Origin of the sequence: Terrisporobacter petrolearius (assembly GCF_020748185.1) — a bacterium.
Taxonomy (GTDB): Bacteria; Bacillota; Clostridia; order Peptostreptococcales; family Peptostreptococcaceae; genus Terrisporobacter; species Terrisporobacter petrolearius.
Genome location: NZ_JAHZMO010000010.1, coordinates 57672 through 115342 on the forward strand (window position 1 = coordinate 57672; position 57671 = coordinate 115342).

The following is a 57671-nucleotide window of genomic DNA, read 5'->3' on the forward strand; positions in this document are numbered from 1 at the left end:
CTACTAATGGAAAATACACTATGGATTTGTGAAACTCTTCATCAAATCCAATATCTGCTTTAATAGGTATTCTAGTCATAAACTGTAATAACCCTATAAATCTTTTCATAATTATCACTTCACTTTCATAGGAATTCCACTTACAACAAAGTAAACTTCATTGCTATAACTAGCTATTAATTGATTTGCTCTTCCAACAAAATCACCATATATTCTAGATAATTTATTTTCTGGCACAATTCCCATTCCAATTTCATTAGTTACTATTACAAAATATAAGTTTGTTTTTTTAACAGCTTCTAATAATTTAGTTATTTGTTCTCTTATATAATTTTCTAATTCATTTAATTCTTCTGAAGTGGCTTCATCAACTTCTATCCCATGAGTAAACATTAAGTTATTTACCATAAGAGTTACACAGTCCATTATTACCGTGTCATGGTTTTTATTCAATTCTTCTACTATGGAATATATATCCTTATATATTTCATAGGTTTTCCAACTTCTAGGCCTATTTTCCTGGTGTTTTTTAACTCGATTTTTCATTTCATCATCAAATGCTACTGACGTAGCAATGTATGCTGTTTTATTATTTTGTTTTATACAAAGCGATTCAGCAAAACTACTTTTCCCCGATCTTGCTCCACCTGTAACTAAAATGATATTACTCATAATTGCTCTCCTTTAGATATTTATCTTCCCATATCTATTTCATCAAATGTTGCCATATTTTTATATACGTAATTTGCAGCTTCTATTATATTAAAAGATAGTGCTGCTCCACTTCCTTCTCCTAGTCTCATATCCATGTTTAAAAATGGTTGAAGTCCCATAATCTCTAAGGCTTTTTTTGTTCCTGGTTCTGCTGATAAATGAGAAGCTATCATATAGTACTTTGTTTTTGGATTAATATGATATGCTAATAAAGCTGCTGCATAAGATATAAATCCATCAAGCACAATAGGTATTCTATTAGCTGCACATCCTAAGATTACACCTGCCATAGCACCTATTTCAAATCCACCCACTTTAGCTAGTACATCTATTGCATCTTTAGGATTAGGTTTATTTAACTCTATAGATCTTCTTATTACTTCTGCTTTATGTTCAATTAATTCTTTCTTTAGACCAGCTCCTATACCAGTAATTTCTTGTGGGTCATAATTTCCAAAAACTGAAATTATGGCAGTAGATGGAGTAGTATTAGCTATTCCCATCTCTCCTATCCCAATTAAAGTATAATCATCTTGAATACACTTTTCTGCCATTTCTATCCCTATTGATATACATTTTTCTGCTTCTGATCTCGTCATAGCAGGTCCTTTAGCCATGTTAGATGTGCCTTTTCTTATTTTATAATCAATTACTCCATCTATTTTTTCATCACAATTTATCCCTACATCAACTGCTAAAACATCAGCTCCTACAAATTTTGAAATTGTCCCAACACCATTTATTTTTTTAGGAAAATTTTGAAATTGTAATATGGTAATATTTTGAGGATCTGGTGCTACACCTTCTTCATAAACTCCATGGTCTGCTCCAAAAGCTATTATTACTTTTTTTGATGTATCAAAATATTTTCTTCCATATATTCCTGCAAGTTGCTCACAAATATTTTCCATTTTACCTAAACTTCCTGTTGGCTTTATAAGCCTATTCAATCTTTCTTCTGCTTGCTTTATGTATTTTTCTTCTAATGGATAAATATTTCTTGATATATTTTCTATTAAATTCACGGCTACCATCCCCCTTAAACTTTTTATTTTTTGTAATTTGTCTAAAATTTATATTATTTGTTAAGTTTCCTACAATAATTATATTGTTATATATAAAAACTATCTAGTACTTTATGTATTTTTTAAGCATTTTTTGGAATTAAAGGTATTTTCATTTTGACGAATAGTATTTATTTATAAACAAAAAATATAAATAGATAAATATATTTAAGGAGATGATTAAATGAATAATTTCAATGATTTGAAAAACCTATACGAGGATGGTTATAGATGTATTTATCAAGACGGAGCTGAAGGTAATAGAAATATATATCTAAAGAATTTTGATGAAGAAAAATCTACAGTTGTAAACCTTCAAGATGAAAATGAATTTTCACAGTTTCAAGATTATGTTAGTGGTTTAAGAATGTCATAATAAAAGGGAGCAAAAGCTCCCTCTTATTAAAATAAAACGAAATGACAAAATTATATATGTTTTTGCAACTAAGTATATGGTTTTTACTTTTATTCTTTCAAAAAACTTTATCTAGAGTTACAATTATTTCTATTTTGTAGTCACAATTTGTTTAATAAGCTCTAAAAGTTCCTTCCTGTCAACTTCTAAATGCTTCTTTTTCTCCTTATATTCTTGAAAGTTAACAACTTTTGCCATAGTTTTCTTCATAAACTCACTTCCCAACTAAGATTATTAACTTATATAAGTAATTCTATGTTATTTATCTTTTTCCTCTAAATTTTTTATTATTTTTTATAAAAAATATTAGATTTTTAATTTTTAGAATCAAAATTTGTAGAAATATTTGTTATTTTATTATTCGCCATATATTCTAATACATATTTAATCAATATTTTAATAACTATTATTTTTATAATTACCTATATATTAATTATTGACAACACTTATATTTTAAGTCATGCACTCAAACTATTTTTTGTTATATAGTTTATTTATATATTTGTTACTTGATTTCCTTCTTAATATATTCTAATGCTGATTTAAGTTGTTGATTTTCATTTGTTTCTTTAATTTTAGGCGTAATACCTTTTCCGTTTATATAATCCCCATTTGGTGTAAAATACTGAGCAGTTGTTAATTTATATCCAGTACCATCTTTTAATCCTTTTACACTTTGTACTAGACCTTTACCAAAAGATGTTTCACCTATGGCTATAGCCTTGTTATTATCAACTAAAGCTGCTGTTAAAATTTCTGATGCCGATGCACTTCCTCCATTTATTAAAACAGCTATTGGCATATCAACTTGTTTGTCATCTGATTTATAATACTCTTTATTTCCTGTATTATCTTTTGTATAGACAATTGTTCCCTTTCCTATTAAGTCATCTGCTATATCTACGCAAACATCTAATAGTCCTCCTGGATTATCTCTCAAGTCTATTACTAATCCTTTAACGCCCTTAGATTCTAATACGCTTAAATTTTCTTTAAATTCTTTATGTGTATTTTCATCAAAAGATTTTATTCTTAAATAACCTATATTGTTATCCATAACTTCATTAGATACACTCTTTGTTACTATAGTTTCCCTCTTAATATCAAAACTTAACTCTTGTTCCTTTCTTTGAACAGTTAAACTAACATCTGTATTTTCTTTTCCTTTTATATTCTTAATTACATCGTCTATCTTTTTAGTTTCAACAGATTCTCCATCAACTTTTAGAACTATATCTCCTGATTTAACACCTGCTTTGTCTGCCGGTGAACCTTCTATTGGAGAAATTATTGTTAGTTTATTATTTTCAGGATTTACACCTATATATACTCCAATCCCAACAAAGGAACCACTTGTTTGTTCTTTTAAACTTTCAAATTCATCTGCTGTGTAATACTGTGAATATGGATCATTAAGACCTTCAAATAATCCTTTTAATGCTCCATCTACTAAATTGTTTCCGGACACTTCTTTATAGTAATCCTCCTGAATAAGTTCTTCTAAACCCAATAGCTTGTTATATTTTGCATAAGATTCATATAAGTCTTTCGATATTATTACTTTATTTCCTAACGTAATTTGAAACATTGTTGTACCAATTATAGTTACTATTACAAGAATAATAGAATATATAAGAGCCCTTTTTTTAGATATCATTTGTTCATCTCTCCTTTAATCAATCTACTATATATTATATGACTAGCTTGTCTTTTTATTACTCTTTATCAATTATATTGCTTTAAATCTATAATTTTACTAAAATCTATATTAGGAAAGTAAAATTTAGGTAATTATATAATACCACAATTAAGAGGTGTAGATTATATGAAAAAAGAGTTTAGAAAAAATGTTATTATGATTAGAAAAGAAAAAAACAAAGATTTTATTAAACACAACTCAGATATAATCACAGAAAAGCTACTTCAGCTAGACTGTATTAAAAATGCACAAACTATTATGCTTTATTTAGACTTTAATAACGAAGTTGCCACAGACAATCTAATTAAAAAACTTATAAAATTAGGTAAAATTGTGGCATCACCTATAACTTTAAAGGAAGAAAGAAAATTAATACCTTCTCAAATTACAGATTTAGAAAATGGAATTAAATATGGTGCTTATAACATTAGAGAGCCAAAACCTGAATGCTCTACTGCCATAGACATAAAAGATTTAGATGTGGTTATAGTGCCAGCTGTAGCCTATGATAAAGATTGTTACCGCCTTGGGTATGGTGGTGGTTTTTATGATAGATTCCTTGAGAATCTAAGGGAAGATGCCGTTACTGTGGGAATAGCTTTTGATTTACAAATTTTTGACCAAGTTCCCAAAGAAGATCACGATGCTAAATTGGATTACATAGTAACCGAATCTACAATATTAACATCAAGATAAATTAAAACTATTTATTACTTTATATCTAAAACATCTACATTTGAAATTACTAAAAAAACTGATTCCAATTTTAGGAACCAGTTTTTTTAGTAATTTTCATATTTAGTCCTGAATTTTAAAACCTGATGCAACATTTTTAAGTATTTGAGCTTGGTTTGATAGTTCATTGCTTGCTGCTGAACTTTCTTGAGCTGTTGCTGCATTTGTTTGTACAACTGTACTTATTTGTTCAATACCTTCTAATGTTTGTTTTAAGGCTGCTGCTTGCTCAACAGATGCTAAAGAAATTTCATCTATTAATTTTACCGACTGAGACACTTCTTCAAGTACATTTTCAAGCATTTTCTCAGTTTTCACGGCTATAAGGTTCCCATTTTGCACAGCTTTAACTGACTCCTCAATTAAATGAGTTGTTTCTTTTGATGCATCGGAAGATCTTGTAGCTAGATTTCTTACTTCATCTGCAACAACTGCAAATCCTTTGCCTGCAGCTCCTGCTCTAGATGCTTCCACTGCTGCATTTAAAGCCAATATATTTGTTTGGAATGAAATATCCTCAATTACTTTAATAATTTTACTTATTTGTGTTGATTTAGAATTTATTTCTTCAATAGCTAGTATCATTTTCTTCATTTGATCATTACTTTCTATGGCAAGATCTCCAGCAGTTTTAACTTGTTTTGATGCATTTAGTGCGTTATCTGCATTTGTTGATACTCTATCTGATAAATCATTTACTGTTGCTGTTAATTCTTCCGTTGTACTTGCTTGATACAGCGAACCTTCAGCAAGTACTTGTGCTGCATTTGCTATTTCTTTTGAACCAACTGCAACATTTTCTGATGTTTCAACAATCTTTCCTATAGTTTCCTTGAATATAGATGAGAGTTGTAATAATGAATTTTTTATCTTAGCAAAATCACCTTCATAGTTTTGTTTTAAGTCAATATTTAAGTCTCCCGTTGAAAATCTATCTAAAGATTTTGATATTTCATCAATATAAATAATATATTCATTTAATCTTAATACAAGCTTCTTCATTGATTCAGCTAATCTTCCAGTTTCATCTTTGCTTTCTATATTTATTTCTGCGTCAAGATTTCCTGCAGCTAATTCTTCCGTTACATTCATAAGATTTTGAATTGGGGCAACTAAGCTTTTTGTTACTGCTATAATTGCTATTATAAGAATTAAAAATGCAATTAAATATATGACTAATGTTGTAGATATAGATGTTTTTACTAAAGCCATATAACTATCTTTACTAATACTTAGAAGCACTTTCCAGCCAGCATCTCTTGTATCACTTACAATTCCATAACGTATTTTACCATTTTCAGTGTATTTTATTATTTTATTTGTTGTTTTATCTATTTCGCTAAGTATTTTATCGTCAAATCCTATTTCACTAACATTCTTAAGAACCCTCTCAGTATCCTTACTTGCCAATACTTGTCCAATATTTGAGATAAGCATTGTGTATCCACCATCTTTAAAGTCAGTATCCATTGTTGCCACTTGTTTACTTATATCTTCAATAGAAACATCAACTGCTGCAACCCCTATAATTTCTTTATTATTTAAATCATACACTGGAGCTGAAAATGTAACAACCATATTTCCAGTAACAGAATCTTCGTAGGGCTGTGATATAATAAACCCTTTTTCAATGTCTTCACTTTTTGAAAACCAATAATTTTTTAATTTTAAATCATATCCTTCATCAGAAATATAAGTACCGCTATCAAATGCAAAGCCTTCATTTGCTGAAGCAATATATGCATTCAAAATTTGAGTATCTTTTTCCTTTACATATCCAAGTGATTTATAAACATCTTTATAAGATGAATGATTCTTATAATCCTCTCTAGTTGCATCTGTTAATACATTTCTGACAGCTGTGTTTCCTGCCATTTGTATAGCAATTGTTTTATATCTTGTAAAATATTCATTTATGTTAGAAACTATATTTTTAGTAGTTAATGTTGAAATACTTTCTTGATTTTTAGATACAGTTTTAACTGTGTTCTTCATAGTAAACACACCAGAAATTATCATAGCTAAAATGGCAATACCACCAATCATTGTTAAAATTTTAGTCTTAATACTTTTCATAAGTCTACCCCTTCCCCTTCAACGTTGTATTTTTCGATTTTTATATCAAAAATAATATTTATAATATAAAGGTATAAGCTCCATTTATAATAAAATATTCCCGTATGTGTAATATACGGATTTAATTGTGAAACCTTAATGAAAATTATTAATTTTCTGATAAATTAAATTATAAATAAATATAGACATAAAAATACCCTAACTATTAGGCCCGAGTTTTAATAGTTAGGGCTCAAGTTTCTTATTTCTCTTCTTTTGTTGCATTTAATTGTATTTTGTCTGGTAAAGATTTAAGATTAGTTTCAGCAACTACAAAAGGATAGGATTTATCCTTGTCTTTATATGTAATATCTACTGTCATAACAGCTTTTTCTTCCACTGTATCCATAGTTATTTTGTCTATGTCTATACCATGTTCTTTTTCTCCTCTCGTTACTATAACGTATATCTTATTATCTAGTTTTACTGCTAATGCTCTTTCTTCGTCTTCATACTTATCCATAATATCTAATATTTTCTCTGGAATGGATTCTCTTTGCACCATTGTAAAATCTACCGGTTTTGAAGTATCTAAAAATAATTTAGGTACAAATACAAACCCTAAAACTATAAATAATATTAGTATTACACCATATATTACTCCTTTGATATTAAACTTAATCTCCACATTATCCCCCCTATCTCTTATAAATATATGAGGAAATAATCTTTGATAGAAGCAAAAAATTCACTTTATTAACATGCCCAAACAATCTGATTTTACTTAAAAAGGCGTATTTAATAAAATATTAAATACGCCTTTTTATATATATTATTAGTTTAATGCTTCTTTTACTTTTTCTACTATATTTTTAGCAGTTAAACCATATTTTTCTAATAATTTATTTGGTGTTCCTGACTCACCAAAACTATCATTTACTCCAACTTTTTTAACTATTGCAGGATGATTTTCAGATACAACTTCACTTACAGCTGATCCTAATCCACCTATTATACTGTGCTCTTCTGCCGTTATTATTGCCTTAGTTTCTTTAGCAGCTTTTATTATAAGTTCTGCATCTATTGGTTTTATTGTAGACATATTGATAACTCTAACATCTATGCTTTCTTCCTTTAACATGTCTGCCGCTATTATTGCTTCGTTAACCATTATTCCACAAGCTATTATTGTAGCATCGTTACCGTCTCTTAGAACAACACCTTTTCCAATTTCAAAATTATAATCTTCTTCAAATATTGTTGGAACTGCACTTCTTCCAAGTCTGACATACATAGGTCCATTGAACTCAGCTGCAGCAAATATCATCTTTTCAGCTTCAACTCCATCAGCTGGAACCATTACTGTCATATTTGGAATAGATCTCATTAAAGATATATCTTCCACACTTTGATGAGAACCACCATCTTCTCCAACAGTTATACCTGCATGTGTAGCACATATTTTAACATTTAATTTAGGATAGCATACTGAGTTTCTTATTACTTCAAATGCTCTTCCAGTTGCAAACATAGCAAATGTGCTTGCAAAAGGTATTTTTCCTGCTGCTGCAAAACCACAAGCAGCTCCTACTAAGTTTTGTTCTGCTATACCCATATTAAAAAATCTATTTGGATATGCTTTTAAAAAGTCATTAGTTTTAGTTGATTTAGATAAATCTGCATCTAAAACTACTACATCATCATTTATTTTTCCTAATTTAACTAAAGCTTTTCCGTAAGCCTCCCTAGTTGCTATTTTACTCATGGAAAGCACCTCCTAATTCTGATAATGCTTGTTCAAGCTGTTCTTCACTTGGTGCACTTCCATGCCATGAAGCTTGGTTTTCCATGAAAGACACTCCTTTGCCTTTTACTGTTTTAGCTATTATCATTGTTGGTTTGTCTACTGTATCTTTTGCCATATCTAAGGCTGCAAATATTTGGTCGAAATCATGACCATCAATAGTTATTACATTCCATCCAAAAGTCCTAAACTTGTCTTCTATAGGATTAATACCCATTACTGATTCAACTTCTCCATCAATTTGAAGTCCATTGTAATCAAGAAATGCTATCATGTTATCAAGCTTATAATGAGCCGCACTCATAGCCGCTTCCCATATTATTCCCTCTTGAACCTCTCCATCTCCTAATAATGCATATACATTCCATGGAGCGTTATCTAGTTTAGCCGCCATAGCCATCCCACACGCAACAGAAAAACCTTGTCCTAATGAACCTGTTGACATTTCAACACCAGGTATCTTTTTCATATCAGGATGCCCTTGAAGCATGCTTCCTAATTTTCTTAAATTATTTAACTCTTCTTTCTCAAAATATCCTCTTTCAGCTAATGTTGCATATAAAGCCGGAGCTGCATGACCTTTTGATAAAACAAATCTATCTCTATCTTCCATTTTTGGATTTGTTGGATCAATATTCATTTGATCAAAATAAAGAGCTGTTAAAATTTCAACTGCTGATAATGAACCTCCTGGATGTCCTGATTTTGATTTACATATCATTGAGACAATGTCTTTTCTTATTACATTAGTAATTTCATTTAATCCTTTATGGTCTCTCATGTAATTTACCTCCCTAAGTTATATACTGAGGCTACCTGTTATTAGCCATATTGTATTTAAATCTCATTATATTATAACATCTTTATGGTGTTTTTTTGTGTTTTTTGTATATAAAACAAAAAAATTATTGATATGCTACTATATCAATAATTTTTATATGCTAAATAAATCTAAACTTATTTGCAGTCCATTATTTACTTTTAGCATCGTTTTATTATCTAGATAACCTATTTTTTCTCTCAGCCGTTTTTTGTCTATGGTTCTAATTTGCTCTAAGAGAATTACAGAATCTTTATTAAGTCCATATTCACTGGAACTTATTTCTATATGAGTAGGCAATTTTGCTTTATTAATCTGGGATGTTATAGCAGCAATTATAACCGTTGGGCTATACTTATTTCCTATATTATTTTGGATTATTAAAACAGGTCTAACGCCTCCCTGCTCCGAGCCAATAACTGGACTTAAATCTGCATAAAATAAATCTCCTCGCTTAATATCTAAGCCAAGATTATTCAACTTTAGCTATATCTCCTTCAGAATCATCATCCAAAGATATATCATCTGTCATACCAAGCTCCGCTAATGATAAGTTGATTTTAGCCATTTCTTTATAACCCTTTATCATACTTTCTTTTAAGTTGATTTTCTTTTTTTGGGTTATATAAAACTGAAAAGCAGCCTTTGCAAAATCTTCCCTATTACTATTTTCCATCTGAACTATTTGATCTACTTCAGATAAAATATAATCGGGTAAAGTAAACATAATTTTTTCTTTATTTTTATTGCTCACAAAATCGCCTCCCAGAGAACAATATCTCTTATATTCTATCAGATTCCTAACTAATTGTAAAATTGCATTTGTTTCCATATAAGTACGTTCATTTATCGTGTATTTAGTAAACAAAGTTAAATTTATTTTTATACACCTCACGTTAAATATTATAACCTACACAACTTTTTTTATGTCTTAAATCATAGTTTTTGGAGCAAAAATTTACTATACAACTTATTCATTAATAATAGCTTCGTTATGACTTTTAATATCTTTTTTATTTTGGTAAAACAAATTATTATGTCATCTAGATTTCTCTTAAGTTGTTTATACTACTTTTTTACTTTTCATACTTAAAATCTTCATATGTTACTATAAATATAGGTTTATCTTCATTATCTAGTATTTCCATTTTATTTGGATTTTTAGTCTTATTATCTACATATAAAATTTGTTTTTTAAAATATTCATTATCCCCTGGTATTTCTGTTTGTATTTTTAATTCACTCTCTGTAACTTCTAAAATTATTGACTCATTTTGCATATAGTTTTTTATAAAATCTCCAATAAATAAATAGTGACTATCATTATTCATATTAGGAAGCTCTATTGTATCATTAATACTAGGGTTTTTAACTAGAACTTTTTCTCCCTTATATTCAATAGTCTTTCCTTGTAAATTCTTCGGTGACTTGACTTCTAACTTATAATAATCCGGCTTTTTATATGTGTGTTTGAAAACATAGGTAGTATTATCCTTATTTCCTATAGCTTCTACTTTTGCATTACAAGTATATGATTCAATTTTTGAAATTTGATTTTGAAAATCCTCATATATTTCTTCTTTTGTATATTCTTTTCTTCCACACCCAACACTATATAGAGTAATTATTGAAACAATTATTATTAGTAATGAATAACACTTATTTTTCACGAAGTACCTCCTAATATATTTTTATTCATTGGTATATTTAAATATATCTTATTTTTACGTTGTAATTGTTATAGCATTTGCAACAACATAGTTCTCACTATGGGATATGCTTACCTTTATTTCTAAAACACTATATTGTATGCAAATTTGTTTTAAATTATTATAAGTATTTACTATAGCCTTCCCTAAATTATTTCTCAGTATTTCTATATCTTTAAAATTATAACCCCTCATGCCCAATCCTAAAGATTTACTAATAGCTTCTTTTGCTACAAAGTTTCCTCCTATGGTTTGAGAATTATTTCCCTTCTCCTCAAACATTTCTAATTCTGTTTCTGTGAATATTTTTTTAGAAAATCACCTCTTTTATTTAATGCATTTTTAATTGTCTTTACTTCTATAATATCTGTCCCTATATCTAAAATATTCATTATTTTCTCCCATAAATCATCTCTAATATAATTATCTTACCTTATTATAAGCAATTCTATTACTGTTAATAATATTTTTATTTCTATGCACTAAATATTAGTTTTAGACAAAGTAAAAAGACTAGGATAATTCCTAGTCTTTTTAAGTAATATTATAAGTCAACAGACTTAATCGTTCCATTTAGCAGTTTCAGTTAGTATAGTAGTTTTTTCTTTACTAACAGTCATGAAACCACCAGATATTTGGCCAGATTTAAACTTGCCATCTTTTTTTATTCTTAATTCTCCATCAACTAAACCAACAACGAAAGGTATATGATCTTTTAATATGGCCCTATCACCTTGTGTTGTTCTAGTTATAACCATTTCCACCTCACCTTGGTAAAAAACTTCACTTGGAGTAACTATTTCTAATGCAAATATATTTGCCATGACCTATCTACTCTCCTTTGCTTTCGCAACAGCTTCATCTATTGATCCAACAAATAAGAATGCTGATTCTGGTAAGTCGTCATGTTTTCCTTCAAGTATTTCTTTGAAACCTCTTACAGTTTCTTTAACTGGTACATATTTACCTGGGAATCCTGTAAATTGTTCTGCAACTGTGAAAGATTGAGAAAGGAATCTTTGTATCTTTCTTGCACGAGCAACTATTATTTTATCCTCATCAGATAATTCATCCATACCAAGTATAGCTATTATATCTTGTAATTCTTTGTATCTTTGAAGTATAGATTGCACTCTTCTAGCTACTTCATAGTGTTCTTCACCAACTATTTTAGGATCTAGTACTCTTGAAGTTGATTCAAGTGGATCAACTGCAGGGTATATTCCTAGAGATGCTATAGATCTAGATAAAACTGTTTTTGCATCTAAGTGAGCGAATGTTGTTGCTGGCGCTGGGTCAGTTAAGTCATCCGCAGGTACGTAAACAGCTTGAACAGATGTTATAGATCCTTTCTTAGTTGATGTTATTCTTTCTTGTAAGTTACCCATTTCTGTAGCAAGCGTTGGTTGGTATCCAACTGCTGAAGGCATACGTCCAAGTAGGGCAGAAACTTCAGAACCTGCTTGTGTGAAACGGAATATATTATCTACGAATAAAAGAACGTCTTGGTTTTGTTCATCTCTGAAATACTCAGCCATAGTAAGTCCAGATAAGGCAACCCTCATTCTAGCTCCTGGTGGCTCGTTCATTTGTCCGAATACTAGAGCTGTTTTATTTATAACTCCAGAATCCTTCATTTCATGGTAAAGGTCATTACCTTCTCTTGTTCTTTCTCCAACACCTGCGAATACTGATATACCACCGTGTTGTTTAGCTATATTATTTATAAGTTCTTGTATAAGAACTGTTTTTCCAACTCCTGCACCACCGAATAAACCTATTTTACCACCTTTTAAGTATGGTACTAATAAGTCAACTACTTTTATACCTGTTTCAAGTATTTCAGCAGTACTTGCTATATCATTATACTCTGGAGCCGATCTATGTATAGGTAACTCCGGTGCATCTTTAGGTGCTGGTTCATCGTCAACTGGTTCTCCAAGAACGTTGAATATTCTTCCTAATGTAGCATCTCCAACAGGAACACTTATTGGTCTTCCTGTGTCTATTGCTTCCATTCCTCTAACTAGTCCATCTGTAGCACTCATTGATATACACCTAACTGTATCATCACCTATATGTTGTGCAACTTCAGCAACTATTTCTTGATCTCCTAACTTTATAACTAATGCGTTTAATAAGTTAGGTAGGCTATTTTCATTATCAAACTTAACATCTAGTACAACACCTACGATTGATACTATTTTCCCTACGTTGGCCATTTCCTAACCTCCTTATTTTAGAGCCTCTACTCCGCCTACTATCTCTGTTATTTCTTGAGTTACAGCTGATTGTCTTGCTCTGTTGTAACTCAATTCTAAATTAGATAGCATATCGTCTGCATTATCCGTTGCTGAACTCATTGCAGTTCTTCTCGCAGCTTGTTCTGATGCGAAAGATTCTATAACTCCATCATAAACTATACCAGAAACATATTTAGGTATTATATGACCTAAAACAACCTCTGCCGATGGTAAATATTGAACTCTAGCTCCTTTTGCAGCTTGCTCTTTTGTTTCCTTATTTTCTTCTTTTTCAAATGCCAAAGGTAGCACTTTTAATAATTTTGGGTTTTGAGTTAAAGGAGATACAAATTCTGTATATACCATATATACTTCATCAATTTCACCTTTTTTATATAAATCCATAGCTTCCTCTGCAAAAGCTAATGTTTCATCATAGTCACATTTTTCAACACTTTCTGCTGACTTTAATATGTCATAACCTCTCTTTTGGAAAAATTCCGTAGCCTTTTTCCCTACAGTCATAACTTTTTCTTTTTTTCCATCCATATGACTAAGCGTTAATTTCATTATATTTGAGTTATATCCTCCTGCAAGTCCTCTATCTCCTGCAACAATAATATAACATCTATTTTTTACTTCTCTTTGTTTTAAGAATACATTTCTAACACCACGAGTACTTGTAGCTATATCCTTCACTGTATCGTACATTGTTCCAAAGTACGGTCTAGCTGCTAAAGCTCTATCTTTTGCTTTTCTCATTTTTGAAGAAGCAACAAGTTCCATAGCTTTAGTAACCTGCTTTGTACTATTAACACTGTTAATACGCGTTTTAATCTCTTTAATTCCAGCTCCTGCCAATTAATTTACCTCCTTTTGTAAAAAGGATTACGCTTCAACAACAAACTTTTTCTTAAATTCTACTATTGCGTTTGTTAAATCAGAAGAGAAATCTTCTGCTGCTAATATTTTTTTAGATACTTCTGGATAGTTTTCATCCACAAATCTGAATAATTCTTTTTCAAATCTTGCTACATTATTTACTGGTACATCTTCTAAGAAGTTATTTATAACAGCAAATATTATCATAACTTGGTCTTGAACTGCTATAGGGTCAGTTTCATTTTGTTTTAAAACAGCAACTATTCTTTCCCCTTGAGCAAGTCTCTTCTTAGTATCTTCATCTAAGTCTGATCCAAATTGAGAGAATGATGCAAGTTCTCTATATTGTGAGTAAGCAAGTTTTAATGTACCTGCAACTTTTTTCATTGATTTAATTTGAGCATCACCACCAACCCTTGATACTGATATACCAGGGTCAACTGCTGGTCTTATACCTGAATAGAATAATTCTGGTTGTAAGTATATTTGTCCATCAGTTATTGATATAACGTTAGTTGGTATATATGCAGAAACATCTCCTGCTTGAGTTTCTATGATTGGAAGTGCAGTCATAGATCCTCCGCCTAATTCATCAGATAACTTAGCAGCTCTTTCTAGCAATCTTGAATGTAGGTAGAATACATCTCCTGGATAAGCTTCACGTCCTGGTGGTCTTCTAAGTAGTAATGACATTTCTCTGTAAGCAACTGCTTGTTTACTTAAATCATCATATACTATTAGAACATGTTTACCATTGAACATGAACTCTTCACCCATTGCAGCTCCTGCATATGGTGCAAGGTATTGAAGTGGTGCAGATTCAGAAGCTGTAGCTGATACAACTATTGTGTAATCCATTGCTCCACCTTTTTCTAATGTACTAACAAGTTGTGCAACTGTAGAACGTTTTTGTCCTATTGCAACGTATATACATATAACATCTTTACCTTTTTGGTTTAATATAGTATCTATAACTATAGAAGTCTTACCAGTTTGTCTATCACCTATGATAAGCTCTCTTTGTCCTCTACCTATTGGTATCATAGAGTCTATAGCTTTTATACCAGTTTGTAATGGTTCACAAACTGATTGTCTTGCCATTATACCAGGTGCTTTACTTTCAACTGGTCTTGTTTTGTCAGTGTTTATAGGTCCTTTACCGTCTATAGGTAAACCAAGTGGACTTACAACTCTACCTATTAATGCGTCTCCAACAGGAACTTCAACTATTCTTCCTGTTCTTTTAACTATATCTCCTTCTTTGATTCCACTGTCATCACCAAATATAACAGCCCCAACAACATCTTCCTCTAAGTTAAGGGCCATTCCATATATCTCTCCAGGGAATTCTAAAAGTTCACTAGACATTACGTTTTCTAGTCCGTATATAGTTGCGATACCGTCACCTACTTTTAGTACGCTACCAGTATCAGTCATTTCTATTTTGTTATCATAATTCTTAATTTGTTGTTTAATTATAGAACTTATTTCTTCAGGTCTTAAGTTCATGGGTTCACCGCCCTCCTAAGAAATTACTTGAGAAAGTTGGTCTTTTATATTATCTAAACGAGTTTTTACAGATCCGTCAATTTGAGTATTTCCTAATCTTACTAAAACCCCACCTAATATACTTTGGTCAACTTTATTCTCTAAAGTAACATTTTTATTATATTTTTTTGAAAGCTTTTCTTCAAGTTCTTTAACTTTTTTATCAGTTAAAGGAATGGCACTTATTACAGTACCTTCAATTATATTATTTTTATCATTTAGTAATTGCTTAAATGTTAATTCTATTGATTTTAAAGAAGATATTCTTCCCTTCTCAACTAGTATCTTTAAGAAATTTTTTAAGTTATTATTTATTTTATTATTAAATAATGATTCAATTAATTTAACCTTTTCGATTTTAGCCACTAAAGGCGATCTTAAAACATTATCTAAATCCTTATTGTTTTTTACTGTCTCTACTACATTGTGTAATTCATTATAAATTTCTTTAGTGATATTTTCATCTTCACTTAGTTGGAATAGGGCTTCTGCATATCTGTTAGCTATTATATCTATCATTTAGCTTCGCCCACCTCTTCGATAAATTTGTTTATCATTTCCTCATGTTTATCTTGGTCAATATCTTTTTCAATTACCTTAGAAGCAGCAAGTATAGCTATGTTAGAAATATCATTTTTAAGTTCATTCATAACTTTTTCTTTTTCTTGTACTATATCTTTATTAGCTCTTTCTTTTAAGCTAGTTGCTTCTTCTTTTGCAGTAGATATTATTTCATCAGACTTTTGCTCAGCTCTAAAAGTTGCTTGCTTAATGATTTCTTGACCTTCATCTTTAGCAACTGCAAGTTTTTGTTCATATTCAGCTTTAAAAGCTAAACCTTCACTTTTCGCTTGCTCACCTGTAGCTATATCTGTTTTTATTGCCTTTTCTCTAGCATCTATTATATTCAAAACTGGTTTGAATAAAATTTTTCTTAGTATCCAAAATAAAACAATTGTATTTATTATCTGAATAGCTAATTCCCAAGTTATGGTTACTACTGGTTTAACACCCATCTACTAATCCTCCTTTCCATCATCCATAATTTATAGTTAGGAGAGTAATTTATAATTTCTCCTAACTATAAAATCTTATTACAAATCATCTTCAATTCTATATCCATGGATTAGCGAATATTAAGATTATAGATATAACAAGACCATATATACCTGTAGACTCTGCAACTGCAGCACCTAATAGCATTGTAGAGATTATATCTCCTTTAGCTTCTGGTTGATTACCAACAGCTTCTGCACCTTTACCAGCTGCATATCCTTGACCTATCCCTGCACCTATACCAGATATAACTGCTATACCTGCACCTATTGCAGAACCTGCTATAGCGATTCCTTGTTGTAAAGTAGTAATTTCCATAATTTTAATCCTCCTCGAATTTTAACTTTTATTTTTTATTATTATTCTAATATGCCAATATTTAATTTGCATATATTTTACTCTGTTGAGTTTGAAACAAATACCATTGTAAGCATTATGAATATAAATGCTTGTAAACATCCTGCAAATAAATCAAAGTAGAAATGTAATGGTACTGGTATTAATAATTGTAAGAATGGAATTGAAACATTTGGTATCAATGATGATATAAATGCTAGTAATTGATAAAGTAATCCCATAATTACTGTTCCTCCTAAAATATTACCAAATGGACGGAATGTAAGCGATATTGGTCTAGCAAATTCACCTACTATGTTAAGTGGTAATAATAACGGAACTGGTTCTAATAAACCTTTAAAGTATCCTGGTCCTTTAGCTTTAACCCCTTCGTAATAAATTAAGAAGCAAGTAATTAAAGCCCAGGCTAAAGTTGTGTCTACATCAGTAGTTGGCGACTTAAAACCTAATAAACCAATCAAGTTGGAACATACGAAGAAAAGAAATAAAGATCCAATATAAGGGAATATATTAGGCATTCTTTTTTCTATATCATCACCCATGTTACTATGAATAAGGCCTCTAAGTGATCCAACGGCATACTCTAACATAATTTGTCTTTTTGTGGTTGGTACTGGTTGCAGATTTCTTGTTAATAAAAATGCTATTATTATTAACGCTACCATTATAATCCAACTAGTTACAACAGTTTCACTAATTTTAAAACCATTTGCAAATTCAATGACCCATTGTGTATACTTCACTTATTTATACCTCCTTTCTCGATATTCTTGATATTATAAGTTTTTTTATAAATATAACAATCTGAGTACTTATTAATCCTAAGACTGTACCTATAACATGTATATTTGGATTTTTTACTGAAACAAATAAAACTACTGCTACAATAAACATCCTTATCAAATATCTAATTCCGGAATAAGCTTGGGCTTTTCCTGGTGGCATGTCTGCTGCCTTTTCAAGGGTAATTGCTAATAACCTAAAATTAAGTATAGCAATTATACTACCAAAAGCAACTCCCAATATTACGTGGATTGGTTGTTTAGAAATAACTAAAGATATTATTCCTATTATAATGGCATATATACATATACCCTTTGTTATTTCTTTAACTTCTTTTTGTACCTTTATATCCATATTCTATCACTTCCTTTTTGTGTATCCAATTACAGTTTTATATACAGACATAAAAGCTCCTCCTACCCCCAATACTAAAAATATTAGCATGAAAATAGGTTCTGTATTTAATTTATCATCGATAAATTTGCCTATAAAAAAACATCCAAATATGGAAACAACCATCATAATGCCTAGCTGACTTATTAAAGAAAGCATTTGTGCTATTTGTGCACCTGTACTTTTTTTATTACTCATATAAAACTATGCTCCTCTATACTAAGAATATAGTTATTTTATCTATAATAAGGAATCTATTTAATCAATAGATTCCTTAAGATATACTATTTAGTACCAAATAATCTATCTCCAGCATCTCCTAATCCTGGAACTATGTATCCGTGATCATTTAATTTTTCATCTATAGCTGCCACATATATATCTACATCACTGTGATATTTTTGCACTTCAGCTATACCTTCTGGGGCTGCAACTAAGTTAACTAACTTTATGCTTTTCGCTCCTCTTGCTTTTAAAACATCTATAGCTGCCACTGCTGAACCACCTGTTGCAAGCATTGGATCAACTACTATCATTTCTCTTTCATCTATATCTTGTGGAAATTTAGAGTAATATTCAACTGGCTTTAGTGTTTCAGGATCTCTATAAAGACCTAAGTGACCAACTTTAGCTGCTGGTATTAAACTTATAAATCCATCAACCATTCCAAGCCCTGCTCTTAATATAGGTACTATTCCTAATTTTTTACCTGATATCATTTTTTGAGTACTTTTTACAACAGGTGTTTCTATTTCTACATCAACTAATTGTAAATCTCTAGTAACTTCATAACCCATTAACATTGTTATCTCTGTTAATAATTCTCTAAAGTCTTTAGACCCAGTTTCTTTATCTCTCATTATTGTTAATTTGTGTTGTATTAACGGATGATCCGTAACTATAACTTTGCTCATTACTATTAAACCTCCTATTTATTATGCTTTTTTTCTATATCAACTATCATGTTAACTCTTTTTAAATGTCTATCTCCTTCAAATTCTGTATTAATCCAAGCTTCTACTATTTCTAATGCAAGGCCTCTTCCTAATACTCTTTCTCCAAGAGATAACATATTTGCATTGTTGTGTGCCTTAGACATTTTTGCTGAAAAAACGTCTGAAACAACAGCACATCTTATACCAGGAATTTTATTTGCTGCTAATGATATTCCTATTCCGGTTCCACAACATACAATTCCATAATCTACTTCTTTTGAAATAACTGCATTCGCAACTTTCTCTCCATATATCGGATAATCTACTGAATCTTGCGCATTATTTGTCCCAAAATCTACGTACTCTATTCCTTTCGATTCTAGAAAATCAATAATGTCTGATTTTAAATTAAATCCTCCGTGGTCACATCCCAAACCTATTCTCATAATTAGAACTCCTTTTTAGTATGTAAAGTAATTATCTTTTAAAACTTGTGATAATTATTTCAATCAAATAGCATTTTTTATGTTTGATTTTTTTTTAACTAGTTTATTTAATTATACATAATTTTTTATTAATACTCCATAGAAAAGCGCAACTTTTTTTAATATTTTATTAGTTTTTATTTAAATTTCATTCAGAATATTTCAAATTAACCATATTTTGTATTTTTTTCGTTTTAAAATATCATTGTTAATTTTATAATAATTGTTTTTTAACTTTTCTACTTCATATTTTTATTATTTTATACTTTTATTATTTTATACCCAGCAGATTTAAGTAGCCTATTCATTATAGCTCTACCAACTCCAAAATGAGAAAATTCCTCTGTATATACAATATCATATTCGTTCTCATCTGCAGTTATAAGAGCATCAAATAAATTTGATGCAACTTCCTCTAAATTTCGACCTAATACTATTGTATCACATTTATATTTATTATTATTTTCTTCCAAGCACATTACTGCACATTTTAATCCCCTTTTAGCCCCATCATAAGATAATTCATTTACTTTTTTCACAACATTATCTATATTACCTGATACAATATATACATCTGCGTTTGGCGAGTAATGCTTATATTTCATTCCAGGTGCTTTTGCTTTAATATTATCTTCTTTTTTTTCTAAAGCCGGATCAATATTTACCTGACCAATAGCTTTTTCTAGATCTTCTTTTGTAATACTACCTGGTCTTAATATAGTAGGAATATCATTTGTTAGGTCTAGTACTGTTGATTCTAGACCGAAAGTACAATCTCCCCCCAAAATAATTCCATCTACTCTATTGTTCATTTCTTCATGCACATGTTTCCCTCTTGTCGGTGATGGCCTTCCTGAAATATTAGCAGATGGAGCTGCAATTGGTAATTTAACTTCCTCTAAAAGAGCCTTTGCAATAGGGTTAGAAGGCATTCTAATTGCAACCGTGTCTAGACCACCACTAGTTCTCATTGGTACTATATCTTTTTTCTTCAATATAATAGTTATCGGACCTGGCCAAAATTTATTCATTATAATCTGTGCATTTTCATTAATATCTTTTGCTAGGTCATTCACTTGTTTTTTATCATATATATGTACTATTAATGGATTATCACTAGGTCGCCCTTTTGCCTCATAAATTTTACTTACAGCGTTTTCATCAAGAGCATTTGCTCCTAATCCATAAACTGTTTCTGTTGGAAATATTACTGTTTTTCCTTCTTTTAATATTTCCGCTTGTTTTTTTATTTCCTCTTTATTTATATGTTTCTCGTCAATTTCACTTATAAATGTCATTTTGTTTATCACTCCCTTCTTTAGTAAATCTATATACAATATACAATTATTGTACCTGTTAAAAAACCTATTATACTATATAGACTTTTAGATTTTGGCATTATTTCATCTAAAACTACAAATAACATTGTTCCTGCTGCCAAAGATAGAAATACACCGATTAAAGATTTAAAAACTCCTGCAAAATATACACCTAAAAAGCTACCTATTCCCATAGGTATGCCTGCTATGAATGTAAATAAAATTATTTTTTTTGTAGGAACTCTAGCACCGGCCAAACTTAGAGCCGTAGCCAGTCCTTCTGGTATATTATGTACTCCAATCACTATAGCAAGAGTTACCCCTAGAGTTTGTGCTGATACAAAAGATGAACCTATTGCCAATCCTTCTGGCAGATTATGTAATAGTATACTTATGAATATTAAATATCCCGACTTCATATCTTCAGCGAAATCTAGTCTACTCTTAATAAACATTGTTAGTAGTACACCCATAAATGTAAATACTACCGTATAAATTAAACCACTTAATTCCATTGCCTCTTTCATCAAATCAAAAACTACTACAGCTAACATAATTCCACCGGAAAATCCCATACAAAAATTAAGATACTTATCTACTTCTTTTCTAAATATTGCAGATACTATTCCACCAATTCCTGTACCCAATACTCCAGCCAATAGTCCTATCAATGTGACTTTTAGTATCATTCTATTTAACTCACCCCATATTTATATATTAATATATCACTATATTCAATTATATTTAAGTGGTTATAGAAAAAATCCCTAAAAATTTAGGGATTTTATATTGCTGTCATCTTTTTAGTTTGATCTTCCGTAATTAGCGCATCTATCATCTCGTCTAGATCACCATCTAAAAATTGTTCTAACTTATAAAGAGTTAAGTTTATTCTATGATCACTTACTCTACCTTGTGGATAATTGTAAGTTCTTATTCTCTCAGATCTATCACCAGTACCAACCTGACTTCTTCTCTCTGCAGCAACTTCGTCATGTTGATCTGATAAAGCTTTATCATAAAGTCTAGCTTTTAATACTTTTAAAGCTTTTTCTTTATTTTTCAATTGTGATTTTTCGTCTTGGCAAGACACAACTTCACCAGTAGGTAAATGAGTGATTCTTACAGCTGAGTCAGTTGTATTTACACATTGTCCACCATTTCCCGATGCACGGAATACGTCTATTCTTAAATCATTTGGGCTTATTTCTACTTCTACATCCTCCACTTCTGGTAAAACTGCAACTGTTGCAGTTGAAGTATGAATTCTTCCTCCAGATTCAGTAGCTGGTATTCTTTGAACTCTGTGAACTCCTGACTCATATTTAAGTCTTGAGTAAGCACCTTTACCTTTTATTAAGAAAGATACTTCTTTGTACCCTCCAACACCAGTATCACTGGCACTTAAAAGTTCCATTTTCCATCTTCTTCTTTCAGCATATCTAGAATACATTCTGAATAAATTCCCAGCAAATAGAGCTGCTTCATCTCCGCCTGCTCCACCTCTTATTTCAACTATAACGTTTTTATCATCATTAGGGTCTTTTGGTAATAAAAGAATTTTCAACTCTGCTTCTAATGGTTCAACTTGGCCTTCTAGTTCAGATATTTCCATTTTAGCTAACTCTCTTAGATCCTCATCAGATTCTTCTTCTAATATAGCTTTAGATTCACTAAGGTCATTTAATACATTTCTATATTCTCTGTATTTAAAAACGATAGGCTCTAAATCTGCATGTTCTTTCATATACTTTTGCCAAACCTTTTGGTCATTTATTATTTCCATATCACTGATTTTTTCAGTTAAATCTATATATTTATCTTCTAAAACCTGTAGTTTGTTTAACATACCGTTCACCTCTTTTTTCGTACAATTTCAAGCAATTCATTATATCATAAAACACTACCTATAACAACTCTGTCAATTTGTTGTAGGTCTTTTTTAGTATATATATTAGTATATCCATCTCTCTTCATTAACTTACTAACATCTTCGCTTTGATCATGACCTACTTCATAGGCTAAAATGCCTCCTTTTTTAAGGAAGTTTTTAGCTCCTTTTGTTATTGATCTATAAAAATCCAAGCCATCGATTCCACCCTCTAAAGCATTGTACGGCTCAAAATCTTTTACTTGTTTATCTAAAGTTTCAATAACTTCTCTTTTTATATATGGAGGATTGGATACTATTATATCAAATTTCATATCTTTATCTATATTTGTAAATAAATCTGATTTAATAAAAGTTATCCTATCATCTACATGGTTATTTATAGCATTCTTTTTTCCTATTTCTAAGGCTATATCTGATATGTCTATAGAAGTAACCTTTGCATTATCTAAATATTTAGCTAAGCTTACTGTAATAGCTCCCGATCCCGTCCCAATATCAAGAATATTTATAGTACCTTTGTTTTTACCTAGCTCAATAACTTCTTCTACTAATACTTCCGTATCAGGTCTTGGTATTAAAACACCTTCTTGAACATAAAAGTCTAATCCCATAAATTCACGATTTCTCACAATATAAGCAATAGGTCTATTGTTTAATCTTTCATTTATAAATTTACTAAATAGCTTTTCTTCATTTTCACTTAAAGATTTCTCTAAGTTTAAAAGTATATATAATCTATCTACACCAAGGACTTTTTGTAGTAATATTTCCACATCAAGTCTCGGTGTAGGACTTATTTCTTCAAGTTCTTTCGAATATCTTATAATTATTTCCTTAATAGTCATAAGTTTCTCCCTTATTTCTCTTAAATTACAGCCTTTAATGCTTTTATCGCAACCTCTAATTGTTCATCATTTGGTTCTTTTGTAGTAATATGTTGAAGCATCATTCCTGGGTATGCAACAATTTTACTCAATATATTATTATATTTCCCAAGAAATTTTATTATTTCATAAGATATGCCAGCAACTATAGGTATGCATAATATTCTCATCGCTATTCTAGCTAGAATATTGGGCCATCCAAAGAAAGAAAATAATATAATTGATGTTGCCATTACTATAAATAAAAAGTTTGTACCACATCTAGGATGTAGCGTTGTAAATTTTCTTGCATTTTCTACTGTTAATTCTAAACCACTTTCATAGCAATAAATAGCCTTATGTTCTGCTCCATGATACATAAATGTTCTTTTTATATCTTTATTTCTAGATATTAACAACATATATAGTATTAATATACATATTCTAAATAAACCTTCAATCAAATTAAGCACTATATTATTGTGTATAAATGATGAAAATAACCCGCCTATAGATGTTGGTATTAATACAAATAATCCAATAGAAAGAATCATTGCTAAAATAAGAGATACTGCCATAATTGCATCATTGGCTTTATCTTTAAATATTCTTTTTAGAAATCTATCTATTGCATCTTCCTCTGCCTCGTCTTCTCCTAAAAAAAATTCCGATGAATAGTTCAAGCTTTTCATACCTTGTATCATAGTTTCAAATAATATAAATGAACCTCTTAAAAAAGGTATCTTATCTATTTTTTTATCTTTTATCCAGCTTTGTATTATCTGTTTTTTTAATTCAATTTCTCCATTACTCTTTCTAACAGCAATTGCTCTGTAATTTTTAGACTGCATCATAACTCCTTCAATTACAGCTTGCCCTCCAACACTTTGCTTTTTCATGATAATACTCCTCATAATAATTTTTATAACTCTAAAACTATTATAATATAAAAATTCCCCTTAGAGTATTATATTATACTTTTAAGGGGTTAATAATTTATTTCACCACATGACACTTTCTGCATCTGGCTTCATAACTTTCTACAGCACCTACTTGAATAATAGGATCATCATATCTTGCTGGTTTTCCATCTATTAATCTTTGTGATCTTGTTGCCGGTTGACCACACACAGAGCAAATAGCTTGAATCTTATCTACAAATTCTGCAACTGCTAAAAGTCTTGGTGTAGGACCAAATGGCTCTCCTTTGAAATCCATATCTAAACCTGCTACAATAACCCTTACTCCCTTGTTAGCTAAGTCAACAGCAATATCTACTATTTCTTCATCAAAAAATTGCACTTCATCTATGCCAACAACTCGAACATCTTCATCTATTAAATCATAAATACTCAATGCTTTTTTTATTGGAATAGCTTCTATACTGTCCCCATTATGAGATACAACATCTTTCTTACTATATCTATCATCTATATGAGGTTTAAATACAATAATATTTTGTTTTGCAATTTTAGCTCTTTTTAATCTTCTTATTAATTCTTCGCTCTTTCCACTATACATAGGTCCAACTACTACTTCAATATAACCATGGTTTACTGGTCTATACATATTTTCGAACCTCCTAAGCTTTTATCTAATGTTATTATTGATAATATTCTAAAATTATGTATTTTTTAGTAATTAGGGAAATAAAATAGGGGTTGGATAACCAACCCCTTTTTTTACAATAATTAATCCATTTGGAATCTCTTTTTAAATTTGTCGATTCTTCCACCTTTTTCTATGTTCTTTTGCTTTCCAGTATAGAAAGGATGGCACTCTGAACATATTTCAACTCTTATTTCGTCCTTAGTTGAACCAGCCATGAAAGTATTTCCACATGCACAGTGTACTTCAACTGCATTGTATTTTGGTTGTATATCTTTTTGCATTCTTAGTCACCTCTTTTTCAATTATATTCTAAATTAATTATATTAATTTTAAGTTTTCATCTTCAACTACATCATTATATCACATGTTTTTTAGTGATACAAGGATTTTTGTATTTCTTCATCATATGATTTTAGGTTTATATTTTTTACTTAATACTTCTTATAAATTCTTCATTATTTTTTGCTTTCTTTAACGCATCGATTAAGTTATCTGTGACTTCTAATATAGAATTATTACTCATTTCTTTTCTTAATTTCCATAAAGCCGTTTTTTCTTCTTCTGTAAGTAATAAATCTTCTCTTCTTGTTCCTGACTTATAAATATCCACAGCAGGGAATATTCTCTTTTCAGCAAGTTTTCTATCTAGATGCAACTCCATATTACCAGTACCTTTAAATTCTTCAAAGATTACATCGTCCATTCTAGAACCTGTTTCTACTAATGCAGTAGCAAGTATTGTTAATGAACCACCTTGTCTAATATTTCTAGCTGCTCCAAAGAATTTTTTAGGTCCATGTAATGCTCCTGGGTCAAGACCTCCTGATAAAGTTCTTCCTGTTGGTGATATTGTTAAGTTATAAGCTCTTGCTAATCTTGTTATACTATCAAGAAGTATTACAACATCTTTTCCATGTTCAACAAGTCTTTGAGCTCTATTTAGTACCATTTCTGCTACTTTAACATGATGATTTGATACTTGGTCAAATGTTGAATAAATAACATCTCCATTAATAGATTCTCTCATATCTGTAACTTCTTCTGGTCTTTCATCTATTAATAATACTATTAATTCCACATTAGGATGGTTTTTTGCAATGCTATTAGCTACACTTTTAAGAAGTATAGTTTTACCTGCCTTTGGTGGCGCAACTATAAGACCCCTTTGTCCCTTTCCTATTGGTGAAATTAAGTCAATTAATCTAGTTGATATTTCGTTTTGACTTTTTTCAAGTGTTAGTCTTTCTTCTGGGTATATTGGTGTTAAGTTAACAAATGATTTTCTATTTATACAAGTTTCTGGATTCTCCTCATTAACTTTCTGTACAAATAGTAGTGCTCTAAACTTTTCTCCTGTTTTTGGATGTCTTGTTATACCTCTAACTTTATCCCCTGTTTGGAGATTAAATCTTCTTATTTGAGATGGAGAAACATATACGTCTTCATCTGTAGATTGATAGTTAGATCCTCTTAAGAAACCAAATCCATCAGGAAGTATTTCTAAAACTCCAACTACTTCATCATCTTTAGAAGTGTTGAACTCATTAATTATTTTAGATTCTTCAACAACTTTTGGTACATAATTACCTTTATTATTTCTCTGATTTCTATTTTCCATACTTGAAGTTTTATTATTGTTGTTGAAATTACGAGAGTTGTTTTGATTTTCTCTACTATGAGTTTTTACATAAGATCTATTATCTAATTTTTCACCAGGTTTTAAATTTTCCGTATCACTATTTCTATTAATAAATTGTTTATTTCTATCCCCACTATTATCTATATTTTCTATTCCCTGTTTTTGTTCTTTAGCCTCTATATCTCCATTAAGATATTCTTTATTTGTGCTTACTCCATTATTACTTAATATTTTCTTGTCTTTTTCATGACTATTTTTTGAGTTGCTATTAATTAACTCAATTAATTCATTTTTTTTGTATTTAGTGACTGATTTTATATCTAAGTCTTTAGCTATTTGTCTAAGCTCTGCTAAAGTCTTTTTACTCAATTCTTCCATTGTTATATTTTCCAAATTCAAAGGAACCTCCTCACATTTTATTTAAGGCCGTAATTAAATTTTAATTTTATAGGGAATATAGGGTGTGAAAAAGAAAAGTAATTTTTTTAAATATGAAATTTAATAAACTAATAATATCACTATTAAATATCATGGTCAACACGTAAAACTCCTAGTTCTTATCTTTTTTATTATTTTTACTATTATTTGTAAATTTATTCACCAAAAAACAAAAAATTTACTTTGTTTAATACACTACATAGGTCCTACTTTTAAGGTAACTAACAAGATACTTTTGTTCCATGTGTAGACGAATCCCTTCCTACCACTTTAGTAAGTTCTACTTCTACATAAAAAACATTTAAATTTATAAAAAGTGGACAGTTTGCCCACTTTTTATTTATTCCATATTATATTTTTTCATTAAATCAATAAGTATTTCATTTTTATCAAGGTTATGAGTCGCATCTACAAATCTTATTGTTCCTGTCTTTCCTCTCATTACAATAGATTCAGTTTTAGCTTTATTATCCCCCACATTTATTACACCTTTTAATAAATTTCCTTCTGTAATTCCTGTAGCAGCAAAGAATAAATCATCACCTTTAGCTAAATCTTCTAACGTTAATTTCTTTTCTATATCTTCATCAGATAGTCCCATCTCATGACATCTGTTTTTTTCTTGTTCACTCATAGGGTAAATTTGAGCTTGCATATCTCCACCCATACATTTTATAGCTGCTGCTGTTATTACACCTTCTGGTCCTCCACCGATTCCCATAAGTATATCCACACCAGTTTCTTCAAAACAAGTTGCAATGCCTGTAGCTACATCTCCATCGCCAAACATTCTTATTTGGCAACCTAATTTTCTAGCTGGTTCAATTATATAATTATGTCTTTCTCTATCTTGTGTCATTATTGTCATTTGCGTAGTTTTTTTACCTAAAGCTTTTGCTACACTTAGTATATTCTCTTCAACACTTTTATCTAGGTCTATACATCCTTTTGCTTTTGGCCCAACAACAATCTTTTTCATATATGTGTCTGGGGCATGAAGTAGGGAACCCTTTTTTCCAACAGCTATTACTGATATGGCATTTGGAAGTCCTTTTGCTATTAGTGTAGTTCCATCAAGGGGATCCACAGCTATATCAACTTCCATAGAATCCTCTGTTTGTAATCCAACCTTTTCCCCTATATAAAGCATGGGTGCTTCATCTAATTCACCTTCACCAATAACTACTTCTCCATTAATTTTCACAGATTCAAAAGCTCTTCTCATCGCTTCTACAGCAGCTCCATCCGCTCCATTTTTATCTCCTCTTCCCATAAACTGAGAAGATACTAAGGCCGCTGCTTCTGTTACTCTTACAAGTTCTAATGCTAAATTTCTATCCATTAATTTCCCATCTCCTTTATTATATTTCATAGAAAATTATATATTATATACTTATTTTAGTAAATAGTATACCACATACTATTTTATTTTTTATTATAAATATAAATATGATACACTATAATTATTTATTGTACGACCATATATAAATAATAGATTTGTTCAAATAAAAAAGCTAGTCTCAAAAGACCAGCTTTTTCCCTATAATGACGATGCTAACATTGCTATTAACGTAGATATACTTGTTAATATAAAAATTACAGCTATTCCTATTGCTAGAACTTTAGTCATTTTTTTTTGCATATTTTTAGCCATATGAACCACCTCTCTAAATTTTGTACCTATTATTTATCAGCATCTTCAAGGCTAACTTTTTTAAGATATTTCATAAAATCATCTCTTAACTCATCCTTTTTAAGAGCAAAATCTACGGTAGCTTCTAGGAAACCTAATTTGTCTCCCACATCGTATCTTCTTCCCTCAAAATTATATGCATACATAGCCTCTTTTTTAGATAGTCTTTTTAAGGCGTCTGTTAATTGAACTTCTCCACCTTTTCCTATAGGTAAATCTTCTAAGATATCAAATATCTCAGGTGTAATTATATATCTTCCTAGAATCGCAATATTCGAAGGAGCTTTATCTATATCAGGCTTTTCAACTAGATCCTTAACTTTGTAAACTCTATCTTCTATATGTTTGGCATCTATTATACCATACTTATTTACATTTTCACTTTCAACGGTTTGAACTCCAAGGATAGTAGTTCTATATTCTTCATAAGCATCCATAAGTTGTCTTAAGCACGGAACATCATTGTCTACAATATCATCTCCAAGCATAACAGCAAAAGGTTCATCTCCTATGAAACTTCTTGCACAATATATGGCATCACCAAGCCCCTTAGGTTCTTTTTGTCTTATATAATAGATGTTTATCATCTTAGATATATCTCTAACTATTTCTAGCAACTCTGTCTTTCCTTTTTGTTCAAGTTCTAACTCTAATTCTACTGATTTGTCAAAATGATCTTCAATAGATTTTTTATTTTTACCAGTTATTATTAATATTTCCTCTATTCCAGAAGCCACAGCTTCCTCAATTATATATTGTAAGGTTGGTTTATCAACAATAGGTAACATTTCTTTTGGTTGAGCCTTTGTTGCTGGTAGAAATCTTGTCCCAAGACCTGCAGCAGGTATAACCGCTTTTCTTATTTTCCTTTGCATAATGTTATTCCCTCCAATAATCTTAAAATACAATAAGTTATATTCATATTTATTTTATCATCATACTTATAGTTTTGTCATGTTTATTATTAGTTAAGCAATTGCTACTCTTCTAATAATTTTTCTAATTCATTTACAAGTTGATCAAATTTATCTATAGTATTTTTAATAGGCTTTTGACTATTTAAATCAACATTATTAGATTTTAACAGATTTAAAGGATAATCTGAACCTCCTTTTTTAAGGAAATTCAAATAATTATCTGGTCCTTTTTTAAGTATATCTTGGGCACAAGTAACAGCACTACAGCATCCTGTTGCATATTTGTATACATAAAAACTATTATAAAAATGAGGTATTCTAGCCCACCCCACCATAGATAATGGATCTACTTCAAAATCATCACCATAGTATTTTTTCAACAGCATAGACCATTTATCATTTAATACTAATGCATTTATTTGTTTATTATTTTCTGAAGTTTCATGTATATAATCTTCAAATTCAGCGTACATAGTTTGTGTATATAGTGTATTTTTTATAAAATCTAAATACATGCTAATATAATACGCTTTTTCTTTATTATTTTTTGCATTTTTAATCAAATTTTCATAAAGAAGCACTTCATTAGTTGTTGATGCTACTTCATGAGTAAAAATAGATGGAGAAGAATTATAAAAGTTTTGATTTTTAGCACTTAAATACTCGTAAACTCCATGACCAAGTTCATGAACTAGTGTAGACACCCCTCCTATAGAGCTGTTGTAATTAAGTAATATATAAGGATGATTGTCATATACTGATAAACAATATCCTCCGCTAACTTTATTTTCTTTAGAGTATACATCTACCCATCTTTCATTAAATGCCTTGTAAACTATACTTCCATATGCATCGCCTAATGGTGCCAAAGCAGAATAAACCATGCCTTGAGCTTTATCATAAGAGACAACCTCTTCACCTTCACTAACAATAGGTACAAACATATCATAATAATATACTTTATCTAAGTTTAAAACTTTTTTTCTAAGACTAACATACTTATGCAAACTATCTGTATTTTTACTTACAGTTTTTATTAGTCCTTTATAAACCTTTTCGTCTACATTATCTGAGTCTAAATACATTTGCAAAGATGAGTCATAATTTCTAACTGAAGAATAAAAAACATTTTTGTTAACCTGACCACTTAACAATCCCGCTAAGGTATTTACATTATCGTTATATGGAAGGAATTCATTTTTATAAGCTTCTACTCTTTTCTCTCTGTTATAGTCTTGCATAGCATTTTCATATTCTGCTGGAGTTATATTGGTTTTTTTGTCCATATTCCTAAATAAATCATAAATATTACTAGGTAATCCATTTATAGATGACATGTTTGATAGTATATTTTCACTTTTATCATCTAAGTAATGTTTTTTATTTCTTCTAATATCTTTTATATACATACCATACTTATTATTTATTTTTTTATCACATAGATACTTATTACAATCTTTGTCTGATAATTTAAGTATTTCTAACTCCAACTGTGATGTAATCTTCATATACCTAGAATAAGATTTTTTAATTTCCTCTGTCATGTTTAGATATTCATATGAATTTTTATTTAAATCTTTTTTTAACTTAGCATAAGCTGATAAAGAGTTTAACTTTATATCAAGTTTTTCTTTTATTCCCATACCTAAATATAAATGAGTTTTTGATTTTGTTAATTTTCCTATATAGTTTTCAAGCTCGTTCATCTCTTGATCAAATTTTTTTAAGTCTTTTGACCATGCATCGTCATTTTTATATAAGGTATATAAATTCCAACAATACTTATTATAATCAATTTCTTTTTTTGGTTTCTCTTCATCTTTTTCATCTTGTGCAAAAACTGTAACACAACCATTATAAATATTTTGTCTTGCAGTATAAATTCCAAATAACAGTAATAAAACAATTAATAGTTTTAATAACTTTCTGCCCATAAAAAGCCACCCTTTCATCAAGTTACTTAATAATAGGATGGCTTATTTTTTACAAATTATTCAATTTTGCATATTGTGCATAACAAAGACTTATCCACAATCTTATTCACATATCAACACCCTCTTTTTTAATATTTTTTAGTATTTTCAACGGTTTTATATTAACAAATTTACATTACTTCACCATATTCCTCCTATTTATCAACATTTTTTACAATCTTATCAACAAAATTTATAGATATTTATACTTTTTTGTTGATATTTATATTTTAATTGCTGACAACTTTAGTTACCAACACGGTCATATCATCATCTACCTCTCCAAGCTGCAATTCTAGAGCTCGGTCTAAAATTTGATTTGCAATTTCCTTTGGATTAGTTGTTGTTAATTTTTTTAGGAAGTATATTAGCCAATTCTCTCCAAAGTCATTATTTTTACCAGCATCAACAATTCCATCAGAGACCATTATTATAAAATCACCATTCTTTATTTTAACATTATGTCTGTCTAAATTTATTTCAGACAAAATTCCAACTGGTAGTGAAGAAGATGAAATTATATCCACATCTTTATTTTCTCTACTAATATATGTTGAGCAAGCACCCATTTTAACAGTTTCTAATCTTCCTTTTTTCAAATCAACTATACCTAAATCCAGTGTAGAAAAAATTTCTTCAGATGATTTAAGTAAAAGCATATTGTTTATTGTGTTTATGACTATCTCCTTGTCAATTTTTGCTTCCATCATGTTTTCCAAAATATCTATAGTAACAGATGATTCATCATATGCCTTTTTACCTTTGCCCATACCATCACTTATTGCCATCATATATTTGCCATCATATATTTCCATAAATGTATAATTGTCTCCACAGAATATATGACCATCTCTAGACATAGTTGCTACCTCTGTGACCACTTTAAATTTCTCAGCTTTTGTAAAAATAACCTTACAGCTTTCTCCTAAACAATGACACCCGATCTTTTGAATATCTAAAGATTCTCCTACAAAGTTAGAAATAATTTTTAATAATTTCTCATCACACAAGCAACCATCTCTGCAGTTTTTCATTTCGATGGTTATTTTAAAATCATCGTTATTTTCTTGAATATAATTAACCTTGTCCACAATTATGTTATATCTTTGTAATTCATCAAATATTTCTTTTTCCTTATCCAAATTCAACATAATATCATGATCCAAGCTTTTGGATATACATTCTATGGATTTGGATATATCTTTTATTTGTTTAGATATAACTTTTCTACTTTCACTTAGTTTCATACTCCAATCATAGTCTAGAGCATATAGTTTATAATAATAATTAGCTACTCTTACAATTAGCTCTGGTTTCATACACTCTTTCCTAAAGTTTTCTGGAATATCTCTTGTACTTATCTCACCATCCTCTATTTTTTCAATTATTTCATATATTAAGTTGTAAGTGTAATTAAATTTTGATTCCCAACAAATTCGCTGCATACTACAATATTGACATTCATCATTATGAATTAAATCAATTATTGTAGATATATCTCTTTGGTCGATTACTTTGTCTCTTTCTCTTACCTTGTCAAAAGTGTTAGCTAACTCACTATATACTCTTTGTATATTCATAAGCTTGCTATTTGTTAAGTTCTTGCTTCTTGTTATATATTCATAAACAGCTTCGTTAGAGTCCACCTTGGTTTTTACTAATTTCTCCATCTTATTAAAAAATGATTTTGGTATTAAAGAAACTATTAAACACCCTATGGCTATATCAATTATTTTTGATAAATTTGAAGTTATTCCTGAAGTATAGGAATATATTATAATCCAACTTAATAAATATCCTAATATAGAAATATATTTATTTAATTTATTAAATGCCCCTGATACAAGGCCTGCAAAAGAATATACTCCCATATATAAGGCTGATACTACGTTAGATATCATAAAACCTAAACCAACGATAACTCCACTTGTAGCACCTAAAGTTGATCCTCCAAGTATAGATGCTATAAGTATTAACACAGTTGCTAAAACTCCTCTAGCTGAAACACCAAATAAACCTATATTGCCTATACCTATAATACTAAAGGCAATCAGTAGGCTGAGGGAAACTACCTCCTCGGGACTTATGTACATCTTGTTCCTGTTATTTATCAGGAACTTTGTCCCAAATGAAAATATATATGATGAAATAAACGTGACTACAAACTCCATAAAAACTATTATAAAATCGTATATATTGTTATTACCATAATATGCTGTTTGTCCCAAAGACATAGGAAGTAATATTGCAGCCCCTAGTAAACTTATCTTGGCCACAGAATCTAATTTTTTGATCTTATTACTAAAAGCAAAAATAATAACTAAACATATACTGTACTTAGCAATAGACGATACATCATTAAATGATAATAATATGCCCAACAAAGTTGACAAAAATACTTGATATTTATATTGATCTAATTTAACAAAAAATAAGAAAAATGCTATTCCAAAGGGTGCAACCCCATCCACAATGGTAAAGCGACTAAGAAAAAATCCCAGCAGCATAAAAATTACCGTCTTTGTATTTATATATTTATTTATTTTTAATTTATTTAAATTTATACCTCTATTCTTTACAGCAGCTCCATTTCTCTCCATAAAAAATCTCCTCCTTTGTTTACTGTTTACAATGAATTATATCAAAGGGGAGAATTATATTTTGTCATAATTGGTTTTAGTATTCCTAAAAAATTAAGACATATTTTTTGAGTTTTGACACATTAAGCCTTCCAAATTATCGTACTCACTTATCATTATTTTTTCAAATTCTAACTTTTTCATTACAATATGTAATATTTTTACACCAGCTGTTATAATATCCGCTCGTTTTGGCTGTAGTCCTTTTAAGGTTTTTTTATCATTTAGTGTCATTATTTTTAAATTTTGTAGAATTTTTTCTAAATCTTTTTTTGTAACCACACTATTATGAACTTTTTCCATAGAATATACTTCTAATTGTTGATTCATGGCAGAAAGTGAAGTAATTGCTCCTCCAATCCCTACTATTTTGCTTATATTCATTGTTCTAAGCTTATCTATGGTAGATGATATGGTATCTTCTATAAAAGTTGCCATATTATTAAACTCTTCATCACTAATAGGATCTGTAGTAATAAATTTTTCTGTCATTCTTAGCGCTCCAATATTTTCACTTTTACAAAACTTGATTCCTTTCTCACTTCCAACTATAAACTCTGTAGAACCACCACCAATATCTATTACTAATATATCTTCTTTTTTATTACCTTCTGTACCTTGCAGCACACCCATAAATCCTAAATTTGATTCTTCTTCTCCACAAATTATTTTAACATCTATATCTGTTAATTTTTTTGCCTCATTAACGAAATCTTGTCCATTTTTACTATCCCTAAGAGCTGATGTTCCCATGCAATATATCTTCTCACACTTTTCCTCCTTACATTTATCAGAAAACTCTTTAAGAGCTTTTAAGTTTCTTCCTAATGCATCTTTTGTAATATACCCTTCTTGATCAACTCCTTGCCCTATTCTAGTTGTATTTATATACTTCTTTCTATTTTCTATTTTATTATCTTGGAAATCTGCAATTAATAATCTCATGGAGTTTGTGCCAATATCGATTGTTCCTGTTTTCATTTTTATCCTCCTTAGTCAAAATTCGCTTTGCTCATATAGCCAGCAAGATGCCTTGGCTATCGCTTCAGGCAACTCTGTTGCTCAAATTTATAACTTATAATAATATATTATAAACGAAAAAGAGATAACTTAGTTATCTCTTTCACTGGAATCCACATATATTATTTCATTTGATTTAATCATACCAAGCTGCTCTCTTGCCGCTGATTCTAAATCATTACTTTTACAAATTTTTTCTAACTTACTTATTTCCTCTTTAGTATCTTCTATCTGGTTGTTTATTTGTGCTATCTGGCCTTTATACTCATTTATTTTTCTTATCTGAAATATAAATCCAGTGATGATACTAAACACTAAAAAAAATACAAATAAACTTAGAATCATATACTGACCCATAAATCTTTTTAACATTTTTATCTTCATGCACCTACACCCTTTTTCTTTTTTCTTTTTCTATTAGTTGATAAAAGTATACTCGGTATATAACAAATAATATCAAAAATAAGGTGTATTGAATAGATAATAATGTAATACAAATTATTTAAAAAACCGACTATGTAATGTATAGTCTTTTTGAATAAGCTTGTTATAAAACAAATTATTTTATTAAACATGGTAAAAATATATTTACTTATGGTGTTGTAATATAAGATAAAACCTAGAAATAAGGCTACAAAATGATAATATCTTAAGTCAAATCTTTCTAACAAATTGATAGTTGTAAAAATTACAATTGTTATTAGTATCCAAAATATAACATCAAAAACAAAAGATATTTTCTTTACTATTTTAAAATTTACCCTTAATGCTCTATAAAAATCAAATAATAGACCTATTGCTATTCCACCATAAATAGTAAGGTAAAACACACCCATGTCTCTTACAAAGAATTCCATTATTTAAATACCTTTTTTAAAAATTTTTCTTCAGGTTTTTTCTCTTTGGCATAATTTATAGAGTTTACAGTACCTTCTACACTTATTATACTTTCTTCTAGATTTAGCTTATTCATATCCAAGCCTTCACCTTCAACAATAAGTCTTCCTGCTGAAGTTAAAAGCTCAACCCTTTTATCATTAAAAGAATATATATGATCTACTCCTGATATAACTAGACTAGACCTGTTTTTTAAACTTATATTATGTTCCATCATATCCCCCCAGTATATATAAATTACTCCTAATATAAATATACTGAGGTTGTGTAAATATTATTCTACTATCTCATACATTTCCTTCGCTTCAGCCTTAAGAACATGTTCTTTTATTTCAGTTATTTTAAACTTCATTACTTTTTCTCCAAAAGTAATTTCTAATATGTCACCTGTATTCACTTCTGAAGATGATTTTGCTTGTTTTCCATTTATAATCACTATGCCTTTATCACAAGCTTCTTTTGCCACTGTTCTTCTCTTTATTATTCTGGATACTTTTAAAAATTTATCTAGTCTCATATGACCTCCTTAGTATGCAGAAAAAGTGTGGGAATCCCACACTTTTATCTATTATAATCTCTATTTATATTCTTATTTGTTTATAGCTTCTTTTAAAACTTTTCCAGCTTTGAATACTGGAGCTTTTGAAGCAGGTATTTCTATAACTTGTTGTGGGTCTCTTGGGTTTCTTCCTTGTCTAGCAGCTCTTTCTCTAGTTTCGAAAGTTCCAAATCCTACTAATTGTACTTTTTCTCCTCCAACTAATGCTTCTTCAACTGAAGCCATAAATGCATTTAATGCATCCTCTATTTGTTTTTTAGTTAATTCTAACTCACTTTTTTCTGCCATTTTTGATACTAATTCAGCTTTATTCATTATTTTTACCTCCTAAAATGTGTTAATATAAAACTCTTTTCTTGTAAGTTCTATATATTTATGAAATTTCCTTCTATTATTTATTGAAATTTAGCCTTTTCCCATAGTTTATCCATCTCTTGTAATGTCATTTCTTCCAATGTCTTATTCATTGCTTTAGCATTATCTTCTATAAACTTAAATCTTTTTATAAATTTCTTACTAGTTAAGTTTAATGCTTCTTCCGGATCAACTTGTAAAAATCTTGCTAAATTTACTATTGAAAATAATAAATCGCCTAACTCTTCCTTTATGTATTTTATATTCCTTGATTTACATTCGTCAAGTAGTTCTTTGTATTCTTCTTCAACTTTTTTACAAACATCGCCAATATTATCCCAGTCAAATCCTACTAGGGCGGCTTTATATTGTATTTTTTCTGCTTTAGTTAGAGCCGGCAAATACTGAGGAATCCTTTGTAAGCCCTCTGTTACACTGGTCTCACCTTTCTCCTTCTTTTTCAGTTCTTCCCATGTTTTATCAAATTTATTCATATCTATATCAACATTTTCAAAAACATGAGGATGTCTATGTATTAATTTGTTACAAATACTACTTGATACGTCTCCTAGGTTAAAGAATCCTTCTTCTTCTCCTATTTGACAATGGAATATAACTTGCAAAAGTACATCTCCTAATTCTTCAATTAATTCATCAATATCATCGTTGTCAATAGCTTGTACCACTTCATAAGCTTCTTCTATTAAATATCTTTTTAAAGACTCATGAGTTTGTTTCGCATCCCATTCACAACCTGATGGTCCTCTAAGCTTTTTCATTATATTTTGTAGATCATGAACTTTATTATATAATTTTTTATCGCTTTTGGGTATATATAAGCTTGTTAAATAACTAAAAAGTTCAGGCTTTCTATCAAGTTCAAATAATTTTACATATGTTTTATTTTCTAAGTTTTTTATTCCTGCACCATTTACTATACAAATTTCTTGTTCATCATCATAATGTTCCATTAATTTTAATTTAACATTTGATGCAATAAAAGAATCATATATTTGCGTTATTATAGTATTTGTACTTGTGTCTATATAAGACTCTTCTAACTCAAAAGCATCTAATAGTTTAAATCCTTCTGCTGGGTCTACTCCTAGATAGTTGTACATGGCATCTACAAAGCTCATAGACGGTATTATATCCAGTTCTAGGTTATTTGCTATACATAAACCCTCTATAATGCCTACAGTCTTTTCTGCAACGCGAGGATGACCTGGAACTGCATAAACTAAGTCTTCATTTTCACCCTTTTCTACTATAAATTTTGCAATTTGTCCATATACCTCTTCAAAATTATCTTCTTTTTCATAAAAATAATCTAGAGTAGTATATTGAATTTGTTCTTGTAACTGTTCTACTGTTGGATGTTTCTTAGTTCTTAAATAAACATTAGAACTAGAACTTAATGCTTCTAATGCACCTTGGCTAATTAATGAATAATCTCCAGGTCCTAGTCCTACAATAGATATTTTTCCCATTTTATTATCTCCTATATATGAATAATAAGATCACAACTTAGTATAACCCTATCATTCATTTATATATTTTTTCTATTTCATAAGTTTAAGTTTTCTTAAAATTGAGTAGATTTTTTCACCTTTTGGCATAGTTAAAATTTCTTCTTTCCTAATTCCACCTATTCCTAGTAAAACTAAACCATAAACAAACCCACCAATAGCTATTGAAACTAAAGTTGATAATGAATTTCCTAAGAATCCTACCATAAGTCCATATGATAATTTAACAACTACATACATTGTTATAACTGTTATCATCGGTTTTATAATAAACTCTTTTGGTGATAATCTTAATTTTAGATGTCTCTTTATGTATATGAACTCTATTATAGATGCTACTGCATATGCTGATAAAGTACCTACTCCAGAACCTATTATATTTATTGATGGTATCCCTGTTAATACATAACTTATTACAACTTTAAACACCATACCTATAGCCAACGCTATAACTGGCATCATAGGTTTTCCCATACCTTGTAGTATTCCATTTTGTGCATATATTAAACCTAAAAATACTGCACAAGGAGACACTACAAATAACATAGTTCCAAGAGTTGCTGGTTCAGCTGGATATAGTAATTTCATTATTGGCCCTGCAAGAGCTGCAAATCCAAATGTAGCTGGTAAAGTAACTAACAATATAGTTTTTAACCCTGTCTTAGCTTCTTTCCTTACTCTTTTCATTTGTTTTAATGCATAAGCTTCTGAAATAGACGGTACTAAACTCATTCCTATAGCTTGATCTATAACTACAAGTAAGTTTACAGTTGATATCGCCATTCCTGATAATTGGCCAAGTAAAGAGTTTGCTTGTTTTATATTAAATCCGGTTTCTGTAAGCCTTCTTACTACTATTACACTATCCACCATATTTACTAAAGGCATTACACATGCACCAATACTTATAGGTATAGCAACATATAATAATCTTTTTAATATAGTACCCGTACTTTCAAGCTTTATATGCTTACTTTGAGCTATTTCAGCTTTTCTAGATTTACTGCCTCTTAAATATATGTAAATTAAAAATACAGCAGATGCAAATCCACCTATTGCAGCTCCTAGTACTCCACCAGCAGCTCCCATTTGTTCTCCAAAGTTTTTCATAAGCATATATGCCAATAATAATCCCAATACTACCCTGAAAAACTGTTCAATTATTTGAGAAACAGCTATTTTAGACATTTCTCTTCTTCCTTGGAAATATCCTCTATAAGAAGACATTAAAGGAACAAATAGTAAAGCAGGAGAAATAGCAATTAACGCTGCGTATGATCCACTATTTTTCAATAGTACTGTAGATATAAAATCTGCACCAAAGAAAAAAAATGAAAATGATATCAATCCAGTAATAAATAAGACTGTATATGATATTTTAAATGTTTTATTAGCTCCACCAAAATCTCCTACAGCTCTTTGTTCTGAAACTAGTTTCGCAAGTGCTGTTGGAAACCCTGCTGTAGCTAAGGTTAAGAACAAAGTATATACTGGATATACCGCTTGATAATATCCTAATCCCGTTGACCCTATTATGTTACCAAGAGGAATCCTAAAAAATGCACCCATTATCTTAACGATTATACCTGCCATTCCAAGTATAAGCGCACCTTTTAAAAACGATTCTTTCTGCGCGTTATTATTCATAACTTACCTCCATATCATTTATATAACAAACTTTAATATATCACATCTTTATAAGTATATTCAATAATTTAAAATTTTTTAACTATTTAGAAAACAAATTTTTTAAATACTAAAGGCCCTTAATATAAGGGCCTTTAGTATTTATTGTACCTGCTTTCCTAAAAAGCTAGTTGCAATTTTAAGAATTTTTTCTATATCTTCAGAAAAAACTTCATTATCTTTTGTAACTACTGAAATTGAACCTATGCAGTCTCCTGAATCACTTATAATTGGCATAATAATTTGACCGCTATATGGAGTAGAATCATCTTTGTATAATGGTATCATTTTATTATCATTAGCATGCTTAACTACTCTATTTTCAATTAATTGTTCTAATTCATTACTTATACTTTTTTCTTTATAGTCCTTTTTAGGTAATTTAGATACAGCTATTATAGAATCTAAATCTGTTACTACAACACCTTGTCCTAGTATTTCTCCTAATGTTTCAGCATATTCTTGTGAGAATTCATTTAATTCTCCAATTGGAGAGTATTTTTTAAGGATTACTTCTCCGTCTTTAGCTGTAAATATTTCTAGAGGATCACCTTCTCTTATTCTAAGGGTTTTTCTAATCTCTTTAGGAATAACAACTCTTCCTAGGTCGTCTATTCTTCTAACTATTCCTGTCGCTCTCATTTATTAATTAATCCCTCCATTACTGTCTTTATATGTATATATTTTTACCATTGATAAGAAAAATATACAAAAAAAGCTATATCCTTAATTAGATATAGCTATTATATTAAAATTTAGCAGTTTTTACAACATCTTCTTTTTGTTCTATCTTAGAATCTTTTTTTAGTTTTTCAACATATTCAGTATATTTTTGACCCGCTAGTGTAGTCTTTATTTTATCTTTTACATTATTATAAGTTTCTTGTTTATCTATCCTACCCGTAACTTTTATTATGTGATAACCATATTCAGTTTCTACTATATCTGATATTTCACCTTTTTTCATGTTAAAAGCAGCTTTTTCAAATTCAGATACCATTTGTCCTCTACCGAAAGTACCTAACTCTCCTCCATTTGATGCTGATGAATCCTGAGAGTATTTTTTAGCTACCTTTGCAAAATCTTCTCCTGATTTAACCTTTGCAAGGGCTTCTTCTGCTTTCTTCTTAGCTTCTTTCTTTTTCTCCGCTGATAATTCTTTGCCTTCACTGTCTTGAGTTTTTAGTAATATATGAGAAGCTGTTACAGTGTCAGTATAAAAGCTTTTTTTGTTATCCTCATAGTATTTTTTCATCTCAGTTTCTGATATTTTTGTATCTTCTTCAAATTTTTTTTGCAAATTAGTATTAGCTAAATCTCTTGTAAATTGGAACTTAAGAAAATCTTCATTTATTCCCATTTTTTTAAGTTGTTCTTGGTACTCACTATTATTTTTTGTACTTTCATTGAAACTATTTATTTGATCTTGCACTTGCTTATCTGCAGGTATAACCTTATCTTTTTCTGCTTGTTGATAAATAACCTCCGATGAAATCATAATATCTAAAATAGTATCTTTAAATTCATCTTCATAAGTCTGTCCTTTTTCATTTTTAGTCTTCCAGTACGATTCATCTGGAGATGCTCCCATAGAAGACTTATATAGTGCCAGTTCCTTCTCGTAATTTCCTAAAGTTATATTTTGTCCATTTACTATGGCCACTGCTTTTTTATCCGCACTACATCCTATTAATGATATTGTCATCATTAAGCACAGAATAAAAGTAAATATTTTTTTCATAAAACACCTCTCCAAATCAATTATTTATTTTTAGCATTTTTTCTAATAGTTCTTCTAATTCCTTAACTATTTTATATCCTATTGTTTCTTTAGTTTTGTATCTAGTTAAAGGACTTAAAATTATTTCATCCTTAACTTGTCTTACTTTTTCTATTTTAAGTTTTTTGCACATAGATTTTATATAAGCAATGTTTAATAATGTTTCTACAGGTTTAGGAATATCAGAAAATCTATCTTCCAGTTCATACTGAACTTCTGTTAAATCTTCTTTATTTTCTATACATGCAATTTTCTTATACATTTCTAATTTTATTAATTCATCGTCAATATAATAATCCGGAATATATGCATTAACACTTAAATCAATTTCAACTTCCACTTCTTCAACTATTAGTTCTCCCTTAACTTTTCTTATAGCATCATTTAACATTTTAACATATAGGTCATATCCTATAACTGCCATATGACCATGTTGTTGAGATCCCAATATATTTCCTGCCCCTCTAATCTCCAGGTCTCTCATAGCTATTTTAAACCCTGATCCAAATTCTGTAAACTCTTTAATGGCTTTTAATCTTTTTTCTGCTACTTCACTTAAAACTTTATCCTTTTCATACATTAAATAAGCATAACCTTGTCTAGAACTTCTTCCAACCCTACCACGTAATTGATATAACTGTGCTAGACCCATTTTATCTGCATCATAAATTATCATTGTATTCGCGTTAGAAATGTCCATACCTGTTTCAACTATTGTTGTACAAACTAAAACATCATATTCCTTATTTAGGAAATCAATTATAATATTTTCAAGCACTTTTGGAGTCATTCTCCCATGAGCCACTGCAACTCTAGCGTCTGGAACTAATTCTTGTACTTTTGCAGCCATCCTCTCAATACCTTCAACTCTGTTATATACAAAGAATACTTGACCTCCTCTAGCTACTTCTCTTTCCACTTCATCTTGTATAATACTTTCCTTAGCCTCAGTAACATAAGTCATAACCGGATGTCTTTCTTGCGGTGGATCTTCTATAACACTCATATCTCTAATTCCACTAAGGGACATATGAAGAGTTCTTGGTATAGGTGTTGCTGATAAAGTTAATACATCTACAGTATTTTTTATCTTTTTTAAGGACTCCTTATGCTTAACACCAAATCTTTGCTCTTCATCTATAACTACTAATCCTAGTTTAGGTAGATTTATATCTTTTGAAACGATTCTATGAGTTCCTATTAATATATCAACTAAGCCTTTTTTTGCATCTTCTATAATTTGTTTTTGCTGTTTTGGTGTTTTAAATCTGCTTAAAACTTCTACTCTGATTGGATAATTCTCAAACCTTTCTTTGAATGTATTGTAATGCTGCTGAGCAAGAATGGTAGTTGGAACTAATACAGCAACTTGTTTATTATCCATACAAGCCTTAAAAATAGCTCTAATCGCTACTTCCGTCTTTCCATACCCAACATCTCCACAAACTAATCTATCCATTACTTTTGATGATTCCATATCTTTTTTAGTTTCTTTTATGGCTTTTAATTGGTCTTCTGTTTCTTCATGAGGAAATAAATCTTCAAATTCTTTTTGCCAAAGGGTATCTTTTGAAAATTTAAATCCTTTGACTTTTTCTCTTTTTGCATAAAGCTCAATAAGGTCTTTTGTCATATCTTCTATTTCTCGTTTAACCTTAGCTTTTGCTCTAGTCCATTCACTTGTTCCTAATTTATTTAATTTGACTCTTTCTACATCTGCACCAATATATTTTTGTACCTTATCCATTTGATCTATGGGTACATAAAGATTATCTCCACCTTGGTAAATTATTTTTATATAGTCTTTTTTAATTCCATTTACTAAAACTTGTTCTATTCCAGTATATCTACCTATACCACTATTTTCATGAACAACATAGTCTCCTATATTCAAATCTAGGAAAGAGTCAATTTTTTTTCCATTTTTATTTTTATTTTTTTTCTTCTTTGTTGAAGTTCTTTTTTGAACTCCTATTATTTCATTATCTGTAATTACTATAAATTTAATTGATTTATATTCAAAACCTCTACGTATATTTCCCGGGCAAGTAATTATTTGGGAAGATTTAATTTCAACATCTCTGTTCTTAGATATTATTGTTTCCACATTGAACTCAATCAAGTCCTTACTTAACTTCTTTGCTCTTTCTAAAGTACTTGTCACTAATACAACTTTATTTCCGTTATATTTTAATCTGTTTAAGTCTTCTGCTAAAAGTTCTAACTTACCATTATATGGTGATATTTCCCTGGATTCAAAATTAATAATTCTCTTTATATTAAACTCATTTATTTGTCTTGTTAATAATGTATTTAATAGAATAGATCTATTTTCTATAAGATAGCTTAAATCATTATAAGTATAAATTAACTTACCCTGGTTTTTTAGAGCTAGTCCCCTTTCCAAGTTTAATTTATAATTATCTTTAAACTCATTAAAGTAATTTTCACACTTTTCCTTAAGTCTTGTAATATCTTGCGTAAAAATTACTGCATCTTCATTTAAATAAGTAAAAATGCTTTTGTTTTCTTGAGGATAAATATAATCAATATAATTTTCTATTCCTTCAAAATAGGTTTTACTTGAGATTTTATCAATATTTGAAATAGCATCTTCATCTGTATTGTCATTAATTTCTTTTTTTAAACTTTTTACTATTTTATCCAATTCCGTAGGATATATAAACTCTCTTGATGGAGTTATTACAACTTTTTTTATTTTTTCTATAGACATTTGTGAAAACACATCAAAAGTTCGTATAGAATCTACTTCATCGTCAAATAATTCCATACGAATAGGGTTAGTGTACTCTAGAGAAAAAATATCTATTATTCCACCTCTTATACTAAATTGACCAAATCCCTCAATTTTAGAAACTCTTTCATATCCTAAATTAACAAGATTATTGGTTAATTTTTCTATATCAATAACATCTCCAACTTTATAAGTAATTATATTGTCTATTAATACTTTTTTTGGTATATATTTTCTTAAAACAGCTTCAGCAGAAGTTACTGTAATAACCTTTTCTCCTTTAGCCAATTTAAACAGTGTTTTTAATTTTTTTGCTTCTTCGCTTCTGTCCTTTGCATCTAAATGATAAAAGTAAATATCTTGACTTGATAAATATTCTACCTTTCCTTTCATATAGCCTTCTAAATCCTCATAAACTTTTTTTGCTTCTAAATCACTATTGGCGATAAAAAGGATTTGTTTTTTTAATTCTTTAAATATGGAATAAGCTATATGCGGCTTTTGCATAGGTAATAAACCATTAACTAAGGCTGCACCATCACTTTCCTCAATATAGCTTATAATTTCCTTATATTCATTTAAATTCTGCAAAGGATATAATAATACATCCTTCATAATAGCCTCCTAATTATTTTCCATTAAATTTATTCATTGATAAATCTATATCTTCTCTAATAATACAATCTATAGCTTTAATAGCTTTTTCTAGACCGTCCTTTAAATCTCCTTCTTCTTCCTTGCTAAATCTAGAAAGAACAAAACTTGCTAAATCTCTACCTGGTTCTGGCTTAGAAACTCCAACTCTAACTCTTGGAAAATCTGTTGTTCCTAAACACTTAACAATAGATCTCATTCCATTATGAGTCCCACCGCTACCTTTTTTTCTTATTCTTATTTTACCTACATCTAAATCTATATCATCGTATATTACTACAATGTTACTAGTTTCTACTTTGTAAAAATTATATATCTCAGCTAAAGATTCTCCACTAAGATTCATATAAGTTACAGGCTTTACAAGAACAACCTTTTCAGCACCTACTCTTCCTTCTCCTATTAAAGCTTTATGCTTCATTTTAGTTACACTTATACCATATTCATCTGCTAAAATATCTATTACATTAAATCCTATGTTATGTCTTGTATTCTCATATTGTTTACCTGGATTTCCCAGACCTACTATTATAAACATTTTTATCCTCCTTTATAGATTTCTACTTAGAATGTCAAAATATAAATTAATTATATCTTTTTGTGTTAATATTATCAAAATTGTTGCTAAAGATATAAATGGTGTAAAAGGAATTGATGATTTTATAGATTTTTTCTTTCTTAAAAGTATATACCCTCCATAAATACTAGCTAACATAAACGATAAAAATATCATATATAAGCTATATTCTTGTCCAAGGACAAAAGCACAAAGCCCATAAAAACCTATATCACCATCTCCTAGTGATTTTGTTGCTTTTGCCAAAATATACGATAGGACCATACCTATAAATAATCCTTTTATATTACTCATTGAACCTCCAATTAGCTGATTGTCCAATAAAAAAATAACACTCTGCATAATTATACCACTAAGTATTGTTATATCATATACATAAGTTGTTCTCAAATCAATTATTGAAACCATTGTTAAGAAAGGAATTAATGCCATATAACTTATGCTTTGTATGCTTAGCTCATACTTAGTATATATTAAAATAGGTATTATCATGTTTGGTAAAAATATTAATATTTTGTTCGTTAGATTTTTATCCATATAGTTATCTAATCCATAGACTATTCTTTCTGAAATATAGGATAAAATCATAAAAATTATTACTATTGTTAAATATATCATTATTTTATTTTTTAAATAAATAATAGTATGGTTTTATTTCCCCAATATTCATAAATATTAAATACTACTTCTTTTAATATTTTTCCTTTTATTCTAGGAATATTTAATATTATAGTTTTTTAGCCTTAAATTTAAATACCAATTAATCAAAATTGTGTAGTCTTGTAAACGCTTAGAACGTGCGTCTAAAGTGTTTAGTATCTATCTCCAACTAATCTACAAGTATATTCGTAGTCTGTACATCTACTAAGCGCACTATGCTTTGATATCTTTCCTTTCATATATAAATTAACTAATTCTTGATCCATAGTTTGCATTCCATATTTGCTTCCTGTCTGTATAATATTTTGAATTTGATAAGTTTTATTTTCTCTTATTAAATTTCTTATAGCTGGATTTGACACCATAACCTCCATAGCTACAACTCTATTTTTTCCATCAATAGTCTGCAATAACTGTTGAGAAATAACCCCTTCACATACTGTGGATAATTGAGTTCTAACTTGCTGCTGTTGCTCTGATGGAAACATATCTACTATTCTATCTATTGTTTTAGCTGCCCCGATAGTATGAAGAGTAGAAAACACTAAGTGACCTGTTTCTGCTGCTGTTAGTGCTATAGAAATAGTTTCTAAATCTCTCATTTCTCCTACAAGAATAACATCTGGATCTTGACGAAGTATTGCCTTTAGGGCAGAGTTAAAGCTTTCAGTATCTTGTCCTATTTCTCTTTGATTTACTAAGCTTTTCTTATGTTGATGAACGTATTCTATTGGATCTTCTAAAGTTATAATATGTCTTTGTTGATTTTTATTTATTATGTCTATGAGACTAGCAAGTGTCGTACTTTTACCACTTCCTGTTGGCCCTGTAACTAATACTAGCCCTTTATGCTTTTCTGTAAAATTTTTAAGGATATCAGGCAATCCTAAATCATCGAAAGAAGGGATTTGAGAAGTAATAGCTCTTATTGCAATAGCATAACTTCCTTTTTGTTTATAAGCATTTACCCTAAATCTTTCTCCACTTTCTACAGCTACAGAAAAATCACATTCACCATATTTTTCAATTTTTTTAAAGTTTTTATCTCCAGCAATTTCTTTTGTCATCTTTTCTGTATCATGCTTTGTTAGTATATTTTGTGTTAATTTTGTAAATGTTCCTTTTGCTCTAGCAACTGGCATACTGCCTACTGTAATATGTATATCTGATGCCTCAAGTTCTATTGCTATTTTTAATATATCAAATATATTCATAACCTACTCCTTGTAATTATTTAAATCACCATGTTAATTCCTCCAAATTATATAAATTAAATCGTATATTTAAATTCATTACCAGAACTATGTAATTTAATACTCAATTTCAATCTTTTAATTTAGCACTTTCAAATTATAAATTTAACTAAAAAAAGAGATATTAATCTATAGATTAATATCTCCTACATATAAATTACTAATTAGAATAAAACACTTACAGATTCATTAGAGAATATTTTCTTAATAGCTTCTCCAAACATTTCTGCTACTGTTAATACTTTTATTTTATCATTTTCTTTTTCTTTAGGAAGTTTTATAGTATCAAGAACTATTAACTCACTAATTGCAGAGTTTTCTATTCTTTCTATAGCTGGTCCAGATAATACTGCATGTGTACAACCAGCATATATATTTTTAGCTCCGAATTCTTTAAGTGCATTAGCTGCATTTGTTATAGTTCCAGCTGTATCTATCATGTCGTCTAGCATGATAACATTTTTGCCTTTTACATCTCCTATAAGGTTCATTACTTCACAAACATTAGCTTTAGGTCTTCTTTTGTCTATTATAGCTATTGGAACTTCTCCCTCTAACTGATTAGCAAATTTTCTAGATCTAGTAACACTTCCTAAATCTGGTGAAACTACAACTAAATCTTCTATATTTTTCTCATTAAAGTAGCTAGCTAATAAGCTTCCTCCTAATAAATGGTCTAGTGGGATATCGAAGTATCCTTGTATTTGAGAAGCATGTAAGTCCATAGTTAAAACTCTATCTGCTCCTGCTGCTGTTATTAAGTTTGCCACTAATTTAGCTGTGATTGGATCTCTTGCCTTAGCTTTTCTGTCTTGTCTTGCATATCCGTAGTATGGTATAACTGCTGTTACTCTTCCTGCAGATGCTCTTCTTAGTGCATCTATCATTATTAATAATTCCATTAAGTTGTTGTTAACTGGGTTGTTAGTAGATTGAACTACGAATACATCGCAACCTCTAACTGTTTCATTAATGTTTACGCTTATTTCTCCATCGCTAAATGTTGTTACTTGGCAATCAGCAACCTTTACTCCTATATATTCTGCGATTTTTTCAGCTAACTCCTTATTCGAATTACCTGCAATAATTTTAATCTCGCTTCCGCTAGTATTCATTACTTATCCTCCTGAAAATTATATAAATATTATTAGGTGTTTTCCTAAAATAATAATTAGCTATTTATTCTCATCTCTTTTTTCTTTTTGGACTACCCAACCTTCTTTTATAACCTGTCTTTGTCTAGCAATAGCTAAAGCTCCTTCAGGTACATCATCAGTTATAGTAGACCCTGTTGCTATATATCCTTTTTCTTCAACTGTAACTGGTGCAACTAGGTTCGAGTTAGAACCTATAAACGCTCCATCTTTTACTATTGATTTAAATTTATTTTTTCCATCGTAATTTACAAATACTACCCCACATCCTATGTTAACATTTTTACCTACATGGGCATCTCCTATGTATGACAGATGTGATGCTTTTGAATTATCTTCTATTGTTGCATTTTTAACTTCTACAAAGTCACCTATTTTAACATGGTTTCCTATGTTACTTTTTGGTCTTAAATATGCATAAGGACCCACTGTAGTATTTTCTCCTACAGTAGAATCTATTATTGTAGAGTTTTTAACTTCTGTGTTATTTCCTATAGTTGAGTTTGTTATAGAAGTATTCATTCCTATAATACACTCATTACCTATCTTAGTTTTACCCTGAATCATAGCTCCTGGATATACTATTGTATCTTGTCCTATTTCCACATCTGTTTCTATATAAGTAGATGCTGGATCTATTATAGTAACTCCATTTAATAAGTGGAATTCATTTATTCTTTTTCTCATAAGAGTTTCTGCTTTAGATAATTCTAATCTGGAATTTACACCCATTAATTCCTCAATTGTAGAACCGTTGAATGCTCCAACCTTAAACCCTTTATCTCTTAATATTTTTATTGTGTCAGTTAAGTAATACTCTCCTTGAGCATTATTGTTATCAAGTAAGTCTAGTGATTCTCTTAGCATCTTACCTTTGAAACAGTAAATTCCAGAGTTAATTTCATTTACTGCTAATTCCTCAGCATTTCCATCTTTTTGCTCAACAATTTTTAGTAAATCACCATTTTCATCTCTTATTACTCTTCCATACCCAGTTGGGTCATCAACTTTTGTAGTTAAAACTGTAGCTGTATATTCATTTTCTATATGGTAATCAAATAATTTTTTTAGGGTTTCTTCTTTTATAAGAGGTGTGTCTCCACATAAAATAACTATTGTGTCTTCATCATTTATGTATTCTTTTGCCATTTTAACAGCATGACCTGTTCCTAGTTGCTCTGTTTGCATTGCAATCATAGTATCTTCTGGCAATATATTTTTTACAACTTCTGATTCATGACCTAATATTGCTACTACGTCTTTAACGCCAGATTTTTTTGATACATCTATAATATGGTTAACCATTTCTTTTCCGCACACTTTATGAACAACCTTTGGATATTTTGACTTCATTCTTGTACCTTTTCCAGCAGCAAGAATTATGGCTTTAAAGTTCATATTTTCACTCCATTTCAATAAAGTTTTTTATAATTGTTACTATTATGGTGTATTATTTGTTGAATAGTATATAATTCAATCGTATTATTGTCATTTATAATATAGCATCTTTTTTATAAAATTACTAGGTTTTTGTATTTCTTTGTATTATCTTAGTATGCACAAAAATAGCAGCAACTATAATTTAGTAGCTACTGCTATTTATCATTTAATTATTTTATAACTACTCTTTGGAATTTTTTCTTCCCACGTTTTATAACCATACCATCACCAGTTAAATCATCTTTTGTAAACGTAGCTTTGAAGTCATCAACTTTTTCACCATCTACAGTTACTCCTCCTTGTTCCACATTACGTCTACCTTCTGATCTAGTTGGAGCTAATCCACTTTTAACTAATAATGATATTATATCTATTTGTCCATCAGTTAAATCAGTATCAGTTAATTCTGTCGTAGGCATGTTATCATGTGCTACTCCCGAGAATAAAGCTCTTGCACTTTCTTGTGATTTTGTAGCTTCTTCTTCACCATGGATTAACTTAGTTAATTCAAATGCTAAAACTTCTTTAGCTTGATTTATTTTATTATCTTCCCATTTTTCCATAGCTTCTATTTCTTCTAATGGTAAGAATGTTAACATACGCATACATTTGAATACATCAGCATCTCCAACGTTTCTCCAGTATTGGTAAAATTCAAATGGAGAAGTTTTGTTTGGATCTAGCCATACTGCACCATTAGCTGTTTTACCCATTTTATTTCCTTCTGAGTTAAGAAGTAAAGTTATAGTCAATGCATAAGCATTTTCTCCTAATTTACGTCTTATTAATTCTGTACCTGCAAGCATATTACTCCATTGGTCGTTTCCACCTAACTGCATTTGACAACCGTATTTTTCGTATAAATGATAGAAGTCGAAAGCTTGCATTATCATGTAGTTAAATTCTAAGAAGCTAAGTCCTCTTTCCATTCTACTTTTGTAACATTCAAAGCTAAGCATTCTATTAACACTAAAATGAGTTCCTACTTCTCTTAATAAATCTACATAATTTAAATCTAATAACCAATCTGCATTGTTAACTAATAAAGCTTTATCTTCACCAAATTCTATAAATTTGCTCATTTGTTTTTTGAAACATTCACAGTTGTAATTGATTTGCTCTGGAGTCATCATTTTTCTCATATCTGTTCTTCCAGATGGGTCTCCTACCATTGTAGTTCCTCCACCAACAAGTGCTATTGGCTTGTTTCCTGCCATCTGTAATCTTTTCATTAAGCATAGGGCCATAAAGTGTCCTACATGTAAACTATCTGCAGTTGCATCAAATCCTATATAAAATACTGCTTTACCTGCATTTATAAGTTCTTTTAATTCTTCTTCATCTGTTACTTGAGCAACCAATCCTCTAGCAACTAATTCATCGTAAGTCGTCATTGACATAGTGTTCCTCTCCTTTATAATTATATTTTAAAAATCAATTTTATAATTTGTTATAATAAAAAAAGCCCTCGTCCTTAAAAAGGACGAGAGCATATCTCGCGTTACCACCTTCATTTATAAACAGCTCACACTATTTACCTCAGCTAGTATCTAAATAAATACTATGACACTATAACGTGTGTCAAATTCGTCACAGCCTACTCAGCATTTTTTCGGTGTGAAGCTCAAAGATGTATTCATAATTAATTGTATATGCACCTCTCATCAACCGGTAACTTTCTGTTTATATTTATTAATTATTACTTGTTCTTATCATTGCCTTTATATAAAACTAATTTTTATATTTATATCTTATGATATAATCATAATTTTATTTCATGTTTTTGTCAACATTTCTTCAAATCTAATAATATTTTTTATTTTGTAACATTTTCATTTAGACATTTTTATTATTAGCAATAAAATAAAAATAATACATTATTATCTTAATAATTATATATTTTATATTAAAAAAGAGCCGATTAAGTCGACTCGTTTATTTATTGCAAATTTTTAAAATATTCCCACTTTATTTAATTATTCTGCAGCAACTTCTAATTGAGCTAATGCTTCTTCATATGCTTTTAAAACTGCATCTTCTAAAACTTGTCTCATTTCTGCATTTATTGGATGAGCGATATCTCTAAAGTTACCTTCTCCAACTTTTCTGCTCGGCATAGCTATGAATAGCCCATTTTGACCTTCAATAACCTTTATGTCGTGCACTACGAATAAATTATCAAAAGTTATTGAAACTATACATTTCATTTTCCCCTCATCAGTAATTTTTCTTACTCTTACGTCAGTTATGTTCATACTTCAATATCCCCCTTTGTGATTTTGACAAAATACAATTTACCCAATATAATTATAAACTGTTTGGTAAATAATTCTATACTTTTTAACAAATTCCTTTAATTTTTCTGAGTTTTTTTTATTTTTTATCCATAAAAATAATTATACAGTTGGAATTAGTTAGAATTACTCATCAATTTCATCATCATTCACATTATCTAAAGTAGTATCCACAACGTATTCAGTTCTATATTCATCTTTAAAAGTTTTTAAATTTGGCTTAACAACTATTTCATTTTCTCTTGTATCTATTTCTATTAAAGATATATAATCCTCAACTAATTTTTTTTCTGGTGTTGATGTTGTTATGAATACACCCGTTCCTATTACTTCCGCGCCGAATTCATTCATAAGTTGAGTCATACCTTTTATTGTTCCTCCACCTCTCATAAAATCATCTATAAGAATAACTTTACTTCCTGACTTGATAGCTTTTCTTGGTAAACTCATACTTTCTACTTTTGAATTGTCTCCTGTAACGTAAGTCATGCTTAATGTTGGTCCTTCAGAAACCTTTATGTCTTTTCTTATTATAACTAATGGTAAATTCATAGCTTTTGCAGTCATAAGAGCCATAGGTATTCCCTTTGTTTCCATAGTAACTACATAATCTGCTTCAGAGTAATCTATGTTTGAAGCAAATATCTTTCCTATTTTAGCTACAACTGTTGGATCATATATTAAATCTATTAAATATAGAAATCTTCCTGATAAAATTCTATCTTGGCAACTTATTTTTTCACATAATTCCATTAGGAAGTTTTGATTTTCTTGTATTGATGTTTTAGGTATGTATTTTACTCCACCAGCCGCTCCAGAAATTGTTATAACTTTACCTAATTGTAATTTTTCAAATACATTTTTTACAACTAATAAATCTTCACTAATTGTAGACTTGGCAGCATTAAATGTTTCTGTGAAATAGCTTAATGTATAAATTTTATTTGGGTTGTCAGATAATATCTTGACTATAGCACCAATTCTTTCCGTTCTCTTAAACTTCATTGTTTCAGTAACCTCCTACAATTACAACATTTATGGTATAAAGTAAATAATGCATAAGATTTTATTATATGATATAATATTAGTTATGTTTCATATATTACGAAAAAATAAATAAACTATAATATATGAATTAGTATATGCATATGATACTTAAAATATTGAACATTATTTAATTATACCACAAAAATTGTTCTTATTCATAGAAATAAATTAAATGAAAGGTGGTTTTATTATTATGAAGATACACTTCATCGGCATAGGCGGAATAAGTATGAGTGCTTTAGCTGAAATCTGCCTTAATAAGGGCTACGAAGTTTCAGGCTCAGACATGAGCAAATCTTCAATGACAGATAAACTTCAAGCACAAGGTGCAAAAATTTATATTGGCCAAAAAAAAGAAAACATTGCTAACGGATTAGACATGGTAGTTTACACTGCTGCTATACACACCAACAATGAAGAGCTTATGGCTGCAAAAGACAAAAATATACTGACAATAAATAGAGCTGCATTTTTAGGTCAAATAATGAGAGAGTACAAAAACTCAATAGCAGTTTCAGGTACTCATGGAAAAACTACTACTACCTCTATGTTATCAACTATATTTGGTTCAACTAACTTAGATCCAACAATATTAGTTGGTGGTAACTTAAAATCAATTGGCGGTAATGTAAAAATAGGTAACTCTCAAAACTTCATAACAGAAGCTTGCGAGTATACTGATAGTTTTTTGAACTTTAATCCTAAAATAGCAATCGTTTTAAATATAGAGGAAGATCATCTTGATTATTTTTCTGGAATAGAAGAAATTAAAGCTTCATTTAATAAATTTGGAAAGTTATTACCTAAAGATGGTCACTTTGTAATAAATGGAGATAGTCCTAATACAGATGGAATATTACATGATGTTAAGGCTAATATAATCAAGTATGGTAAGGAAACTTTAAATGACGTTATTATTAAAAATATTCATTTTAATGATAACGGATTTGGATCATTTGATTTGACTTACTTTGGAAAAGATTTAGGAACATTCCAACTATCAGTTCCTGGTGTACACAACATTTACAATGCTACTTCTGCAATAATAGTTTCTTTAGTATCTGGAATAAGCGTAGAAGATGTGAAGAATAGCATTATCAAGTACACAGGTGTTGGAAGAAGGTTTGAGATTAAAGGTACTTATAGCGATGCCTTAATCGTTGATGATTACGCTCATCATCCAACAGAATTAAAAGCAACTTTAGCTGCTGCTAAAAAGCTTAAAAAATCTACTTTATGGTGTGTATTCCAACCTCATACTTATAGTAGAACAAAATCTCTTTTCAATGAATTTGGGGAAGCATTCTACTCTGCAGACAAAGTTATAATAACTGATATATATGCTGCTAGAGAAGATGATCCAGGGGATATTCATTCTAAAGACTTGGTTGAAAAACTATACCACAACAATGTGGATGCTATATATATCAGCAAATTCGAAGATATTGTTGATTATCTAAAAGCTAATATGAAACCTAACGATTTACTAATAACCGCTGGTGCAGGCCCTGTTTACCGTGTAGGTGAATTATTACTTGAAGAAAATAAGTAATAATAAAAAAAGTAGAAAATTTGACTTATCAAATTTTCTACTTTTTTATTATTTAGACAATTGAAAAACCTCATCCTTAATGTAATCATATAAAGCTGTATGCACTTCGTAATAAGAATTTAATCCTTTTGATTCAATTTGTACGTAGTTAGCTCCCATAACTTCAACTCTGGCTTCATAATTATCGGCTTTAATTTCAATTCTAAAATTATATTTACTTCTTTCCTTACTTTTTTCTGGTTGTACTTTACCAACCACTCTCTTCGCGGCCATTGTATTGGCTAAATCATCATATTTCCACTTGCTTAGATTCTTTGCTGTGTCTTTATAAGTTATCTTAACTTCTTTCCATGTTTTATATTGCTTTATAAAATCAAATGATGTATAGATACTCTTATCTAATATTTTTTTTAATTCATCTTTAGATGCTACAGGAATTTTATAGTATTCTTCTTTATTGACTGTATAAATTCTTATTATATCTAAATTTGTTGAAAACTTTAGTCCGTCGTCTGAATATCCTTCATAAGTAGACTCATAAGATGCTGGTTTTCTTATTTTGCTAATATCCTCAAAAGAGTATCTTAACTCTTCTAATAATTGCTCATCAACTCTAACATCTGATACAGTACCATCAGATAAATATATCTTATCTTTTTCCTCTAATTGTTTAAGTAAAGATCTATTATCTTCAGGTTCTTCTATTTTTACTGCATTGTCTTTACTGCTATTGTCTTTATTAGAGAAAAGAGTAAATGATATAATATATACACCAAAAAATAGTATAATAGCTGCAACTAAAAACACTGATTTTTTTATTCTTCTTTTTCTAGCCATGTCTTACCCCCGGTTAAATGTTTTATATAACTATTATATAACTTTTTGTTGTTAATTTTAAGATTAATTTATTTTAAATAGTTCTTTTCATTACAGCTAACTTACTATTTCATGTGTATTATATAATATAAACCTTTTATTTAACTATTCTTCTTGCTTTACAATCAACAAAACATAACCAGTAACCTAAAGAATTATTTCTATTATCACATGCTTGATATCTTGTAAATCCTGTATTTCCTTTATCTGGTTGTTCGTTTTTTCTTCCTGGCACTGCATAAATGTAATATTGTCTCTTATTATATTCATCATATTGTACTCCAAATAAGTAGTGTCTGTATTTATAAGATTGCATTATAGCATCGCTGTACATAGTGTAGTTTAAAGAATTTACATAACCTAAGTATGGCATTGTATATCCACATAAAGTCGTTGGATTAATTTCCATTTTCCACCATCTAGTACTATCAATATAATCTGCTACAAAAGGTTTCACTTCTCTAAAATATTTTAAACCTTTTTTAATTTGTCTTGGCATTAGTAACGTACCAGCTGTTTTTATTGACTCTGTTTTTGTTTTTACTGTTTCATAATCATTCTTTGTGTATTGCTTTTCTAAAACAGACTTGGCTTTGTTTATTTTCTTTTCAATATAGTCGTCATCTCTACTTTTAGTATTTTTCTTTTCTTGAACTTTAGACTGTATATTAGGATGAACTTCTTCATATTCCTCATCCTCTATTTCCTCGTATTCATCTTCTTCAATTTCTTCATAAATAACTTCCTCATACTCATATTCATTATCTCTCATTTCATCTTCTTCAATATATTCTATTTCTTCATATTCTTCGTATTCCTCATACTCGTCATCATCTACTTCTTCTTCATTTATATCTTCATAATCAATAGGTTCGTCATCAATAACATCATCCACCTCAAC

General features: G+C 29.6%; 60 protein-coding genes and 1 other annotated feature (2 of these 61 cut by a window edge). Of the genes, 3 read left to right on the forward strand and 57 right to left on the reverse strand.

The window, feature by feature from the left end; all coding sequences use genetic code 11:
- The 3 genes in view from cobS to cobT are tightly spaced (at most 20 nt apart) and all read right to left on the reverse strand, a layout consistent with a single transcriptional unit that may run on beyond the window.
- Positions 1-109, reverse strand: the start of a protein-coding gene (gene cobS / locus K0040_RS08140; protein WP_074919665.1) for an adenosylcobinamide-GDP ribazoletransferase. It extends 659 nt beyond the left edge of the window; the window shows 109 of its 768 coding nt (coding positions 1-109); the start codon lies at positions 107-109; its stop codon lies beyond the left edge, outside the window.
- Positions 110-114: 5 nt separating this feature from the next.
- A complete protein-coding gene (cobU, locus tag K0040_RS08145; RefSeq protein ID WP_228108418.1) occupies positions 115-672 on the reverse strand; it encodes a bifunctional adenosylcobinamide kinase/adenosylcobinamide-phosphate guanylyltransferase in 558 nt (185 codons plus the stop codon).
- A 20-nt stretch (positions 673-692) separates the two neighbouring features.
- The gene (gene cobT / locus K0040_RS08150) at positions 693-1739 is read right to left on the reverse strand and encodes a nicotinate-nucleotide--dimethylbenzimidazole phosphoribosyltransferase (protein ID WP_228108419.1); all 1047 of its coding nucleotides are present in this window, start codon (positions 1737-1739) and stop codon (positions 693-695) included.
- Between the two features lie 223 nt (positions 1740-1962).
- Here cobT and K0040_RS08155 point away from each other — a divergent pair, with 223 nt between their 5' ends.
- On the forward strand, positions 1963-2154 hold the full coding sequence (locus tag K0040_RS08155; RefSeq protein ID WP_228108420.1) for a hypothetical protein: 192 nt from the start codon (positions 1963-1965) through the stop codon (positions 2152-2154).
- 544 nt (positions 2155-2698) lie between these two features.
- Here the strand turns inward: K0040_RS08155 and K0040_RS08160 are convergent.
- Positions 2699-3850, reverse strand: coding sequence for a S41 family peptidase (locus tag K0040_RS08160; RefSeq protein ID WP_228108421.1), 1152 nt, complete (start codon positions 3848-3850; stop codon positions 2699-2701).
- 168 nt (positions 3851-4018) lie between these two features.
- Here K0040_RS08160 and K0040_RS08165 point away from each other — a divergent pair, with 168 nt between their 5' ends.
- Positions 4019-4588, forward strand: coding sequence for a 5-formyltetrahydrofolate cyclo-ligase (locus K0040_RS08165; protein ID WP_074919670.1), 570 nt, complete (start codon positions 4019-4021; stop codon positions 4586-4588).
- 102 nt (positions 4589-4690) lie between these two features.
- Here K0040_RS08165 and K0040_RS08170 read toward each other — a convergent pair whose 3' ends face one another.
- The 51 genes from K0040_RS08170 to purR form a co-directional block, all read right to left on the reverse strand.
- Entirely contained in the window at positions 4691-6703 is a 2013-nt protein-coding gene (locus tag K0040_RS08170; protein ID WP_228108422.1) for a methyl-accepting chemotaxis protein, read from the reverse strand.
- A 241-nt stretch (positions 6704-6944) separates the two neighbouring features.
- Positions 6945-7370: a hypothetical protein gene (locus K0040_RS08175; protein WP_228108423.1), complete on the reverse strand. Its 426-nt coding sequence runs from the start codon at positions 7368-7370 to the stop codon at positions 6945-6947.
- Positions 7371-7517: 147 nt separating this feature from the next.
- Entirely contained in the window at positions 7518-8447 is a 930-nt protein-coding gene (locus tag K0040_RS08180; protein ID WP_228108424.1) for a transketolase family protein, read from the reverse strand.
- Positions 8440-9267, reverse strand: a complete 828-nt coding sequence (locus K0040_RS08185) for a transketolase (RefSeq protein WP_228108425.1) — start codon at positions 9265-9267, stop codon at positions 8440-8442. Before K0040_RS08185 ends, K0040_RS08180 begins: the two co-directional genes overlap by 8 nt.
- 153 nt (positions 9268-9420) lie before the next feature.
- The gene (locus K0040_RS08190; protein WP_074919675.1) at positions 9421-9786 is read right to left on the reverse strand and encodes a type II toxin-antitoxin system PemK/MazF family toxin; all 366 of its coding nucleotides are present in this window, start codon (positions 9784-9786) and stop codon (positions 9421-9423) included.
- The gene (locus K0040_RS08195; protein ID WP_228108426.1) at positions 9779-10060 is read right to left on the reverse strand and encodes an antitoxin; all 282 of its coding nucleotides are present in this window, start codon (positions 10058-10060) and stop codon (positions 9779-9781) included. Before K0040_RS08195 ends, K0040_RS08190 begins: the two co-directional genes overlap by 8 nt.
- Before the next feature lie 322 nt (positions 10061-10382).
- The gene (gerS, locus tag K0040_RS08200) at positions 10383-10976 is read right to left on the reverse strand and encodes a germination lipoprotein GerS (RefSeq protein WP_228108427.1); all 594 of its coding nucleotides are present in this window, start codon (positions 10974-10976) and stop codon (positions 10383-10385) included.
- Between the two features lie 54 nt (positions 10977-11030).
- Positions 11031-11297, reverse strand: coding sequence for a holo-ACP synthase (locus tag K0040_RS08205; protein ID WP_265588834.1), 267 nt, complete (start codon positions 11295-11297; stop codon positions 11031-11033).
- 278 nt (positions 11298-11575) lie between these two features.
- Entirely contained in the window at positions 11576-11839 is a 264-nt protein-coding gene (locus K0040_RS08210) for a F0F1 ATP synthase subunit epsilon (protein WP_083399426.1), read from the reverse strand.
- Between the two features lie 3 nt (positions 11840-11842).
- Positions 11843-13237 carry a F0F1 ATP synthase subunit beta gene (gene atpD, locus K0040_RS08215; protein ID WP_074919677.1) on the reverse strand — a complete coding sequence of 465 codons (1395 nt, stop codon included), beginning with the start codon at positions 13235-13237 and terminating at the stop codon, positions 11843-11845.
- Between the two features lie 12 nt (positions 13238-13249).
- Positions 13250-14119, reverse strand: a complete 870-nt coding sequence (gene atpG / locus K0040_RS08220) for an ATP synthase F1 subunit gamma (protein WP_228108428.1) — start codon at positions 14117-14119, stop codon at positions 13250-13252.
- A gap of 27 nt (positions 14120-14146) precedes the next feature.
- A complete protein-coding gene (atpA, locus tag K0040_RS08225; RefSeq protein WP_074919679.1) occupies positions 14147-15649 on the reverse strand; it encodes a F0F1 ATP synthase subunit alpha in 1503 nt (500 codons plus the stop codon).
- Between the two features lie 15 nt (positions 15650-15664).
- Entirely contained in the window at positions 15665-16207 is a 543-nt protein-coding gene (locus K0040_RS08230) for a F0F1 ATP synthase subunit delta (RefSeq protein WP_228108429.1), read from the reverse strand.
- Positions 16204-16704, reverse strand: a complete 501-nt coding sequence (atpF, locus tag K0040_RS08235) for a F0F1 ATP synthase subunit B (RefSeq protein ID WP_228108430.1) — start codon at positions 16702-16704, stop codon at positions 16204-16206. Before atpF ends, K0040_RS08230 begins: the two co-directional genes overlap by 4 nt.
- A gap of 97 nt (positions 16705-16801) precedes the next feature.
- Positions 16802-17062, reverse strand: a complete 261-nt coding sequence (gene atpE / locus K0040_RS08240) for an ATP synthase F0 subunit C (protein WP_074919682.1) — start codon at positions 17060-17062, stop codon at positions 16802-16804.
- A gap of 77 nt (positions 17063-17139) precedes the next feature.
- Positions 17140-17844: a F0F1 ATP synthase subunit A gene (atpB, locus tag K0040_RS08245; protein WP_228108431.1), complete on the reverse strand. Its 705-nt coding sequence runs from the start codon at positions 17842-17844 to the stop codon at positions 17140-17142.
- A 4-nt stretch (positions 17845-17848) separates the two neighbouring features.
- Positions 17849-18238, reverse strand: a complete 390-nt coding sequence (locus K0040_RS08250; protein WP_228108432.1) for an ATP synthase subunit I — start codon at positions 18236-18238, stop codon at positions 17849-17851.
- Between the two features lie 6 nt (positions 18239-18244).
- Positions 18245-18475 (reverse strand): AtpZ/AtpI family protein, encoded by a 231-nt coding sequence (locus K0040_RS08255; RefSeq protein ID WP_228108433.1) that lies wholly within the window; start codon positions 18473-18475, stop codon positions 18245-18247.
- An 86-nt stretch (positions 18476-18561) separates the two neighbouring features.
- A complete protein-coding gene (gene upp, locus K0040_RS08260) occupies positions 18562-19191 on the reverse strand; it encodes a uracil phosphoribosyltransferase (RefSeq protein ID WP_074919685.1) in 630 nt (209 codons plus the stop codon).
- Between the two features lie 14 nt (positions 19192-19205).
- Entirely contained in the window at positions 19206-19658 is a 453-nt protein-coding gene (gene rpiB, locus K0040_RS08265) for a ribose 5-phosphate isomerase B (protein WP_228108434.1), read from the reverse strand.
- 299 nt (positions 19659-19957) lie between these two features.
- A complete protein-coding gene (locus K0040_RS08270; RefSeq protein ID WP_228108435.1) occupies positions 19958-20995 on the reverse strand; it encodes an L-threonylcarbamoyladenylate synthase in 1038 nt (345 codons plus the stop codon).
- A gap of 29 nt (positions 20996-21024) precedes the next feature.
- Complete coding sequence (locus K0040_RS08275) at positions 21025-21705, reverse strand: ZIP family metal transporter (RefSeq protein WP_228108436.1); 681 nt, start codon at positions 21703-21705, stop codon at positions 21025-21027.
- Between the two features lie 95 nt (positions 21706-21800).
- Positions 21801-22865 (reverse strand): peptide chain release factor 1, encoded by a 1065-nt coding sequence (gene prfA / locus K0040_RS08280; protein WP_228108437.1) that lies wholly within the window; start codon positions 22863-22865, stop codon positions 21801-21803.
- Positions 22866-22909: 44 nt separating this feature from the next.
- Complete coding sequence (gene prmC / locus K0040_RS08285; protein WP_228108438.1) at positions 22910-23755, reverse strand: peptide chain release factor N(5)-glutamine methyltransferase; 846 nt, start codon at positions 23753-23755, stop codon at positions 22910-22912.
- A 20-nt stretch (positions 23756-23775) separates the two neighbouring features.
- Entirely contained in the window at positions 23776-24672 is an 897-nt protein-coding gene (locus tag K0040_RS08290; RefSeq protein WP_228108439.1) for a DUF1385 domain-containing protein, read from the reverse strand.
- 97 nt (positions 24673-24769) lie between these two features.
- The gene (locus K0040_RS08295; RefSeq protein WP_228108440.1) at positions 24770-25342 is read right to left on the reverse strand and encodes a thymidine kinase; all 573 of its coding nucleotides are present in this window, start codon (positions 25340-25342) and stop codon (positions 24770-24772) included.
- Between the two features lie 122 nt (positions 25343-25464).
- Positions 25465-25665, reverse strand: coding sequence for a 50S ribosomal protein L31 (gene rpmE / locus K0040_RS08300; protein ID WP_228108441.1), 201 nt, complete (start codon positions 25663-25665; stop codon positions 25465-25467).
- Between the two features lie 146 nt (positions 25666-25811).
- Positions 25812-27401, reverse strand: coding sequence for a transcription termination factor Rho (gene rho / locus K0040_RS08305; RefSeq protein WP_228108467.1), 1590 nt, complete (start codon positions 27399-27401; stop codon positions 25812-25814).
- A 400-nt stretch (positions 27402-27801) separates the two neighbouring features.
- Positions 27802-28803, reverse strand: coding sequence for a class II fructose-bisphosphatase (gene glpX / locus K0040_RS08310; RefSeq protein WP_228108442.1), 1002 nt, complete (start codon positions 28801-28803; stop codon positions 27802-27804).
- Positions 28804-29144: 341 nt separating this feature from the next.
- Positions 29145-30029, reverse strand: a complete 885-nt coding sequence (gene galU, locus K0040_RS08315) for a UTP--glucose-1-phosphate uridylyltransferase GalU (RefSeq protein ID WP_228108443.1) — start codon at positions 30027-30029, stop codon at positions 29145-29147.
- 104 nt (positions 30030-30133) lie between these two features.
- On the reverse strand, positions 30134-32005 hold the full coding sequence (gene pepF, locus K0040_RS08320) for an oligoendopeptidase F (RefSeq protein ID WP_228108444.1): 1872 nt from the start codon (positions 32003-32005) through the stop codon (positions 30134-30136).
- 269 nt (positions 32006-32274) lie between these two features.
- Positions 32275-34644 carry a stage II sporulation protein E gene (gene spoIIE, locus K0040_RS08325; protein WP_074919695.1) on the reverse strand — a complete coding sequence of 790 codons (2370 nt, stop codon included), beginning with the start codon at positions 34642-34644 and terminating at the stop codon, positions 32275-32277.
- A 93-nt stretch (positions 34645-34737) separates the two neighbouring features.
- Positions 34738-35664: a Ppx/GppA phosphatase family protein gene (locus K0040_RS08330; RefSeq protein WP_228108445.1), complete on the reverse strand. Its 927-nt coding sequence runs from the start codon at positions 35662-35664 to the stop codon at positions 34738-34740.
- A 129-nt stretch (positions 35665-35793) separates the two neighbouring features.
- Positions 35794-36087, reverse strand: coding sequence for an FtsB family cell division protein (locus tag K0040_RS08335; protein WP_148556987.1), 294 nt, complete (start codon positions 36085-36087; stop codon positions 35794-35796).
- Positions 36084-36560, reverse strand: coding sequence for a spore cortex biosynthesis protein YabQ (yabQ, locus tag K0040_RS21280; protein ID WP_334302502.1), 477 nt, complete (start codon positions 36558-36560; stop codon positions 36084-36086). Before yabQ ends, K0040_RS08335 begins: the two co-directional genes overlap by 4 nt.
- Positions 36560-36814, reverse strand: a complete 255-nt coding sequence (gene yabP / locus K0040_RS08345) for a sporulation protein YabP (protein ID WP_074919698.1) — start codon at positions 36812-36814, stop codon at positions 36560-36562. The genes yabQ and yabP overlap by 1 nt, the downstream gene beginning before the upstream one ends.
- 60 nt (positions 36815-36874) lie before the next feature.
- A complete protein-coding gene (locus K0040_RS08350; protein ID WP_228108446.1) occupies positions 36875-37117 on the reverse strand; it encodes an RNA-binding S4 domain-containing protein in 243 nt (80 codons plus the stop codon).
- Positions 37118-37189: 72 nt separating this feature from the next.
- Positions 37190-37474 carry an HU family DNA-binding protein gene (locus tag K0040_RS08355; RefSeq protein ID WP_018591954.1) on the reverse strand — a complete coding sequence of 95 codons (285 nt, stop codon included), beginning with the start codon at positions 37472-37474 and terminating at the stop codon, positions 37190-37192.
- An 80-nt stretch (positions 37475-37554) separates the two neighbouring features.
- Positions 37555-39003 carry a bifunctional methyltransferase/pyrophosphohydrolase YabN gene (gene yabN / locus K0040_RS08360; protein ID WP_228108447.1) on the reverse strand — a complete coding sequence of 483 codons (1449 nt, stop codon included), beginning with the start codon at positions 39001-39003 and terminating at the stop codon, positions 37555-37557.
- Positions 39004-39075: 72 nt separating this feature from the next.
- Complete coding sequence (locus K0040_RS08365) at positions 39076-40689, reverse strand: putative polysaccharide biosynthesis protein (RefSeq protein WP_228108448.1); 1614 nt, start codon at positions 40687-40689, stop codon at positions 39076-39078.
- Between the two features lie 141 nt (positions 40690-40830).
- Positions 40831-41370 carry a stage V sporulation T C-terminal domain-containing protein gene (locus K0040_RS08370; RefSeq protein WP_074919702.1) on the reverse strand — a complete coding sequence of 180 codons (540 nt, stop codon included), beginning with the start codon at positions 41368-41370 and terminating at the stop codon, positions 40831-40833.
- Positions 41371-41476: 106 nt separating this feature from the next.
- Positions 41477-42469, reverse strand: a complete 993-nt coding sequence (locus K0040_RS08375; protein ID WP_228108449.1) for a peptidylprolyl isomerase — start codon at positions 42467-42469, stop codon at positions 41477-41479.
- Between the two features lie 16 nt (positions 42470-42485).
- Positions 42486-45878 (reverse strand): transcription-repair coupling factor, encoded by a 3393-nt coding sequence (gene mfd / locus K0040_RS08380; protein WP_228108450.1) that lies wholly within the window; start codon positions 45876-45878, stop codon positions 42486-42488.
- 13 nt (positions 45879-45891) lie between these two features.
- On the reverse strand, positions 45892-46455 hold the full coding sequence (gene pth, locus K0040_RS08385; RefSeq protein WP_228108451.1) for an aminoacyl-tRNA hydrolase: 564 nt from the start codon (positions 46453-46455) through the stop codon (positions 45892-45894).
- A gap of 12 nt (positions 46456-46467) precedes the next feature.
- Positions 46468-47031 carry a prepilin peptidase gene (locus tag K0040_RS08390; protein WP_228108452.1) on the reverse strand — a complete coding sequence of 188 codons (564 nt, stop codon included), beginning with the start codon at positions 47029-47031 and terminating at the stop codon, positions 46468-46470.
- Between the two features lie 275 nt (positions 47032-47306).
- On the reverse strand, positions 47307-48368 hold the full coding sequence (locus K0040_RS08395) for a type IV pilus twitching motility protein PilT (protein WP_228108453.1): 1062 nt from the start codon (positions 48366-48368) through the stop codon (positions 47307-47309).
- A gap of 203 nt (positions 48369-48571) precedes the next feature.
- Complete coding sequence (locus K0040_RS08400) at positions 48572-49522, reverse strand: ribose-phosphate diphosphokinase (RefSeq protein WP_018591963.1); 951 nt, start codon at positions 49520-49522, stop codon at positions 48572-48574.
- A 60-nt stretch (positions 49523-49582) separates the two neighbouring features.
- Positions 49583-50959 carry a bifunctional UDP-N-acetylglucosamine diphosphorylase/glucosamine-1-phosphate N-acetyltransferase GlmU gene (glmU, locus tag K0040_RS08405; protein WP_228108454.1) on the reverse strand — a complete coding sequence of 459 codons (1377 nt, stop codon included), beginning with the start codon at positions 50957-50959 and terminating at the stop codon, positions 49583-49585.
- 212 nt (positions 50960-51171) lie between these two features.
- A complete protein-coding gene (gene tyrS / locus K0040_RS08410; protein ID WP_228108469.1) occupies positions 51172-52395 on the reverse strand; it encodes a tyrosine--tRNA ligase in 1224 nt (407 codons plus the stop codon).
- An 82-nt stretch (positions 52396-52477) separates the two neighbouring features.
- Positions 52478-52726 (reverse strand) — a binding site (T-box leader).
- Positions 52727-52977: 251 nt separating this feature from the next.
- Positions 52978-53256 (reverse strand): septation regulator SpoVG, encoded by a 279-nt coding sequence (gene spoVG / locus K0040_RS08415; protein ID WP_018591966.1) that lies wholly within the window; start codon positions 53254-53256, stop codon positions 52978-52980.
- 165 nt (positions 53257-53421) lie between these two features.
- On the reverse strand, positions 53422-54300 hold the full coding sequence (purR, locus tag K0040_RS08420; RefSeq protein ID WP_228108455.1) for a pur operon repressor: 879 nt from the start codon (positions 54298-54300) through the stop codon (positions 53422-53424).
- A gap of 235 nt (positions 54301-54535) precedes the next feature.
- On the opposite strand from purR, the gene murC reads away from it, so the two are divergent.
- Positions 54536-55894: a UDP-N-acetylmuramate--L-alanine ligase gene (gene murC, locus K0040_RS08425; protein ID WP_228108456.1), complete on the forward strand. Its 1359-nt coding sequence runs from the start codon at positions 54536-54538 to the stop codon at positions 55892-55894.
- 48 nt (positions 55895-55942) lie between these two features.
- On the opposite strand, the gene K0040_RS08430 is transcribed toward murC, so the two are convergent.
- Together K0040_RS08430 and K0040_RS08435 are read right to left on the reverse strand one after the other, a co-directional pair.
- Positions 55943-56731: a hypothetical protein gene (locus K0040_RS08430; RefSeq protein WP_228108457.1), complete on the reverse strand. Its 789-nt coding sequence runs from the start codon at positions 56729-56731 to the stop codon at positions 55943-55945.
- Between the two features lie 136 nt (positions 56732-56867).
- On the reverse strand, positions 56868-57671 hold the 3' portion of the coding sequence (locus K0040_RS08435; RefSeq protein WP_228108458.1) for a hypothetical protein. 438 nt of this gene lie beyond the right edge of the window; only the last 804 of its 1242 coding nucleotides appear in the window; its start codon lies off the right edge, out of view — the gene reads right to left on this strand; its stop codon occupies positions 56868-56870.

Bases quoted from the DNA above. Each gene is read 5' to 3' on its own strand.
- rpiB (WP_228108434.1), bottom strand. From the start codon at position 19,658: ATGAGAATAGGTTTGGGATGTGACCACGGAGGATTTAATTTAAAATCA.
- K0040_RS08185 (WP_228108425.1), bottom strand. From the start codon at position 9,267: ATGAGAGACCATAAAGGATTAAATGAAATTACTAATGTAATAAGAAAA.
- atpF (WP_228108430.1), bottom strand. From the start codon at position 16,704: ATGGGTGTTAAACCAGTAGTAACCATAACTTGGGAATTAGCTATTCAG.
- prfA (WP_228108437.1), bottom strand. From the start codon at position 22,865: ATGTTAAACAAACTACAGGTTTTAGAAGATAAATATATAGATTTAACT.
- atpD (WP_074919677.1), bottom strand. From the start codon at position 13,237: ATGGCCAACGTAGGGAAAATAGTATCAATCGTAGGTGTTGTACTAGAT.
- K0040_RS08370 (WP_074919702.1), bottom strand. From the start codon at position 41,370: ATGAGAGCGACAGGAATAGTTAGAAGAATAGACGACCTAGGAAGAGTT.
- galU (WP_228108443.1), bottom strand. From the start codon at position 30,029: ATGCAAAGGAAAATAAGAAAAGCGGTTATACCTGCTGCAGGTCTTGGG.
- K0040_RS08230 (WP_228108429.1), bottom strand. From the start codon at position 16,207: ATGATAGATATAATAGCTAACAGATATGCAGAAGCCCTATTCCAACTA.
- K0040_RS08160 (WP_228108421.1), bottom strand. From the start codon at position 3,850: ATGATATCTAAAAAAAGGGCTCTTATATATTCTATTATTCTTGTAATA.
- yabP (WP_074919698.1), bottom strand. From the start codon at position 36,814: ATGGAACATAATATAAGTTTAAAAAACAGGTCTAGTCTAGTTATATCA.
- pepF (WP_228108444.1), bottom strand. From the start codon at position 32,005: ATGGGCAGAAAGTTATTAAAACTATTAATTGTTTTATTACTGTTATTT.
- K0040_RS08355 (WP_018591954.1), bottom strand. From the start codon at position 37,474: ATGAATAAAGCTGAATTAGTATCAAAAATGGCAGAAAAAAGTGAGTTA.
- K0040_RS08205 (WP_265588834.1), bottom strand. From the start codon at position 11,297: ATGTTTGAGGAGAAGGGAAATAATTCTCAAACCATAGGAGGAAACTTT.
- yabQ (WP_334302502.1), bottom strand. From the start codon at position 36,560: ATGGAATTCTTTGTAAGAGACATGGGTGTGTTTTACCTTACTATTTAT.
- cobU (WP_228108418.1), bottom strand. From the start codon at position 672: ATGAGTAATATCATTTTAGTTACAGGTGGAGCAAGATCGGGGAAAAGT.
- pth (WP_228108451.1), bottom strand. From the start codon at position 46,455: ATGTTTATAATAGTAGGTCTGGGAAATCCAGGTAAACAATATGAGAAT.
- atpA (WP_074919679.1), bottom strand. From the start codon at position 15,649: ATGAACTTAAGACCTGAAGAAATAAGTTCTATAATTAAACAACAAATT.
- K0040_RS08250 (WP_228108432.1), bottom strand. From the start codon at position 18,238: ATGGATATAAAGGTACAAAAAGAAGTTAAAGAAATAACAAAGGGTATA.
- K0040_RS08400 (WP_018591963.1), bottom strand. From the start codon at position 49,522: ATGAATACTAGCGGAAGCGAGATTAAAATTATTGCAGGTAATTCGAAT.
- murC (WP_228108456.1), top strand. From the start codon at position 54,536: ATGAAGATACACTTCATCGGCATAGGCGGAATAAGTATGAGTGCTTTA.
- K0040_RS08270 (WP_228108435.1), bottom strand. From the start codon at position 20,995: ATGACATTTATAAGTGAAATTGACGAGAAACATATAAATAAAGAGGAA.
- upp (WP_074919685.1), bottom strand. From the start codon at position 19,191: ATGAGCAAAGTTATAGTTACGGATCATCCGTTAATACAACACAAATTA.
- tyrS (WP_228108469.1), bottom strand. From the start codon at position 52,395: ATGACGACTTACGATGAATTAGTTGCTAGAGGATTGGTTGCTCAAGTA.
- K0040_RS08375 (WP_228108449.1), bottom strand. From the start codon at position 42,469: ATGAAAAAAATATTTACTTTTATTCTGTGCTTAATGATGACAATATCA.
- K0040_RS08165 (WP_074919670.1), top strand. From the start codon at position 4,019: ATGAAAAAAGAGTTTAGAAAAAATGTTATTATGATTAGAAAAGAAAAA.
- K0040_RS08290 (WP_228108439.1), bottom strand. From the start codon at position 24,672: ATGAAAAAGCAAAGTGTTGGAGGGCAAGCTGTAATTGAAGGAGTTATG.
- purR (WP_228108455.1), bottom strand. From the start codon at position 54,300: ATGAAGTTTAAGAGAACGGAAAGAATTGGTGCTATAGTCAAGATATTA.
- rho (WP_228108467.1), bottom strand. From the start codon at position 27,401: ATGGAAGAATTGAGTAAAAAGACTTTAGCAGAGCTTAGACAAATAGCT.
- prmC (WP_228108438.1), bottom strand. From the start codon at position 23,755: ATGACTATTAAGGAAATAATTATAAGATATTCGAAAGAACTTGAAGAA.
- K0040_RS08335 (WP_148556987.1), bottom strand. From the start codon at position 36,087: ATGAAGATAAAAATGTTAAAAAGATTTATGGGTCAGTATATGATTCTA.
- mfd (WP_228108450.1), bottom strand. From the start codon at position 45,878: ATGAAGGATGTATTATTATATCCTTTGCAGAATTTAAATGAATATAAG.
- K0040_RS08390 (WP_228108452.1), bottom strand. From the start codon at position 47,031: ATGGATAAAAATCTAACGAACAAAATATTAATATTTTTACCAAACATG.
- K0040_RS08155 (WP_228108420.1), top strand. From the start codon at position 1,963: ATGAATAATTTCAATGATTTGAAAAACCTATACGAGGATGGTTATAGA.
- K0040_RS08365 (WP_228108448.1), bottom strand. From the start codon at position 40,689: ATGAATAATAACGCGCAGAAAGAATCGTTTTTAAAAGGTGCGCTTATA.
- K0040_RS08350 (WP_228108446.1), bottom strand. From the start codon at position 37,117: ATGAGACTAGATAAATTTTTAAAAGTATCCAGAATAATAAAGAGAAGA.
- yabN (WP_228108447.1), bottom strand. From the start codon at position 39,003: ATGGGAAAAATATCTATTGTAGGACTAGGACCTGGAGATTATTCATTA.
- K0040_RS08275 (WP_228108436.1), bottom strand. From the start codon at position 21,705: ATGATACTAAAAGTCACATTGATAGGACTATTGGCTGGAGTATTGGGT.
- glmU (WP_228108454.1), bottom strand. From the start codon at position 50,959: ATGAACTTTAAAGCCATAATTCTTGCTGCTGGAAAAGGTACAAGAATG.
- spoVG (WP_018591966.1), bottom strand. From the start codon at position 53,256: ATGAACATAACTGACGTAAGAGTAAGAAAAATTACTGATGAGGGGAAA.
- K0040_RS08210 (WP_083399426.1), bottom strand. From the start codon at position 11,839: ATGGCAAATATATTTGCATTAGAAATAGTTACTCCAAGTGAAGTTTTT.
- K0040_RS08170 (WP_228108422.1), bottom strand. From the start codon at position 6,703: ATGAAAAGTATTAAGACTAAAATTTTAACAATGATTGGTGGTATTGCC.
- K0040_RS08180 (WP_228108424.1), bottom strand. From the start codon at position 8,447: ATGAGTAAAATAGCAACTAGGGAGGCTTACGGAAAAGCTTTAGTTAAA.
- K0040_RS08255 (WP_228108433.1), bottom strand. From the start codon at position 18,475: ATGAGTAATAAAAAAAGTACAGGTGCACAAATAGCACAAATGCTTTCT.
- rpmE (WP_228108441.1), bottom strand. From the start codon at position 25,665: ATGCAAAAAGATATACAACCAAAATACAATGCAGTTGAAGTACACTGT.
- glpX (WP_228108442.1), bottom strand. From the start codon at position 28,803: ATGGATAGAAATTTAGCATTAGAACTTGTAAGAGTAACAGAAGCAGCG.
- K0040_RS08330 (WP_228108445.1), bottom strand. From the start codon at position 35,664: ATGAAAACAGGAACAATCGATATTGGCACAAACTCCATGAGATTATTA.
- K0040_RS08295 (WP_228108440.1), bottom strand. From the start codon at position 25,342: ATGTATAGACCAGTAAACCATGGTTATATTGAAGTAGTAGTTGGACCT.
- spoIIE (WP_074919695.1), bottom strand. From the start codon at position 34,644: ATGGAGAGAAATGGAGCTGCTGTAAAGAATAGAGGTATAAATTTAAAT.
- K0040_RS08395 (WP_228108453.1), bottom strand. From the start codon at position 48,368: ATGAATATATTTGATATATTAAAAATAGCAATAGAACTTGAGGCATCA.
- K0040_RS08430 (WP_228108457.1), bottom strand. From the start codon at position 56,731: ATGGCTAGAAAAAGAAGAATAAAAAAATCAGTGTTTTTAGTTGCAGCT.
- atpE (WP_074919682.1), bottom strand. From the start codon at position 17,062: ATGGAAATTACTACTTTACAACAAGGAATCGCTATAGCAGGTTCTGCA.